Consider the following 57,671-nt stretch of genomic DNA (forward strand, 5'->3'; position numbering starts at 1 on the left):
TGCGGTTTCGGCGGCGGCCCCAGAGGCGCAGAAAACCGTCACCGTGCTGCTGCTTTTCAGAGCAAGTAGCTGAACTGAAATTTCATGTCTCAAACGTTGTTTCCTCTGGAATACGGCTGAGCGGATCGCTAAAACCGGCGATCGTGCGGCGCCAGACAACCAGATGATTCTGCGGCCTTCAGAGCAAAACCCTGCCCCGGAACGATACAAATTATGGGTGTTTTAAAGCCTCGTTCCGGGGCGAATTGTTTTGCGTGCCGCATAATCATTGCCGTTGGCTGGATGAAGCCGGACGCGCCGAAAAGAGAGGATCGTAAGGAGATACCTCTCCTTGCATTGGGCCAGGGGCTTGCCCCGGAAAGGCGTTTCAGATTGAAGAACAGTAGTCGATGAATGCTGCAGTTTGGAGTGACACAATGTCACTCCAAACTGTGGGACAGTAGTGGGCTTTAACACCCGTTTTTTTATGCTTCGCACTTACTTGTGTTATTCAAACACCTCATGCCCGGTCGGCTCAAAGCGTTCAACACCATTGGCCTGTAAACGGAAATCGGAAATATCTTTCATGACGACCTGACGGGCGCGGTTAATGCCGCCAATAGGGCGGTGTTCTTCCAGGCTGTGCCACGGGTTAAAGGAGATGTTTTCGCAGAATTGTTTTTGCGCTTCCGAAGTAAAGCTCTGTGGTGGAATATTAATCCGCGCCAGTGGAATAAACGCTGAGCTATCTTCGTCCCAGCTGATCAGGGCGTTTTCAGTCGGGTTATCTTTAGGGTCTTTTTGCAGCTGAATTAAAAAGTCGAGACAGGCGCTGCCTTTGCTCAGTTGTTCGGCGAGGTTTTCGGCCAGATAATCATCGGAGTCGGTCATCTGGCCCGGATTATCGGAGCAGGTACGCAGGCCATAGCGGACAACGGTTGAGTAGGTTTTTACGCCGTCACTGCCTTCCAATGGCAGGCCCAGCGCATAAGGTGTAACGCTGTTCCACTTAACGTTGAGCGGATTATTGTACACCTTGGCACCGCGCAGAATATTCCAGGCACCGCGTGGATGGGTGAGTAAAAAGCCCAGTCGCTTGCCGTTAAAGTTGGCATCAAAGAAATCGAAAAACTGCTGTGGGTTGGCGGCAAAAAAAGCATCGTGACCGAGGAATAAAAAATCCTGAGTGTGTTGCTCGTCGCCGGGTAACGGCAGGCGGTTGCCTTCAACCTGAGTCAGTTTTACTGCCAGGCCACGGAAGTCTTTTTCTTTATCGCTGGTTATTTCTTCGACCGAGTTGGAGAAGCGCATCCATAACGGGTAGCTGGCTGATGGCTGGAATATGCCATGACGGTAGCGTTCGTCGATCTGTTCATTCACCACAAAATTACCGCGGATGCAGCCGTTATCTTTCGGATGGGTGTCGCGCAGTATATTTTCGTCGGCGTATTGTTCTTTCAGGTGGTCAGTCAGCAGGGTGCTGATGTCTTTGAATAATACTTCTTCACCTTTAACCGGCAGTTCCTGGCCTAAAGGCAGATCCGGGGTTTTGGTGCAGGCGCTGAGGGTGAATAAAGCACAGCCCAGCAGCAGGGCAGAAGAGCGGCGTACGCCGGGTGCGATGGCTCGCATGATAAGTTCCTTTTATCGTCAGAATGGCAGACGCCAGTGTACCGGCTAACCCTGCGGCTGCCTATGCGTGATCATGGGGGCGGCCGCACTTTTTGCAGAGATTATTGCTGGTGCGCTTTACGCTGGCCGGCGGTGGCATGGGTCTGCATTTTTTGTCCGGCGCGGATAAATTCCAGATCGATACCATCACCGGGTCGCAGTGCGGCAATCTGGTTCATGGCACTGCGGGCATTGGCGGCATCCTGAGCATTAATTTTTACCAGAATATCGCCAACGGCAAGCTTGGCCTGATCGGCGGGGCCATCCGGATAAATCCCGGTGACGATCAGGCCGGTTAACGCCTGTGGCAGGCTGAGGGCGGTGAGTAGCTGCGGCGTGGATTCCTGCACTTCGATGCCCAGCCAGCCTCTTATGGTTGCGCCGTGGGTGGCTATATCGGTGAGGGTACGGCTGGCGACTTCGGCGGGAATGGCGAAGCCGATGCCCTGGCTACCGCCGGATTTGGAGAAGATGGCGGTATTTAAGCCGACCAGCTCACCGTAAGCATTGATTAAGGCACCACCGGAATTGCCGGGATTAATGGCTGCATCGGTCTGAATATAGTCTTCATAAGTATTAAGCCCCAGCTGGTTGCGGCCGGTGGCAGAGACAATGCCTAGGGTTACGGTCTGACCCACGCCAAAGGGGTTACCGATGGCCAATACCACATCACCGATGCGCAGTTGGCTATCGTGGGCGACCTGAATCTGTGGCAGGTTTTCCAACTCTATTTTCAGCACGGCGAGGTCCGCTTCCGGGTCGGTGCCGACCACGGTGGCATTAACTTCACGGCCATCGTGCAGGGCCACCACAATCTGGTCGGCACCGTGGATAACATGGTTGTTGGTCAGTACATAGCCGTCTGGCGACATAATCACGCCAGAACCGAGGCTGGATTGCATGCGCTCGCTGGGCTCTGGATTGGTGCGAAAAAAACGCTGAAAAAACGGATCATCAAACAGCGGATGGGTTTTGCGCCGTACCAGTTTGCGGGTAAAAATATTCACCACCGCTGGTGCCGCGCGGTCGACCGCATCGGCATAGCTGACCGGCCCGGCCTGACCGGCAGCATTGCTGCCGGGTTCGTTGCGCTGTTCGGGCATCGGCCCGATGCCGGCCAGTGGTGCGTAAGTGATGGCCGGTGCTTTAGGCGTCGCAGGCGTAACCAGCTCTGGTGCCCAAAGCAACACAGAAAACGCGACAACCAAACCTACCAGAATCGGTATGACCAATGTATTCACAATGAACTGAGCAGAACGCATTTGCTGTGAATCCCCCGTAACCCATAAACTGGGGGCACTTCTGAATTATTCAGAGGTGCCCCAAGCCATCAGAAAATATAATCCGGCATTTTATCAGAATATAAATGAGGCCCCTATCATGGTTGAGCGTCGTCAGTTACTGAAGCACCTTGACTCACTCTTACAAAGTGCCCGTTTCCGCGATTACTGCCCCAATGGCCTGCAGGTTTCCGGGCGTGAACAGATCAGCCATATCGTCACCGGCGTGACGGCCAGTCAGGCGCTTATCGACGCCGCCATTGAACGCGGTGCCGATACGATTCTGGTGCACCATGGATATTTCTGGAAAGGCGAAGACGAGCGCATCACCGGCATTAAGCGTGAGCGCCTGAAAGCGTTGCTGGTAAATGATATCAACCTGATTGCCTATCACCTGCCCCTCGACAGCCATCCGGTGTATGGCAATAACGTACAGCTGGCCGATGTTCTCGGCCTGCAGATTGATGGCCCGCTGAGCGAAGAAGATCCCAGTATCCCGGGTCATATCGGCCGTCTGCCGCGGCCGATGAGTGGTAAAGAATTCTGCGCCTGGCTGGGTGAATGTCTGCAGCGCGAAGCGCTGCATATTGGTGAAGAAACCGACACCATCGAAACCATTGGCTGGTGCACCGGCGGCGCGCAGGGGTATTTGCAGGTGGCGGTGAATGCCGGTGTCGATGCCTATTTAACCGGTGAAATCAATGAACCGGCGGTGCATCTGGCGCGTGAAACCGGAACCCATTTTTTCAGTGCTGGTCATCATGCGACCGAGCGTTACGGCGCAAAAGCACTGGGTGAATATCTGGCGGATGAGTTTGGATTGAATGTGGAGTTCGTCGATATCGACAACCCGGTGTGAGGCGTAAACGGTAAATAGCGGGTTATGTCTGTTCAGCTTCCAGTTGCCGCACCAACCCCATAATCATGCGCATACCGGTGCTGACCAGCGTCTGTTGCGAGGCGCGGCAGCCGCTCTGTAACCAATAAGTCGTGACCTGACGCATAGCGCCGATAAACCCCGTACCCAACAGAGCATATTCTTCATCACTGAGTTGCCAGTGGGGGTGAACGGTACGCGCCAGCGTCATCACCATGTTGGCAAAATCCTGCATATAACCGTGATAGAAGCGGTCGGTTTCCGGACTGACGCCTTCCAGTTCGAGTATGCAGACCCGGGCAACACGGGCATCCTGCATCGCAGCAAAAAACGCGGCCAGCCCCTGTTGCGCCAGCGTTTCAATCTGCCCGCCGGGCTGCGCCTGAGAGAAGGCGTTAAACAGCTGCTGCTTGATGCCATCCATGCACTGGCCATACACCGCCTGCAGCAGGCCTTCGAGATTACCGAATTCACTGTAAAAGTAGCGGTCGGTCAGTTGCGCTTGTCTGCACAGACCACGTACGGTGGCATTGCGGAAACCTTCGGTGCCGAACACCTCAAGCCCGGCCTGCAGAAACTGCTGACGCCGCTGGGCTTTGCGCTGCTGCTGGCTTTGGCCAGCATAAACCCGGCCTGCAGTTGTTGACGATGTTGCAGCCGTTTTTGTTGCTGTTGCCGCAGTCGGCGCGGCTGCCGCTTGGGGGCTGTTGGCAGTTGTGGCTTTTCCCATCGGAAAATTGTCCGGAAATAACTGGTTTCGCTATTTGACGACATGCGTCCTCAGAAGTAAAGTGAGGACAAATGTCGTCAGATGGCCGGGCGATCTTCATATAACAATAAAATTGCCGGCGCAGTCCGTGCAGAGAGGTTCTGTATGTCCAGTCATGGTGTGATCATTATTGGCAGTGGCTTTGGTGGTCAGTGCGCGGCAATCAATTTAAAAAAACGTGGCATCGACGATTTTATTATTCTTGAGCGGCGTGAGTTTATGGGGGGCACCTGGGCACAGAATACCTATCCCGGTGCGGCGGTGGATGTGCAGTCGCCGCTGTACTCCATTGAATCTGAGCCTTACGACTGGTCGCAGATGTTTGCCGAACAGCACGAACTGCAGCAGTACACGAATCATGTGATTGATAAACACAGCCTGCGGGAAAAGACCCTGACCCATGCCAATGTTGAAAAAATAGAATGGCACGAAGCTGATCAGCGCTGGCATGTGCATGTTGATGGCAAAGGCGTACTCAAAGGCCGCTTTGTTATTAACGCCTCCGGACCATTAAGTACGCCGGTGATTCCGCAGTTTAAAGGCCGCGACAGCTTTAAAGGGCAAGCTTTTCACACCAATAACTGGGACCACGATTACGACTACAAAGGTAAACGGGTCGCGATTATCGGCAGCGGTGCCAGTGCCGCACAGATTATCCCGGCGATTGCAGCGGATGTCGGCCAGCTGCATATTTTCCAGCGCACGCCGCACTGGGTGTTGCCACGTCCCGATTATGTGTTTAAAAACTGGCAGCGTAAGTTGCTGCGTAACCGTGGTATTTACCGGGCACTGCGTGAGGCGATTTACTGGGGACTGGAAAGCCGCGTAATCGGTTTTAAATATTCTTCCCTGATGCTGGATTTATTGGCTGGTCGTAAAGCCCGCGCGCATATTAAAAAGCAGATTAAAGATCCGGTTTTGCAGCAGAAGGTTACGCCGGATTTTACCATCGGCTGCAAACGCGTGATTTTATCCGACACACTGTATCCGGCTTATTGCCGTGACAACGTGACCCTGCACGATAAAACCGATGGCATTGCTGAAATCAACGAAAGCGGCATTAAAACCAGTCATGGCGATCAGGTCGATCTGGATCTGATTATTTATTCCACCGGTTATGACGCCACCGATGGTGTGATTTCCTATCCGGTGATTGGCCGCAATCAGCAAACGCTGGCGGATGTCTGGGCGGATTTTCCGCGCGCCTATCTGGGGACGTCTGCACCGGGCTTTCCTAATCTGTTTATTGTTACCGGCCCGAATACCGGTATTGGTCATACTTCGGCGATTTTTATTATCGAAGCGCAGATGAACTACATCATGAAAGCCATCGAAGAAGTCGGCCGCCGGCAGAAAAACCTGATTGAAGTAAAAGCCAGTGCCGAAGACAGCTATACCCGTCATATTCATGATGAAATGGCTAAAACCGTCTGGCAGCAGGGTGGCTGTAACAGTTGGTATAAGAGCAAAAGCGGTAAGGTGATTGCGATGTTCCCCGGCTTCAGCTTTACCTTCCGCCGCTGGACAAAAAATTTCCGCGCCAAAGATCACGACTTTGCCTGATCGAACCTGTTAAGCGCTCAGCGCAGCAGGTATAAAAACGCGATAACAATAAAATGAACAAGGTAAGGTTATGAAAAAAATCAGTCTGTTAATTCTGCCGTTGGTGCTGGCCCTGGTGGTGGGTATGGTTAACGGTGCTTATGGTCGTGTCGGACACTGGTTGTATGCCAATGTGACGGATCTTGAAGCCTCTGCTTATGGTTTTGAGCAAAGCGCGGTGGATATCGGCGATATGGAACTGGCGTTGTACAGCAATAATAATCCGGGCAAGCCCGCCATTGTCATGCTGCACGGTTACAGCGCCGATAAAGACGTATGGCCGCGTTTTGCCAAACACTTTGTTGATGATTATCAGGTAATTATTCCGGATATGGCCGGTCACGGTGATACCGGTTTTGATGCCAGCTGGGATTACAGCATGCCGGCTCAGGCTAAACGTCTGGCGGCGTTGCTGGATAAACTGGATATCGCTCAGGCACATGTTATCGGTAACTCGATGGGCGGTTTTTTAACCGCCACCTTCGCCATTGCTTACCCTGAGCGTACGTTGTCAGCCACCATGGTTGATCCGGCAGGCGTGATGTCGCCGCAGCCAAGCGATATGATGAAAATGCTGAGCGCTGGCCACAACCCGTTCCTGATTCATAACCGCGCTGAATTCGACAGCTTTTATGCCATGACCATGGCTCAGCCGCCGTTCCTGCCGGGCATGGTGCTGGAAGCGATGTCGGATAAATACATCGAGCGCCGCGCCGAACTGGAAAAAATCTTTACCGATTTTCATTCCAGCGATTATCTCGAAGAAAAACTGGCCGACCTGAAAGCACCCGCCATGCTCTGGTGGGGAGATAAAGACCGCCTGCTGCACGTCAGTTCGGTCTCCGTGTGGGAGGCTGGTGTTCCTCAGCTGAAGACCCATATCTTTAACGGTGTCGGTCATATGCCGATGGTAGAAGTGGCGTCCGAAGCGGCAGGTCTGTACCAGGATTTCCTGCAACAGCTTCCGGCTCAGGTGGCGGCGGAGTAAACCGCAGGCAGCGTTGGGCGGACACACAACGCAGGGTATAAACGCATGCGTTGCCGAATACAAAACGCCCCGCAGGGTTATCCTGCGGGGCGTTTTTTTTGCTTTGTGATTCTGCCCGAACAGAGGCACCGTTATTGTGCGTGGAGTAGCCCGTTAATGGACCGCTTTGCAGCAAATCGGTGCGCTCAGCATCGGCTGCGGTGTGCTGCCGGAGGGCCTGAATGCGCTTGATTGGTCTGACCGTCAGACAATATGCAAGCTCAATGAATTGGCGAACCTGCACCGCCTTTGTTGTTCGTTTTTGCACCAATTAATGACTCAAAGTGGACTTTCCGGTCAGAAATTGGCGCTAACCTTGCGTGACGGTTGTCATCATCCTGCCAATGTGTAATGTTCGCGCCCTTGTCCGTCTGTGCGCGCCAAGCCCTTTATATGAATAACTCTAACGCTGCTCTTGAGCTGATCAACATCCACAAATCTTACGGTAACCTTGAAGTACTGAAAGGCGTCAGCCTGACAGCGCAGAAGGGCGACGTGATCTCCATTCTCGGCTCCAGTGGATCCGGCAAAAGCACGCTGTTGCGTTGCATTAATCTGCTGGAACGTCCGAATCAGGGCGAAATCATTATCGGTGATGAACAGCTGGCTCTGATTCCGGATAAAAACGGCGAACTGAAAGCACAGAACAAACGCCAGCTGGAGCGTTTGCGTTCGCGCTTAGGGTTTGTGTTTCAGCAGTTTAATCTCTGGCCACACATGACCATTCTGCAGAACCTGATTGAAGCGCCGGTACACGTTTTGAAAATACCGCGCGATGTAGCCGTGGCACGGGCACAGGAATTGCTGCGCAAAGTCGGTCTGGCCGACAAACAGGACGCTTATCCGGGACATCTTTCCGGTGGGCAACAACAGCGCGTAGCGATTGCCCGCACGCTGGCGATGGATCCGCAGGTATTGCTGTTTGACGAGCCGACATCTGCTCTGGACCCTGAACTGGTGAATGAGGTGTTGGCGGTTATGCGGGAGCTGGCGGAAGAAGGCCGGACCATGCTGATCGTAACCCACGAAATGCGCTTTGCGCGTGAAGTGTCCAGCACCGTGGTCTTCCTGCATCAGGGACAGATTGAAGAAACAGGCTCGCCGGAAAAGGTATTCGACCATCCCGAATCCCAGCGCGTGCGCGATTTTATGGCGAGCCATCAGGCCTGATTCCGGTCTGCTTATTATCTATTGCTGAGGATTAATACCATGCAAAAATTCGTTGCCACCCTGTGTCTGGCTGCCAGTGTCTTGCTGTCGCCGTTCGCATCCGCTGAAAAAATCCGCATTGCCTCCGAAGGTGCTTATGCGCCTTTTAATATGATTGATGCCAGCGGTAATCTGGTCGGCTTTGATATTGATATCGCCAAAGCCCTGTGTGCAGAAATGAACGTGGAATGTGACATCGTGGCGCAGGATTGGGACGGTATTATTCCGGGTCTGATGGCACGTAAATACGATGCCATTATTGCCTCCATGTCGATCACCAAAGAACGTCTGCGTGTGGTGAATTTTACCAATAAATACTACACCAACAGCCTGGCCTTTGTGGCTGCCAAAGGTAAAACACTGGATACCAGCATGGCCGGTCTGAAAGGCCTGAGCGTTGGTGCTCAGCGCGCGACGATCTCCGGTCAGACACTGGAAGATAAATACAGCGACGTGGTCAGCGTGAAACTGTACGACACTCAGGATAACGCTTACCTCGATCTGGCCGCTGGTCGTATCGACGCCATCCTGTCGGATAAATTCCCGGCCTATGACTGGCTGCAAAGCAAAGACGGCGCGAACTTTGAATTCAAGGGCGCTGATCTGGATATCGACGATCAAATCGGTATCGCCGTGCGTAAGGGCGACAAATTGCAGGAGCGTCTGAATAAAGCGCTGGATGCCATCGTTGCCAACGGCACTTACAAAGAAATTAACGCTAAATATTTCCCGTTTGATATTTACTGAGCGGAAACGGCTCAGAGGTCAGTCGATGAACGATAACAAACACCAGGATAGCGCTGCATGCTGATGGATTTACAGGGCTTCGGCCATCTGTTACTCAGCGGAGCGCTGATGACCATTCAGCTGGCCCTTGCCAGCTTAGCCATCGGACTGGTTATCGGCCTGCTGGGGGCGGCGGCTAAATTGTCGCCTTCGCCGTTTTTGCGTATTCCGGCCACGCTGTACACCACACTGGTGCGTGGCGTACCGGAATTATTGCTGGTTTTAACCCTGTATTACGGCGGCGCTCAGCTGCTGATGTGGGCGGCCAGTTTTTTTGGTTATGACGAATACATCGAAGTAGGCGCTTTTGCCGCTGGTGTTGCGGCCTTAGCCATTGCCTTTGGTGCTTACGCCACGGAAGTATTCCGCATGGCGATGCTGGAAGTACCCAAGGGGCAGTGGGAGTCGGCACAGTCGATGGGGATGAGTCGCGGGCAGACCTTTTTCCGCATTATTTTTCCGCAGGTATGGCGTCTGGCGATTCCCGGACTGGGCAACTTATTTCAGGTGTTACTGAAAGATACCGCACTGGTCTCGGTGATTGGTTTGAATGAATTAATGCGCCAGGCCAGCGTGGGCTCGGCGGCCACCAAACATCCTTTTGATTTTTATCTGGCAGCCGCCATTCTGTATCTGGCGCTGACCCTGTTGGCGACGCTGGTGACCGAAATTCTTGAGCGTCTGAGTAAACCTGAACTGCGTGGGCGACGGGCATGAACTGGGATTGGTCTGTAATCTGGGATTATTCCCCGCGCCTGCTGGAAGGTGCCTGGCTGACATTAGAGCTGGTGGGTTTATCCGGTATTTTTGGCATATTAATGGCCGTGCCTCTGGCACTCATGCGTGCTTCAGCGCAGCCATTACTCAAAGGTCTGGCCTATGGCTATATCTTTTTCTTCCGTGGCACACCGCTGCTGGTACAGATATTCCTGATTTATTACGGCGCCTCACAGTTTGATGCGGTGAAAGACTCTTTCCTCTGGCCGATTCTGAAAGAGCCTTACTGGTGCGCCATTATCGCTTTCACCATGAATACTTCCGCTTACAGTGCTGAATTAATCCGTGGTGCAATTCAGGCGATTCCCCATGGCGAAATTGAAGTCGCCGATGCGCTGGGCATGAACCAGCTGACCAAAATCCGCCGTATTATTCTGCCAAGAGCACTGGGCATTGTGCTGCCAGCCTACAGCAACGAATTTTTATTAATGCTGAAAAGCAGCGCGCTGGCCTCGACCATTACTCTGCTGGATATTACCGGTATGGCGCGTACGATTATTGCCCGTACTTATACGCCGCTGGAAATTTTCTTCGCCGCCGGCATGATGTACCTGATTATGTCCGCTGTGTTGATCGGCTTATTCCGCTTGATGGAATTAAGGGTTAACCGGCATAAATACATCAGCCGGGAAGGCTGATAAATACCCATAAAAAAACCTGCTTTGGCACACTACTGTCCCGCAGTTTTTAATCAGCACCGCAGCTGACAAAAACAGCATTTTTTAATTTCAAGGCCTGCTGCCTCCCAGGGGAACTTATCCTCTTGCCGGCGGGCTTTATACCTGACCGCCATGGATGGCGGAAATGCATGTTTTGCAGGAGCAAAAACAGGCCCAGCTTCGCGCTTTCTGGGCCGTCACCCTTGAAACCTTGATATTTACTGGCCGCGTGCCTCATCGGCCATCCATGGCCGGAGCCACTTATCCGCATCCCTGCGGACAGACCAGGCATATCAGCAGTTTCTGCGGCGGCCCCAGAGGCGCAGAAAACTGTCACCGCAATGCCGTTTTTCAAATCAAACGCATTCTTTTAAATATCATGTCTCAAACACGGTTTCCTATGAAATACGGCTGAGCGGATTACTGTCACCGGCGATCGTGCGGCGCCAGTCAACCAGATGATTCTGTGGCCTTCAGAGCAAAACCCTGCCCCGGAACGATACAAATTTTTGCTGTTTTAAAGCGCCGTTCCGGGGCGAATTGTTTTGCGTGCCGCATAATCATTGCAGTTGGCTGGATGAAGCCGGACGCGCCAAAAAGAGAGGATCGTAAGGAGATACCTCTCCTTGCAGGGGGCCAGGGGCTTGCCCCGGAAAGGCGTTTCAGGTTGAAAAACAGTAGTCGATGAATGCTGCCGTTTGGAGTGACACAATGTCACTCCAAACTGTGGGACAGCAGTGGCTGTGGCAGGTTTTTTTATCTTCGCCATCCGGGAGCGATTAATTCTTAACTTCCATCATCGCGATTCTGATTCCGGTCGCAATCAGGGTTAAACCTGCGGTTTTATTAATCGCATTAACCACCCAGGCTTTGAGTTGCTTGCGCGCCAGATGATTGCCCATATAGCTGAATGCACTGTACACCAGCAGGTCGGCGAGCAGGCAGGAAGCCCCCATAATCAACAGCTGCAGCAGCACAGGTTCCGCCGGATCAATAAACTGCGGCAGCAGAGCAGAAAAATAGAGCAGTGCCTTGGGGTTGGCTAGCTGTACGATTAATCCCTGATAAAACAGCTTGCCGGGTCTGCTCGTCTTTTGCTCACGGCTGAGATTAATGGGCCCGGCGTTGCTGAATATGGCACTCAGCCCCAGGTACAGCAGGTAGGCTACACCAACCCATTTAATCAAAGCGAACAGTGTGGCCGAGGCAATAATTAACGAGGCGATACCGGTAGCGGACAGCGAAAAATACAACACATCAGCACAGGCGATACCCAGCACGCCAAAAAAGGCTTTGCCTTGCGGCTGGCTGGCACCCTGACTGGCTGCGGTGATGGCAGAAGGGCCGGGCACCATGATTAACATAACCGTGGTTGCCAGAAAAATCAGGTAGAGTCCGCTGTCCAAAATTGTATTCCTGCCGGTTATTGCATTGTCAGAGGTTTGTGGCGGTTGGCTGCAGGCTGCGGCAGTCGCGCCAGTTCAGTCCGGCTTGCTGTTGCAGGGTTTGCAGTGCCGCTAAGTTTGCCAGTGCCCGCGGGTGAATATCGTGGTACAGAATAATACCGCGACGCCACAATAGCATCAGGGTTATTACCCGGTCTTCGACGTCTTTATCTTTCAGCTTACGGTTCCAGTCCTGGCTGTCGATATTCCACAGCATGACACCTTCACCTGCCTGCTTTAGCGCAGCGGTCAGCACTTCGCTGCGCTGGCCGTAAGGCGGGCGGAACCAGTAAGGGCCCGGCTGATAGTCATTCAGACGCGTGCGTGTGGTGTTGATGGAGTCGGCCCAGCCATCCCATTTCTGGTGGCTTTTATGCACTTCGCCATGGGAGCCCAGACACTGGCTGGCGTAAAAATCCTGCGGCGCTTTCTGCTGTTTAATACGTTCGCCCAGTGCGAAAAACTGTGCATGCATGCCGGCACTTTCCAGTGCTTTAATCAGCTGCTCAGTGCCGTTTACTTTAACGCCATCCTTTAAGCGGTCGGGTGCCGGGCCGTCATCATAGCTCAGCAGAAACTGCCGGTCGGGCAATTCAAAACCATCCACCTCATGCTGATTGAATGTGTGAATTTCACTGGTAATACGCGGGAATAATGCCGCCAGACGTACCTGTTCATACAGGTAACGTAAGTGGAATGCTTCACTGGCTTTGGCCCAATCCTGATAACCGTCGGTAACGGGCCGTTGGCTGACGGCGGTTAATGCCGCCCAGCTGGCGGACGCGGCACACTGACCACAGGCCTGTGCATAGTTAGCCTGCAGCCGCTGCCGGGTTTTCCCCAGCCAGCGCTGCACGCTGGCAGTATCGGGCTTATCGACGGCGGTGAAGGCTTTGATCTCGGCTTCAGTGCTCAGTGCTGTGGCTTCCAGCAAGCGGGCGAAGGTCAGAATTTCGGCGGCGGAAGCGCGGTCAAAGGCTACAGCGCTGGTTAACGGTTGTGGCCACAGGCTGCGCTCCAGCGTGGCGACTTTAGCGGGACCTGCGGCCTGAGTGAGCGGGCTGATGATCAGGCCCAGTAACAGCGGGAATGTAAAACGCATGGGATGTCCTTTTGCGATGAATAACATTGGATCAGCGGAATAAAAAACCCCGCTGGCGCGGGGTTCGTCTTAACAGGTTTTAACTTACTGCTGGTTCAGTTTTTCCTGCATCCGGCTGATGCCGCTATCGTAAGCGCTGTGCTCGCGCAGCGACTTGGCTTTGCGGAAGTTATCCAGTGCATCCTGCCAGCGGCCACTGGCTTCATAAATACGGGCAATGTTGTAGTAGCTGCTGGCCTGTACCCGATCTTTATTTTTACCGGACGCCAGTTCAATCGCTTTGCGGTTAGCCCACAGTGCTTCGGCGGTACGGTTCAGTTTCTGGTAGGTCAGACCCAGGTTGCTGTAGGCCTGGCCAAAGCTTGGGTAGAGGTTAACAGCGTCCTGAAAAGCGTACATCGCGTCTTCCAGTTTCTTCTCGCCATAGAGTTTCTCGCCACGGGTGTTGATGCGCTTGGCTTCTTTTTTGATGGCGTCGGTGATCAGCGAGTGACTCTCGAAAGAATCGGCTTTGATCAGGCTGTACAGGTGAGCGGCCAGACCATCGCGGTTCAGGCTCAGGTATTGGTCAACGTCATGGAAGGCGCCGTTTTCGTCAATACCGAACACCACCCAGCTGGAAGCGGTCTGATCCGGTTTAACGTTGTAAGTACGGATCAGCGTCTGGCCAACATACACCTGAACGCGGGCGTTACTGTTGCCTAACGCTTTAGACGTTTTGCTGTCGCGGTTGCTGTAATCGTGTACGGCGTAAACGTAGCGCTCGCCGTCGTGCTTCTGCTCAATGGTGATGGTTTCCGGCCCGAAACTGTTGGTGTCATCGACATCCAGATTGGCATCACGGCCCTGTTTCTTCACGTAGTAAACGTGGTTGCCGAGGTAGGTCAGGTGAGAGTCCAGATCGAATGGCTTGCTGCCCCAGGTCAGTACCACGCGCAGACCATCGAGGTTCTGCATCACCGGTGACAGGGCGTAGGTAAAGCCATCACACGGGCACTTCACAACCAGTGTGGAGTAACCGGCCTTGTCGATGATCATGGTCGTGTCGGCATCGTCAGCCAAAGTGCTGGCTGCAGTGGCTACACCGGTGGCGGCAGAGCTGGCACGTACAGAGCTTTCACCGTTGCGCTGCCAGGTGATTTTGGCATCGGCAATGGTTTCATCTTTAACCACGGCGCTCAGCACTTTGACTTCCAGTGCGGCAGCAGGCAAAGCCAGTGAGGTTGCCAGCAGCAGGCTGCTGAGGCGTAAGCAGGATTTGAACATGGGATCTTCCTTTATTAACTGTCCTGAAATAGTCACTTCGGCTCGCTCCGGGTTGAGCCGAATGAAGACCGCAGATTCTAGCTGCAACCTCTATCAATAACTACCTCGACGATAAGGACCCGTTCACACTATCTGAATCCGGCTTGCTGAAAGTCAGTTTTTCTCAGAACAGAAGAGCGGGTGAGGTTGTCCGCTTCTGCTGCTGCCTTAGAGGACTTTAACCCATCGGCTCCCGGCGCTTGCAGGACTAGGGCAGGCGGGCGCTTGCTGCTATAATCGCCGGCCAATTTTTCATCGTCCCGGAGGCTGTGGGTTCACGGAGTGAGCCTGCCGTGCGGGGCTGCATTTTAATGGATATCGTGAGTGGAATTATCATGACTGTATTGAAAATGGCCGATCTTGATCTGAGTGGTAAGCGCGTTTTAATTCGTGAAGACCTGAACGTTCCGGTAAAGAACGGCAAGGTAACCTCCGATGCGCGTATCCGTGCGTCTCTGCCAACCATTCAACTGGCGCTGGCTGCCGGTGCAAAAGTGATTGTTATGTCGCATCTGGGCCGTCCTGAAGAAGGCGTCTACGACGAAGAGTCGTCCATCAAGCCGGTTGCGGCTCACCTGGCCGGTTTACTTGGCCGTGACGTTAACGTCATTAAAGATTTCCGCGAAGGCGTTGAAGTCGCCGCCGGCGAAGTGGTGCTGCTGGAAAACGTACGCTTTAACAAAGGCGAGAAAAAAGACGCCGACGAACTGGCCCAGGCGTATGCCGCGCTGTGCGACGTCTTCGTGATGGATGCTTTTGGTACCGCACACCGCGCTCAGGCGTCTACTCATGGTGTGGCTAAATTCGCTCCGGTTGCCTGTGCCGGCCCATTGCTGGCGGCTGAACTGGATGCACTGGGCAAAGCGCTGGCGACTCCGGCGCGTCCGCTGGTGGCGATTGTTGGTGGCTCAAAAGTCTCGACCAAGCTGGAAGTGCTGGAAAGTCTGTCCGATATCTGTGATCAGATCATCGTCGGTGGTGGTATTGCCAATACCTTCCTGGCAGCGTCCGGTAAGCCAGTGGGAAAATCCCTGTGTGAAGACGACCTGATTCCGGCAGCAAAAAAACTGATGGAAAAAGTCTCCATTCCTCTGCCGACCGATGTGGTATGCGGTAAAGAGTTTTCAGAAAGCGCCGTCGCTACTCTGAAGAGTGCCGACGCGGTCGAAGCCGACGATATGATCTTCGACATCGGCCCAGATTCCGCCAAAGCACTGGCCGAGCAGCTGAAAAGCGCCAAAACCATTATCTGGAACGGCCCGGTCGGCGTATTCGAATTCGACCAGTTTGGTGAAGGTACCAAAGCCCTGGCGCTGGCCATTGCCGAATCCGACGCATTCTCCATTGCCGGTGGTGGTGACACTCTGGCCGCGGTTGATAAGTATGAGATTGCCGACAAAGTGTCTTACATCTCCACCGGAGGCGGTGCCTTCCTGGAATTCGTCGAAGGCAAAGTACTGCCTGCCGTCGCGATTCTGGAAGAGCGTGCTAAGTAAGAGGGCAGAGGAATGACGATGCGTTATTTATCGATTCTGTTGATCGCCGGTCTGTCTGGCTGCAGTGCAACGCCACATAACGTGGATGACGACAGCGCCGCCAAACAATCGGCTGAGCGCCAGAATCGCGACTTTGAAGCCATCGGCGTTCCACAACAACTGCCGCGCGATACGTTGCGCGACTTCTGATGCAGAAAACCCGGCGTGCCCATGCCGGGTTTTCCTAGCAGGCTGTTGATTTTCTATCTGCGTTGCCACTGCAGTGTTAAAAACCGACTCAAAATGCTCATTTACGACCTGTAAACTGCGCTTTTTCGCCGGTTTTTGCCTTGCATTGACTGCCTCGAAGACGAAAATCAACGGCCTGCTAGCTATGTTTCGGAATATATATCCGCTCTAATAACGGCAACGCCTTCATTCAAGGAGTCCAGGGATGAATCCTCTCCAACAGATTGCTGAGTTATTCAGCACGATATTGTCGGCACAATTTGGCAGCCTGTCGCTGGATGAGCTGATGTCCGGTGAGTATCAGGTTGGCTTTGCCAGTCTGGACTTTTTCTCATTAGAGCCCTTCGCCCAATACCTTCATCATGTTCCACAGGAACGCTGCGCGATTTACCCGTCGGTCGATGAGATGGACACAACAGCGGATGGCATCATTGTGGTGGCGATGAAGGAAGGGCAGTTACGTGCCAGTAAGTGGCTGATGGGGGACGACGTCAGCTATGACACGGCGTTTTATCAGGTTGGCGACTGGGCCTGCCGTCAGCAGATTTATCGCAACGGAGATGACGTTAAACCCATTGTTATCGAGTTTCTGAAAAAAGATGCCGAGGGTTATCCGCTTACTTTTATCACTGCCCGTGAATACGGTGTAAAAGTCAGTGATTATGAGTGGAGTGCCGCAGGTGTGCGCATTATTGAGCGTTCCGCTCGCATGCCAGACGTCGGTGTTGCACCTGAGCTGACGCCGTATATGGAAAGTCTGGTTGAATTCAGTGTTGATGGTGAGGTTGAGGTTATCCGCAACCTGACGCAGAACAGCATTGTCTATGACCGCTCGTACGAAGCGCTGTCACTGCAGGAGATGCTGGAGCAGGCGCGCTCAGCCCTGCACGATAAGATTCTGGCGGATCTGCAGGCGGCACCGGTTGCCAATACCGTTGGCTGTTTCCTGTTCGAATACTCAGACCAGGGGCCTTTACCGCCGACCATCGCGCTGATTCAGCCGCATGAGATAACAGATAGCGGCGATGATTACCCACTGCTGTGGCTGAATGCGCCGGACTGTGAACTCTTTACCGAGGATGATTTCGACGGCATCCGCCTGCATGGTGAGCATGATGCGTTGTTTGACCGTATCAATGCTCAGATCGAGGAGCTGGATTACGAACAGGCCGAGCAGATCATGGTCGATTTTTATCTGACTCTGTGTCGCCAGCTTGAAACATCACTGCGTGCGTCCCGCCTGCTGACTGTTACGGCTGATTTTTTTGTCACCGCCCGCGAGTTTTCCGCCTGCAACGAAGCCACTTTTCTGCAGCAACTGTGGCCGCAGGAACGCTGGCAGCCACTGGCGGCGGCGCTTGAGCAATTTGAGGCGGCTCAGGCAAAGTGGCAGGAGGAGATGATCCGCAGCATCGGTCGGGAGAGTGGCCACGCCGGTATGGACAGTAGCCAATAGCCGTTTCTATCCACAACATAAGCCGTTAGAATAGCGGCCAGCCAATTTTCACAGTTAAGGTATTTTGACATGGCATTAATCAGCATGCGTCAGATGCTGGATCACGCCGCCGAATTCGGCTACGGCGTACCGGCATTTAATGTGAACAACCTGGAACAGATGCGCGCCATCATGGAAGCCGCCGACAAGACCGATTCTCCGGTGATTGTTCAGGCGTCTGCCGGTGCCCGCAAATACGCAGGTGCACCGTTCCTGCGTCACCTGATTCTGGCCGCGATTGAAGAGTTTCCGCATATTCCGGTGTGTATGCACCAGGATCACGGTACCTCTCCGGACGTCTGTCAGCGTTCTATCCAGCTGGGCTTCAGCTCAGTGATGATGGATGGCTCTCTGGGTGAAGACGGTAAAACCCCAACCAGCTATGACTACAACGTTGATGTGACCAAGCGCACCGTCGATATGGCGCACGCCTGTGGTGTATCAGTCGAAGGCGAACTGGGTTGTCTGGGTTCGCTGGAAACCGGTATGGCCGGTGAAGAAGATGGCATCGGCGCAGAAGGTGTACTGGATCACAGCCAGATGCTGACCGATCCGGAAGAAGCGGCTGACTTTGTTAAGCGTACTCAGGTCGATGCTCTGGCGATTGCCATCGGCACCAGCCACGGCGCGTACAAATTCACCAAACCACCAACAGGGGATATCCTGGCGATTGATCGCATCAAGGAAATCCACAAGCGTATTCCGAACACGCATCTGGTGATGCACGGTTCTTCTTCTGTACCGCAGGAATGGCTGGCGATTATTAACCAGTACGGCGGCGACATTAAAGAAACCTACGGTGTGCCGGTTGAAGAAATCGTGGAAGGCATTAAGCACGGCGTGCGTAAAGTGAACATCGATACCGACCTGCGTCTGGCCTCTACCGGTGCGATGCGTCGTATGATGGCTGAACACCCAAGCGAGTTCGATCCGCGTAAATTCTTCGCCCAGACCGTGACCGCAATGCGCGATATCTGTATCGCCCGTTACGAAGCCTTCGGTACTGCTGGTAACGCTTCTAAGATCAAACCGATCTCTCTGGACAATATGTTCCTGCGTTACGCGAGTGGCGAACTGAATGCCAAAGTAAACTGAGCGCCTGAGCGTTTATTTACCGGCTAAATAAAAACCCGCGCAAGCGGGTTTTTTTATTTCTTTAATGCTTACCGGGCTTTATTCCGATCAAAGCCATTGGTTTACGTCATTGCATTTGGCGGTATTTTTAAATTCTTCGCTCAGCGTTGTCTGATAGGCCTCGCCGGCACACTCACCAACTTTGGTTCCCCAGTACGAACCGTCGGTTGGTTGCTGGAATACCGGCGGAAATTGCGCTGAAAATTGTTGCAGGCAGTGCTTGGTCGTCTGGCTGGACGTCTGCAGGCACTGTGCTTCGCTGACATCAAAACATTGGCGGAAGAATTGTTGCGGCTGGCAAAACGCATTGGGCAGTGCGGTGGTCATGGCGTTCGTCCATGCATCGCGGCCCACTTCGAGTGCTTCACTGGCGGGAATCAGCGTCGCCAGCAGAATAAAGCCCAGCGGTCGTTTCATGGCGTGCATCCTGTGTAAAAAGTTCAGTGTGATCGTAGCAGCACAGATCCGTGCCGGCGCACAATATTCTTAGCCAATAAGAATATCAGTATCTTACCGCTACAGAATACATACTGAGCGCAAGAGTGAAAAATCGCCGTGGTTGCTGCTCGTTTATTATTTCCATAAATCGGTTAATTCCATGATTATCTGGCTTTTTTTGCTTTCAGGTATGGTCTGACCAATACGGAAAATCACGGCATAATTAATATCTGTGTTATTAAGTATGGTCCAAAAAAGTCGCCGTATTCACCGTTTGGGACAGTTTGAAATTAATCCGCCCCCATTCAGGCCAAGTGCCGGAGTACGTATTGTCGTAGACCATTCTCAGTTATTAGTCTTAGCGCATCACGGTCGTCGTGACGGTTTTAAAAAATAAAAAACACGCTCGTTATTCATTGTACAGACCCTGGTTTACGACTCAGGGCTACGGCTCAGAGTCGTAACCGCATTGCAATGCGGTATTCACAATGCTGTGCGAGTTTAGAGAGACCAAAAAACACACAGGCGAATCCACTATGAAACACACTCTGGCCCTTTCTGTCAGCGCAGCACTGACTCTCGGTGCAATGAATGCTGAAGCATTCACTCAGCCAACCCATAAGCGCATTGTAAAAGATGCCATCAGCTATATGGCGGCGCACCCGGATACCACCGAATACAACAAACTGGCTGCTGCAGCACAGGCCGCCGGTTACAGCATGGAGCAATTTGCTGAAGTTCTGGGGCAGGGTGCTTACGATGTGGATGACTTTGCCGATACGTTTATTTGTGGTGCGGTCACCGGTGACTGTGTTGAAGCGCCGGTATGGGGCGCGGGCGCGTCTATCGTTAAGTACACCTCTTACTGGCACTTCCAGAACCACACCCGCGGTGGTGATGCCCATGGTAATGATCTGGGCGGTTATAACTACGACCTGCTGACTGTCTGGGGTGCTGTGGATAATCTGGCCGCCACCTGGCTGGTGGGCGATCACCTGGATGATGGCAAAGGCGGTATGACCGGCTGGTGCTTCTTCTGGTCGTGTTCAGAAGACTCCGAATACAACAGCTACGGTATTACCGAAGCGAACTACCGTCAGGGCAGCAGCTCCAATAAAAATATGTATAAGGATTTCGAAAAAATCCCGTTCCAGCCAATCGATAACCTCGGTCAGCATTGGTACAACGAATTCTGGAAAAACCCGACCGCACAGATGCTGGGTTTCACTCTGCACACCACCGACCTGCTGCAACCGCATCACACCTGGACCACCTCTGACCTGAACCATTCCGGCTGGGAAGGTTGGGTAGAAGACAATTACACCGCGCTGGATCTGAATAACGATTCGCTGGTGACCAATGCGCTGAACAGCTTTACTCCGGTACCGGCTAATCAGAAAGACATTCGTCCGCTGCTGACCCAGGGCGGGGCGATCTCTTACAGCCAGGGCGGTATCGTGCTGAGCAGCACGTCAGCCAGTGACCGCACCCAGGTAGCACAAGTGGTTATTCCACACGCCATCGCTATGACGGTGCATGTGCTGAACCATGCTGCCAATCGTTTTTAAAGGATAGTGGCAATGGCATCTTAAAAAGGATGCCGCTGCCCACGATCACAAAGGTTGCCCCGCTATGGATTGTCAGGGCAGCCGTTGTGAAGGCCCCACTCTGAAATTTTTTTCAGGTGTTTGGCAGGATGATTTGCGTGAGGATCATCCTGCTTTTTTTTGCCCGGAAAAAGACTTTGTCATTCATACCGGTCATTATTCCAGTTAACACCGCCACCGGATCTGTAACGAAGCCATGAAAAAATACGCCGTATTCTTTGCCGTTATGCTGTCTTTTCTGTTGCCTGCTCAGGCCTCGGCAGGCATTCAGTACAGTCTTGAACATGAAGAGCAGATTGCCCGTGTCGGCGATCTTCCCCTGAGTCGTACCCTGCTGGATATTTTTCTGCACAAGCAACAAAAAGCGGCACAGGCCAGTGGCCGGACTCTGACCCTGCAAACCATTCTGCAACAATTACTCGATGATGCCTTAATGGCGGATTACGCCCGTACCCATCTCAGTGCAGAGCAGCTGAATCCGGAAAACCGCGTGGCATTTGCCGCCAGTGTTGAACGCCATAACCGGCTGGTATCGTTGCTGCGTGATTATTTTAACGATCAGATTGTCGCCAGCGTCAATGCGTTGCCGGGCAATAATTTCTCCAGTCTGGTGCAGTGGAATCCTGAACTGAATGTGGAGCGTCTGAATGCGCTGATTAAACTGCAGCCAGGGCTGACCATTGATCTGACAGCGGAACAGAAAACCGCGGCGGCCGGTTTTGCCGTGCTGAACACGGAACTGGCAGAAGGCGGCAACGTCAGTCTGCTGGATATTTATCAGCGTCAGAATGTGCAGGGCCGTCTGGCGCTGCAAAGCGGTAACCTCGATTATTTACAACAGCAGACAAGGTTATACGTCGGTGGTCTGTACGTACTGAACTGGAGTAAAAAACAGCTCTCTGCTGAAGACTGGCAGGCGCTGCAGCAGGTGATTCTGAATCAGGAACATCGTCTGCGCTTAATGGAAAGTATGGGTATTAATATGGATATCCATGATGATAATTCGGCCCTGCGCGCACGTGCAGCCACCATTACCGACGCCGAATTGCGTGCCGGCTACGACGAACATAAAGACGATTTCCGCGTGGTCGAGCGCGCTAAAGTGCGCCATATTCGCCTGGCTGATCAGGCTCAGGCCGATGCTGTTGTGGCCGAAATTCGCGGCGGCTTATCCTTTGCCGATGCCGTTAAGCGCTATTCGATTGCCGCCGATAAAGACAACGGCGGCGAACTGGGCTGGCTTAAGCGCGGCGAAAAAGACCGCACCTGGTTGCACTCGGTGGCCTTTGTACAACCTGAAGGGCAGGTGTCACCGGCATTTCGCAGTCCACAGAATGAAGGCGATGTGGTGTACGAAATTCTCTGGGTGGATGAGCGGGTGGATGGTTATTTACCGCTGAGCGACGAAGGCGTGCGTTATGAACTCTCACACGAACTGGCGCGGGCAGCACTGCAGCAGGATTTACAGACGCTGCAGAAAAAACTGCGTAACGAAGCCAATATCCAGCTTAACCGTCGCCTGAAGCCACAGAGCTGAGGGGCATTATGAAGGCAACATGGATAAACGTTCTGCTGCTGAGTGGCGGTGCGGGTCTGATTGCGGCTTTGTTATGGCTGCGTCAGGTGGATGTGCTGGTGGGGGAGAATCATGCTCTGCCGCAGACAGAGGAGCCGGTTTACACACCAACGGTTGTGCCGCCATTGCAGGCACCGGCTGCGCCGGATTCTGCGAAGGGAAAAACCGCAGACAGCGCCATCCATGATCTGGATAACAGCGAACTGGACGCCTGGTTGCCACGGCTGAACCGCGATGCCATTGCCAGTATGCAGGCGGCGCGGATTAACGGCGACCCGCGTGCGCCCAAACTCTCTCCCTCGCGTCCGCGGGAAATGCCGACGGCTGAAGAGCTGGCCGATGAAGAGCAATACCTCGCCTATGAACAGCGTCAGGAAAAACGTATGTTCCGCGCCTTTGTTGAAGCCAGTAAACAGAAAACGGCATTGATTCAGCAATACATTGATCAGGCAGAGGCGGGCGGTATCAGCGAAGAAGAGGTCGCCTTTGCGCGGGAAAAAATCCGCAAAATTGAAGCAATGGCCCTCAAGCTGCAGCAGGAAAACCCGGATATTATGCAGGAGTCCTTTAAACCGGAAGATAACTGGTTACCGGCTGTTAATTAGCCATTCATTCATCGCAGAACAGAAGAAAAAACGAAACAAGAAAACGGAACAAAGGGCTGTCAGCCGGGCTGAGCAGCACCTTTGCCAAAGAGTGGATTACTGAGACTATCGAACTCGTTAAAGCCGGACAATACGAATTTAAGCTTAGGAATGCCTTCGCTCTCAGTTCACATTAAATACCAGCAGTGCCTGTCGCTGCTGTTCCGCCAGACCAGCCAGTTCATGGCTGAGTTGTTTGGTGTCGTTGGCCTTTTCTTCGGTGCGGCGTGATTGCTGCGTCACTTCTGCGCTGCGGCTCTGGATGCTCTGGCTTAACTGCAATTGTTCACCGCTCAGGCGCGACACACTCTCGCTGGTCTGACGCATAGCCTCCACGGATTGCTGGATGGCATGCAGCGCATCACCGGCCTGTTGCGCATGGCTCACCATCTGCTCACTCAATTGATTCACTCCGGCCAGATCGCTGGCGGTGTGATTGGCTCCCTGCTGCAGATCGTCCACCAGTTGCTGAATCTCGCGGGTAGAGGCCGAGGTACGGCTGGCCAGCGTGCGCACTTCGTCGGCGACCACGGCAAAACCGCGCCCCTGCTCACCGGCCCGGGCGGCTTCAATCGCGGCATTCAGTGCCAGCAGATTAGTTTGTTCGGCAATGCTGTTGATGACATCCAGCACTTTGCCGATATTTTCCGAATGGCGCCGTAACGACTCGGCTTCAGCGGCGGCTTGTTGTACCTGCACCCCTGAACGACCGATCGCGCCGACCAGCTGTTGCACGGTGGCACTACCTTCGTTTACCCGCGAGGCGGCTTCTAGCGTTGCTGCTTCTGCACTCTGAGCCACATCGCGAACTTCCTCTGCTGCGGCGGCCACGCGCTCCATCTGCTGACCATTGGTAGCCGCTTCCTGCACCTGCTGCTGTGCCACCTGGCCGGTTTCCTGCGCCAGTTGCAGCAGCGTTCCGGCGGCGCGGCTGAGATGCTGGCCATTGCTGTGCATACCGCCCAGCGTCGCAGCCATCGTGCCCAGCATGCTATCGAAGGCTGCAGCCAGTTCACCCAGCTCATCCTCACTGTTGATGCCGGTACGGCGACTCAGATCTTTACTCCGTTCAATATCAATCACATGGTTACGGATGGCCCGCAGCGGGTTGAGTATGCGGTGGTAACCGAGCCAGCCCAGCGCCAGCATCGCGGCGATGGTGATTGCGGCAATAACGGCAATGGTGCGGATGGTGGCGCGGGTATCGCTCAGCGCCTGCTGCTGGCCTTCTGCAGCGAGCCCGGTTTGCAGGTTGATCAGCTGGTCGGTTAATTGCAGCATCGGCGCCAGTTGCGGATACATATCCATGTCGATATAGCTGCCCATGCTGTACGACTCATGCTCGGCAACAAACTGCTGTAAACGGGTAATGACGGCCAGTGCTTTGTCATAAGCACCGGCCTGCTGACGGATGGCTTCCTGCTCGGTACCGGTCAGGCCGCTGCTCAGATATAGCTGCCAGTTGTTTTCAATCTGCTCTCGCGCCTGTTGCAGACGTTGGCCAGCGTCATCCCAGAGCAGCATTTGTGCCCGGCTCTGATGAGCAACATCCACCACACCAGTGGCATAAGCCCGGCTTATGCCACTTAACAGCCATACCGGCTGCATGCGTTGCTCAAATAAGCGCGTGGCGTTATTCACCACCTGGGGCATTTGTTGCCAGACATAAAAGAACATGATGCTGGCCAGTAAGGCCGGTAAAGCCGCCATTAAAATTAATCGGTGTCGGATACGCATAAGTGCTGCACTCGTTATTAAGCAAACGTTGTGAAAAGAATAGAAGTTATGGCTGCAGCTTTTAGGCGGGGAATATGAAGGTTTTATGACAAAAAGCGGTCGCGCTACAAAGGCGCAACAAGTTTCCTGCGTTTTTATCGCAGCCGTTACCGGAGGTTACCGGGCACAACCTGTGGTTACGTAAAGTTGTTGATAAAGGCCGGCGGAAATAAGTGCAAATTAAAGCGGGATATCTGGTGTTTTTTGCAGATTGTTTCCAGAAAAACCGTAGGTAATTAATGGAAAAATAAAAGGAGGCAAAGCCTCCTTTTATTGTGGTTACTACTCTCAGTAAGCAACACCCATCCGCTGTTTTGGATGAGCATTATTTTCGGCTTCATCAATCATTGCCACGGCATAGTCCTGTACTGAAATACGGCTCTTGCCTTCGCTGTCGCTGACCAGGCTATCGCCGCCAGTGCGGTAGTGGCCGCTACGCTCACCGGGGAAGATTTCTGCCGCCGGGCTGATAAAGGTCCAGTTAACGGCGCTGTCGCTGTTGCGGAATACCGCCAGTGCTTCGCCCTGAGCGGTGGCTTCGCCTTTATACGCCTCCGGAAATTCCGGCAGCGATAACAGGGTGACGCCGGGCGCAACTTCCAGACTGCCGGCACCACCCACCCACAGCAGACGATTAACTCCGGCTGCCGGTAATTCATTAAGCAGACGCTGAGCAGACGCGGCAACAATCTCATGGTTACCAGCCGCACGGCCACCGATACTGGCTATCACCAGATCGGCACCGGCAACTGCGGCAGCGATGCTGGCGCTGTCGCCGGTTGTCAGGTCGAGGCTGCGTTTATCGACACCCGTGGCCGCGATTTTGCTGCTGTTGCGGGCAATGGCGATGACATCGTGGCCGCGGCTTTGTGCTTCCGCTACCAGGGTTGAGCCAATCCAGCCGGTCGCACCAATAATTGCAATTTTCATAATCTGTCCTCTTGTGTTTGAAAGCGGTTGTTTGTGTTTGAATGCGACCAGTCTATTGGTTCGGTGTGTCGCGATAAATATTCATATATGATCGAGTTTGTATCTGATTCTGATCAAATAAGAGGCGACTGTGGATAAACTCAATGCCATGCGCAGTTTTGTTGAAGTCGCCGCCTGCGGCAGTTTTACCGCAGCGGCTGAGCAGCTCGGCCAGAGCCGCCTGCGCATCAGCCGCGATGTACAGGAGCTGGAAGACTGGCTGCAGCTGCGCCTGTTACACCGCACCACGCGCCGGGTCAGCCTGACCACCGCCGGAGAAGAAGCGCTGCGTTACTGTGAGCGCATTCTCAGCGAAGCGGCTGAGCTGGAGAGCCGCGCGCGGCTGCACACCGCTGAGCTGGTCGGCGATATCCGTATTGCCAGCCCGATTGGCCTTGGACAAAACCTGCTGCTGGATCTGATCGACAGCTTCAGTGCTCAGCATCCGCAGGTGCGGTTTTACATGCTGTTGTCGGATAAAAACGCCCAACTGGTGGATGAGCGGGTGGATATCGCTCTGCGTTATACCGTGCAGCCCGATGACAGTCTGATAGCCCGGCGGCTGATGGCGGTCGATTCCATGCTCTGTGCCAGCCCGGACTACCTGGCCCGTTATGGCAAGCCGGCAACACCGGCGGAGCTGGCCACGCATAATTGTCTGATTCATCTGATGCAGCAGCGCTGGCAGTTTTTACATGACGGGCAGCTGCTGGAGCAGGAGGTGAATGGCACGTTGTTTGCGAATGACATGGGCGTGCTGGTGCGTGCCGCCTGCAAGGGCATGGGCATTGCCCGGCTGCCCTGCGACCTCGGCAATCCGCTGCTGGCCAGTGGTGCGTTACAGCCGCTGCTGGAAGCGTATCCGCTGCCGCAGCATGCGCTGTGGGCGGTATACCTGTCGCGCAGTTATCAACAACCGGTTATCCGCGCCTTTATTGATTTTGCGGCGCAGTATTGGCAGCAGGATGTGTTGCGGCCCTGAGTCTCCGCCTGATAAACCGATATATGCATGCTTATCGTTATTCTTATCAGCCTGATAACGAATGAGTATTGGCCGAACCGCGTCCGCTTCTTTATCGTCGAAGGAAATCAGCCGGTTAACGCACAGAGGAACACAGCATGAGCGACTTGCGCAGCGAACGTGACAGCATGGGCGAGCTACAGGTACCGGCTGATGCCCTGTACGGTGCCCAGACTCAGCGCGCGATTAATAATTTTCCGGTCAGTGGTCAGACTCTGCCTGAGCCGTTTATCCGTGCATTGTTGCTGGTAAAAGCCGCAGCTGCCCGCGCCAACGGCAAGTTGGGTGAACTGGATAAAGACATCGCTGCCGCCATTGAACAGGCCGCACAGTCGTTGCTGCAGAGCCCGGACATGATGCAGCATTTTCCGCTGGACGTATTTCAGACCGGTTCCGGCACCAGCTCCAATATGAATGCCAACGAAGTGCTGGCCACGCTGGCCGCCCGCGCATTGCAAAAAACGGTCAGTCCGAATGATCACGTTAACGCTGGTCAGAGCAGTAACGACAGCATTCCCTCGGCGATTCATATCAGCGCCGCTTTATTATTACAGCAACAATTATTACCGGCGCTGGAGCATCTGCAAAAAATCATCGAACGCAAAGCCGCGAGCCTTGCGCATATTGTCAAAACCGGCCGCACCCATTTAATGGATGCCATGCCGTTGCGTATGGATCAGAGCCTGAACAGCTGGGCTACGCAGATTACGCAGAATATCCACACATTAAAAATGCAGCAGCCGGCGATTCAGTCATTGGCACAGGGCGGTACCGCCATCGGTACCGGGGTAAATGCTCATGCGCAGTTTGCCGGTGCATTCTGTGCCGAATTGTCGGTATTAACCGGCATGATTTTTACCCCGGCAGAGAATCCGTTCACCCATATAGCTACCCAGGATATTGCCGTGGCCTTGTCGGGCCAGTTAAAAACCTGTGCAGTTTCATTAATGAAAATCGCCAATGATTTACGCTGGATGAATTCCGGGCCATTGGCCGGATTGGGCGAAATTGAATTACCGGCACTGCAACCCGGCTCGTCTATTATGCCGGGCAAAGTAAACCCGGTAATTCCTGAGGCGGTGGCGATGGTCTGTGCGCAGGTAATTGGTAACGACAGCGCGATTACCATCGCCGGTCAGTCTGGTAATTTCGAGTTAAATGTCATGCTGCCGCTGGTGGCGCGTAATCTGTGTGAAAGTCTGAGTCTGCTGGCCAATGTCAGCCGTTTACTGGCTGATAACGCCATCAGTGGTTTTAAGGTAAACGAAGATAATCTGAATAAAGCGCTGGCACGTAACCCGATTCTGGTAACCGCATTAAATCCGGTGATTGGTTATTTAAAAGCCGCCGACATCGCCAAACAGGCGTATAAAGAAAACCGCCCGGTGATTGATGTGGCACTGGAATATACCGATTTAAGCCGGGAAGAGCTGGAGCGTCTGCTTGATCCTAAACTGTTAACAGGTAAATGAGCGTTTAAATCTGCGCGGTATATTCATAGCCGCGCCAGTTATTTTTCAGCGTTTTTTATGCTTGCTGAAAACTATAAAAACTTCCCAGTCCGAGCATTTGGGTCAGCTCATCCAGAGCATTCTGTGATTCATCAAACAGGGCAGGGTCGGCCAGATCGGCGGGAATTAATTCGTCGCGGTAATGACGTTTTACCCAATCCTGTAAGCTATTGATTTTTTCGTCGCTGAGCATAAAGGCCGGATTTACCGCCGCCCGTTCGTGGGCCGTTAATATCACCCGCAGACGTAAGCAGGCCGGGCCGCCGCCGTTACTCATACTCTGGCGCACATCGACAAACTGCACCTGACGGATAGGCTGGCTGTGATCGGTCCGTAGTTCATTCAGATAGGTTTTTACGGCCTGATTATCGGCGCATTCTGAAGGGGCAATTAAACACATGTTGTTCATATCGGCGCTGCCGTCAGCGTTCATGGTGGCCAGCAACTGGCTGTTGAATAAATAACTGCTGATGGCGTCACTGAGGCTGACTTTGCTGGCCGGTACGCACAGGCTTTGCAGTGGCAGCCACTGATTTAATTCACTGAAGGCACGGTCGCGCGCTTTGTCTTCGTAAGCCTGCTCATGAAAAAACAGCACAGGCCCGTTACCGACCGCGACCACATCGTTATGAAACGCACCGGCATTAATCGCATGGCGGCTCTGCTGTAAAAAAACGGCATGGCGCAGACCGTGCTGGCGGGCGATGGCTTCGCAGGCTTCACGGCTCTGGCGTGCCGGAAAGGTCAGCGCGGCGAGGTCGGTATTGGTGTCGCGGCCATACACAAATAAGCCTACGCCGGGGCTCTGATAATCGGCACTCAGGCGGGTGTGATTGGCCGCACCTTCGTCGGCAAAGCGGTGAATCGCCGGTAACGCCGGATGCACAGCAAAGCGTTCTTTATCAGGGAACATGGCATTTAAGGTGGCGAAGGTTTGTTCATGTTCGATGGCGCGGTGGGCGGTGGTGATCAGGTTGGCCGGGGTAAAGTGCACCCGGCCGTCGTTGCTGTCGGCGGACGGTGTGACGGTAGCGGCATTGGCAGCCCACATCGATGAAGCGGAATACACCATCGACAGCAGCGCCGGAGATTCTTTCGCAGTGCGGTTCAGCAGCTGGTGATCGCTGCCGCTGAAGCCAAGGCGGCGCAGCACGCTCAGGTCGGGGCGCATCTGCGGTGGCATAAAGCCCTGTGGATAACCCATGTTCAGCAGCGTGCGCATTTTCTCCAGCCCCTGCAATGCCGCCTGTTTCGGACTGGAGCGGCTCAGGGCATTGCGGCTGGAGGCCAGGTTACCACTGGCCAGACCGCCGTAATGGTGAGTCGGGCCGATCAGCCCGTCAAAGTTAACTTCCTTTACGCTCTGTTGAGCCTGTTGTTCCTGTTGCGGATGGGCAGTCTGGGTGTTCATGGACGGAAACCTGTACCTGAAGGGGAAACGTAATCGTGGGTTAACGGGCCAGTGCTGATGGCCTGTGGCCAGGCGCAGTAATCGGCGGCATAGAAGGCGCTGGGGCGGTGGTTGCCACTGGCACCGATACCGCCGAACGGCAGTGCGCTGGAGGCTCCGGCGGTCGGTGCGTTGATGCTGATCACCCCGGCACGGATCTGCGCGCGGAACTGTTGTTGCTGTTGTGGATCATCGCTGATTAAACCAGCGGCCAGACCAAAGCGGCTGTTATTGGCCAGCTGGATGGCGTCGTCAAAGCGGGGTGTGCGGTACAGCTGTAGCAGCGGGCCGAACCATTCTTCATCCGGCGCGGGCTGCGCGCCGGTCATATCGATCAGCCCTGGCGACAGTAAAAAACCGGCGCTGCCAATGGCGCTCATACTCAGTAATGCTTTACCGCCGAGGCTGATTAACTGTTGTTGCGCGGCCAGCAATTGCTGCTGCGCACGGGCGCTGATTACCGGCCCGTAAAACGCCTGCTCATCGCCCTTTGGTTGCAGAATCAGCCGTGCGCAGAGCGCCAGCAGTGCCTGAACTATGGCGTCAGTTTGTGCTTCTGTCCCCGTCAGAATCAGGCGTCGGGCACAGGTGCAGCGTTGTCCGGCGCTGATAAAGGCGCTGCGTACAATCAGCTCGGCGGCGTGTTGCGCATGCACATTGCCATCGACAATTAACGGATTGTTGCCACCCATCTCCAGCGCCAGCAAAACTTCCGGACGGCCGCCAAACTGCCTGTGCAGCAGGCGCCCGGTATTGGAGGAACCGGTAAACAGCAGGCCATCAATCGGCTGCTGCGCCAGAGCTTCGCCAACCGCACGCCCGCCCTGCAGCAGATTCAGTACGCCCGCGGGCAGACCGGCGGCCTGCCACAGTTCTGCGGTTTTTTCGGCGCATAATGGCGTCTCTTCACTGGGTTTAAAGACCAGGGAATTGCCCGCCAGCAGCGCCGGAACAATATGGCCATTGGGCAGGTGGCCGGGAAAATTATAAGGGCCGAATACGGCCATCACGCCGTGGGCATGATGCTGCAGACCGGGCTGGTCGTTGCCGGTGCGCTGCTGACAGGCGCGGATGCTGATATCAACCTTGTTGATCATGGCGCTGACTTCGGTCAGGGCTTCCCAGTGTGGCTTGCCGGTTTCCAGGCTGATGGTGCCGGCCAAAGCGTCTTGTTGCTGCTGTAGCTGTGCGGCAAAGGCCTGCAGTATCTGCAGGCGCGGCTCAAAACCCAGAGCGGCCCAGGCCGGTTGGGCGGTGCGGGCGGCGGCAACGGCAGCAACAACCTGAGCGGCGCTGGCGCTGGCTTTACGCCAGACCGGTGTGGCGTCGGCCGGGTTTAAGGATTCAAACTCCGGGCCTTCGCCCGCAAGCCACTGACCATTGATTAACAGGCTCATCATGCCCCCAGTTGTTCCGGGATAAAGGCCAGTGGCTGGCCGGGTTGTACGCCGAGATGGCCCAGAGCGCTGGCGCTCAGCGCCAGTCGCTGCTGGCCGTTTTGCGCTATCAGCTGTCCATGTTGGGAAATCAGCTGTGCTTCGGTACAGATCACGCGGAACTGCTGCCAGCTGGGGTTGGCGATGATCAGTGACTGACTGTCATCGGCGTCTTCATCGTCGCTGGTGTCGGCGCAGAGTGCGCTGCTCAGCTGGCGGATAGCGCGTACGCTGCGGATATTACTCAGCTCGGCGCGCATCAATGGCCCGGCGTCGAAGATATCCACCACCCGGTCGTAGCTGAAACCTTCCAGCTCCAGCAGTTGTTTGGCGCGCCGGCCGGCGTCGGCGGGTTTGCCGATAACGGCTTGGGCCGCTTCCGGCAGCAGGCTGGTATAGATCGGGTATTTGGGCATCAGCTCGGTAATAAACTGATTAGAGCCGATGCCGCACAGGGTGTCGGCCTCATCGAATTCCATCTGAAAAAAGTGGCGGCCAATGGCATCCCAGAACGGGCTGTTGCCCTGTTCGTCGGTCCAGCCGCGCAGCTCGGCGATAACCGACTCGGCAAAGCGTCCGGCAAACAGCCCCATCAGCAGGTAGCGCGAACGCGCCAGCCAGTGGCCGTTGCCGCGGTAAGCCGGATCAAGAAACAAGGTGCCGACTTCGGAGCAGTCGGTGTAGTCGTTGGTCAGGTGCAGCAGCTGGCTGCGGACCTGTTTGTTCAGCGAGTGGGAATGGTGGGTCAGGCTCATCAGCCGGTAGGCATAGAATGCCTGACGCGCACCGGTCATGGCGTGTACGCCGGCGGTGCCGACCACCTTGTTGTGGCGGCTGTCTTCCATTACCAGAAAAAAGAAGTCGTCGCGGTGTTTGTCCTGGCGGTCGAAGCTGTCACAGGACAGCCGAATCCGGTCGAGCAGGGCGCCTTCGTCCTGTGGCAGAGAGGTCATACCTTCACCGGCTTTTTCTGCCAGCTCCAGCAGGTCGTGTACATCAGCGGCGATGGCCGGCCGGACAATCAGCATAAGGCAGGGTTCTCCTTGTTAGGGCCTGTTAACACTAATTAAACAGGCCTGTTATTAGCTAAAAATTCCTCAGGCAAGGCGCTGAGAGTGTGGCCTAACGGGTTAAGCGAACGAACAGCAACGCTGGATGAGGAATTTTTAGCCATAACCCTTCGGACTGAGGCCAGTTTTCCCCATTAACGCCGTCATTCGTCATTCATTTAGCCCGCTAATATCACTCCTCTTTCCTTGTTCTGAGAAAAACTGGCTCTCAGCAGGCCGGATTCACTTAGTGTTAACATGCCCTAGGTTGAGACAGCTTCTGTTGAATCAGCTTTTCGATAAAGACCACCGTCAGCGCCGCGCGTTCGGCAAAACTGTCGGTGCAGGCGTATTCCTGTTCGGTATGAATATTGGCACCGCGCACTCCGAGGGTATCGATATTGGCAAGCCCGGCGGCGGCCAGATTATTGCCCTCGCAGCAGCCGCCGGTGGCAACCCAGCGGATATCCAGACCCAGCTCAGCACCGCATTCATGCAGCAGGCTGAACAGCGCCTGCTGGCGCTCGTTCATCGGCTTGGGCGGGCGGTTAAAGTGGCCGTGCAGGGTCAGCTCACAGCCACTGCTGGCCTGCACTTTTTGCACGATCTGCTGCATCTGTTGTTCAAGTACGGCCATCTGTGAGGCTTCATCCATGCGGACATTAAAACGGCAGATGCATTGATCCGGTACCACATTTACCGCACCGCCACCGCTGATCTGGCCAATGTTGACGGTGATGCCCTGCTGCTGATCGCTGAGCTGTGCCAGCAGCCGTGCGGCATCGGCAATGGCCAGTACGGCATTGCGGCCGGAAAAGAAATCGCGTCCGGCATGGGTGCTCTGGCCACGGGCGCTGAGGGTAAAATTGCCGCTGCCTTTGCGCGCTCCGGCCAGCGTGCCGTCTTCCAGCGCCGGTTCGTAGGTCATGCCGACATGGGCCTGAGTTGCCAGTTCGGCCAATACTGGTGCAGACGATGGTGAGCCGATTTCTTCGTCGGGGGAGATGGCGAGGGTAAAACCAAAGTGATCTTTTAATGGCGACTGCTGCAGCCAGTGCAGGGCTTCGGCCAGCATCACCAGTCCGCCTTTCATATCGGCGGTGCCGGGGCCGTGCAGGCGGTTAGCGCGGATTTCGCATTGGTTAAACGCGCTGTTGGCCGGAAAGACGGTGTCGCTGTGGCCGGTAAACAGAATCTGCAATGGGGCGTTGGGGCGGGCGCGGAAGATCTGCATTGGTGCACAGGGGGATTCGAGCAGGCTGCCGTTGCCGGCAATCTGGCTGAGGGGCGTCAGTTCACGGTATTCCACCGTATCGGATAGCGGCGCAAACAGCTGATGCAGGCCAGCCTGAACCTGGCGGATGCCGCTCAGATGGCGGCTGCCGGAGTTGATTTCACATAACGCCCGCAGAGTATCGATCATACTGCCGGTGCGGGCTTCCAGTGCGGCCAGCAGCGCCTGCCGCTCAGCATTGCCTGTGAGGGGCATATACGCCTCCTTCATTCGTTCTGTGACAGGTATAGCATTAACGCATCGGCAATGACCATTACCGCAATCCGTTTACTTTCTCAGAAGCGGATTACACTGAAAATACAGCCTGACCGGTTTGTCTGTTTTTATGCGCTTTAAAAATTAAAGGAGTGCCTTATGGACGATTCTGACCTGAAAAAGCTGATCGCTGAGGATGCGGACGTGATATTGCATCCGGCATCATCCATCAGCGCATTGCTCAGCAATGGCCCGCAGATGATCTGCGCCGCCGATGGCTGCATGATCGAAGACGCGCAGGGGCGGCGTTATCTGGATGCGGTGGGCGGACTCTGGTGTGTGAATGCCGGTTATGGCCGTGCCGAGCTGGCGCAGGCGATGAAAGAGGCCGCAGAAAAACTCAGCTATTACCACACCTTCAGCAATGCCTCGAACCCCTGGCAGGTGCAACTGGCGGAAAAGCTGCTGAGTATTGCGCCGGCCGGATTGGGTAAAGTCTTTTTTGGCAGTGGCGGCAGCGATGCCAACGACACGCTGATTAAAATCGCCTGGCATTATCATGCGCTGCGCGGCCAGCATAAAAAAATTAAAGTCATCGCCCGTCAGCAGGCGTATCACGGTACGTCGGTCAGTACCGCCAGCCTGACCGGGCTGGGTGGATTTCATAAAGAATTTCCGCTGCCGCTGGATTTTGTGCTGCGGGTGGAGTGTCCGCATTTTTACACCCGCGCTTTGCCCGGTGAAGACGAAGCGCAATTCTGTGAGCGTTTAATTGACGAAATACGGCAGTTAATTAACACCACCGGGGCCGAGAATATTGCCGCTTTTTTTGCCGAACCGATTCACGCCGCCGGTGGCATTATCGAGCCGCCTGCCGGTTATTATCAAAAGCTTAAAGCGCTGCTGGCTGAGCACGATATTTTACTGGTCGCCGACGAAGTTGTGTGCGGTTATGGCCGGCTGGGCAGCTGGTTTGGTTCACCCCTGCTGGGCCTTGAGCCGGATATGATGGCCACGGCCAAAGGTCTGACCAGTGGCTATTTTCCGATGTCGGCGGCCTTTATTACCAATGAGGTCTGGCAGGTTCTGAAACAGGGTTCCGATAAACTCGGCGCCTTTTCCCACGGCTATACCTATTCCGGCCATCCGGTCGGTGCGGCGGTGGCACTGGCGAATATTGAGTTGCTGGAGCGCGAAGGGCTGGTGGATAAAGCGCGGGAAAACGGTGCTTATCTGCATCAGCGTCTGCACGATGTTTTAGACAGCAACCCTTATGTCGGTGAAATCCGCGGTCGCGGTTTACTCGCCGGGGTGCAGCTGGTGGCTGATAAAGCGCAGAGGAGGTTACCGGATGCCGGTGATAAATGGCCACTTAAAGTCAGTAATGCGGTACGCGAACTGGGCGTTATTGTACGGCCACTACCCAGTGTGGCAACGCTGGCTATTTCGCCGCCGTTAACCATCTCGTGCGAACAGATTGATACCCTGGTGATGGCATTACAGACGGCGATTAACCAACAGTTGGCGCCGCTGTCTGAGGTTCCTTAATAAGATTATTAGTTTTACCTATAACAATCATCATTAATACTTATTGGTGTTGTCTGTGGCGGCCCCAGACAATATCGGAACTTTTATTATCTGGATATTCCCATGCTAATCCGCCTTGTGTACGCCAGCCATGCGTCGTTTTCTGTCGGTAACGACCGGATTGATCCGCGCTTAGGCCGGATTCTGACTCAGTCACGTAACAATAACAGCCGGCGTGAAATTGGTGGTGTACTGTATCTGGGCGATGGTTTTTTTCTGCAATGCCTGGAAGGCGAAGCCGCTGCTGTTGATGGCTTGTATCAGCGCATCTGTGAAGACAGTCGCCATCATAATCAGGTTATTCTCAGCCGCATCGCCATTGAAAAGCGCTTATTCAGTAACTGGTCGATGAAATATATTCCGGCAGAAAAAAGTGTACGGTCATTTCTTCAGGCCCGTGGCTATCAGGCCTTTAATCCGTTCGAATTAAAGGCCACAGATATTGAGCAACTGGTGCAGTTTTTTCATGAATTGCAGGTAAGCGGTAATGATGCCGGTGCTGACGATGAAAAAGAAACAGCGGTAAAACAACCAGCGGTACAGCAACCATTTTGGCGTCGTTGGTTAGCACGGTTGACCGGCTGATTTTTTACCGTGCGTGCAGCCGCTGACCGTCGGGCACATAGTGGCTCAGATCAGAGGCTGTAACGCTGATGGCAATAGGCGATGCCGGAGACGATGGGGTAGTCCTGGCAGTAACGCAGATTGCAGTGAAACTCTTCCAGGCGGGCTTCTGCAGGCAGCAGAACTTCCGGCTCGCCGACATAGCCCGCCCTGCACAGTTCAGTGGCGCGGCGATGCCAGTGCTGCTTAAAGGTGGTGATGGTGTCATCGTAATTCAGAATAAACTGATAGCCACCAATCTGACGCACTTCGATCACATAAACACCGGGTGCAATTTCTTTATCCAGATAGCCATTCTGCTGTTCCACACCTTCGTTCAGAACCGGCTTGTAAGCGACAGGGCTACAGGCGGCTGACAGTCCGATCAGGCTCAACACAACGGCTGAGCGCAGTGTTTTTAGTGGCGATAATATGGCGTGGAAAGCATCGTTCATGCTGGCTGGTCTGCGCTTGGCTGAAGGGTTGGCTTGTTGGTATTTACAGAAGGGGGGATTCTGCACAGCCTTGCCGCTTACGTCCAGCCGCCGGGGACAAAAGTTCCGGCATTAATATGCAAAGCTGTGTTGCAGTCGACAGAATAACAGCAGTGATGCTTTGCTGGCCGCGGGGGATCACCGCCAGCGTCATGCTGAGCGCCTTACTGGAGGCGGGTGTGTGGTGCGATCAGAAGGTTATTTTTGGTACTGGTTCTTCACGGGTTCAGGTCAGTCGCTGATGATAGGCGCGAACGTTGCGCGGGTCAGTTTCGCCAGATCCGCCGGAGCCAGTTCAATTTCCAGGCCGCGTCGACCGGCACTGACATTGAGCGAAAGCAGGGCTTCTGCGCTGCTGTCGATGACCGTTGGCAAGGCTTTCTTTTGGCCAATCGGACTGATGCCGCCAACAATATAACCGGTGCTGCGCTCGGCTACTTTCGGGTCGGCCATTTCGGCTTTTTTCGCACCCAGTGCCTTGGCAATATTTTTCAGGCTGAGCATGTGGGTGACCGGCAGTACCGCGACGGCCAGTGGGCTTTTATGGCCGGTTAAACTCACCAGTAGCGTTTTAAATACCAGTGCCGGATCGAGTCCGAGGGCTTCGGCTGCTTCTTCGCCGAAGGATTCTGCCGCCGGGTCGTGATGATATTCGTGCACATTAAACGTTACTCCCGCTTTTTTGGCGCAGTTAATGGCCGGTGTCATCAGCAGGCCTCCGGGCTGATTAACTGAAAACGTGGCTGGCGAATGCCGTTGTGCTCAATGTCTTCGACAAACATCGCGTATGGGCGCACCCAGCTGGATAAATCGCCATACAGCGTTTTATACAACACCAGCCATTCTTCGTTTTCGCTGTGGCGCACCAGCCCCAACACCTGGTAGTCGTTACCTTTGTAATGACGGTAAATGCCGGGAGTAATCTGCGGGGCTGCTGTTTGTGCGCTCATTGGTTTTCCTTTTAAAACGTATTACTTCAATTCAAAGCGCACGCCGGCACTGGCGTTGATGCTTTGTTTCTGGATCAGCATTGGTGCGGGTTCAGAATCCGCTTTAGCCATGCTCATGGCGCGCATTTCATACATCGGCTGGCCACCACCATTACCCTGTTCTTCGATATGCAGCACTTTGCCGAGTTTATTATCCAGCGCGTTGGCCATGTTTTTGGCTTTGTTGCGGGCATTGGTCAGGGCCAGTGTCATGGCTTGCTGTTCCAGTGCCGCGCGGTCATTAAAACGCAGCTGAGTATTATGGATTTTCACCAGTGAATTTTGCAGCAGTTCATGGACCAGTACGCCATATTGTTCCATATCACGCAGTGTCAGGGTAACGCTGCGGCTGACCTGCTCGCCTTTGTATTCGCGCTTATTACGTTTGGAGCTGTAATCGTATTCGAAAATAGCCTGATTGCTGATCTGTGCGGCGTCGATATCGTCTTGTTTAATGCCCAGTTTTTTGCTGATAGCGAGGACATTGTTCATGGCGGTATCGACTTTTGCTTTTGCCGCTTTTGACGTTGGCTGAGTATCACTGACCGTCAGATTTAATTGCAGATAATCCGGGTAGGCTTCTACTTCTCCCTGGCCGGTAACGGCAATGTAGCGGTCCTCAGCGGCAATCGCGGACTGGGCGCTAAACAACGCGCAGACAGAAAACAGCAGGGCTGCGGAAGCGGTATTCAGTTTCATGGTTATTCCTTATCAGTGTCAGCATGAGCCATTCAGTAAGCGTATTCGATGCAGCATATGCTCTGTCGTTCGGTTCGCGGCGGGTCTTTGCCTGATCTTTACGCCATCAGTTTTTCTGGCTGGCATTAAAGGCTGCCAATTGTTCTGCCGTGGCTTCCTGTTGGTATTTTTCTTTCCACTCGCTGTAGGGAATGCCGTAAATCTGTTCTCGGGCGGCATCGTAATCCATAGATACGCCTTGTTCCTGTGCTGCGCTGACGGTCCATTTGGCCAGACAGTTACGGCAGAAACCGGCGAGATTCATCAGCTCGATGTTCTGCACATCGTTGCGCTCATCCAGATGCTTAAGCAGGCGGCGCAGTACAGCGGCTTCAATGGCGGTTTGCTGATCGGGGGTCATAGCGTCTCCGTAACGGTTGCAAAGCGTTCAGTGTAAACGATGTGGCTTGTGTCAGCAGCAGGCTTGTTGTGCCGTCGGCAACGTAATATAGTGCAGGCTCTTTTTAACGGTCAGGAGAACATTTGATGATTGTCGTAACCTCTGACCGGGCTTGTATTACAGCTTAAACGGTATCCCGACCTGTACATTGCGTTCGTCGATCGGATGCGTACATCGAGTAAGCACATCAAGCGAATGCTTTGTGCATCGCTGCCGTTTTTCTGCCTTCCCCGCCCGGTTTATCTGTTTTTTTAAACCGGGGCAAAAATGCCCCCGATATTGTTTGCATGATTGTGTACGGCCTTTTGCTGCCTTTTATTTGCAGTGTGCCTGTACGCGATGATGCTTTGCGTCAGGGCTTTATCATGACCACACAAACCTCTCTTACCAGTCTTGGCTGGCAGGCATTTTTTCAACAACAACTCAGTCTCGACGAATGGCAGCAGTGTTATCCGGTACGGGTACTGGAGCAACATAAAACGCTTCTGGATGTGAGCGGTGAACAGGGAGCAATGCGCTTACCTTATACGCCCGCAGTGCTCAGTCAGCTGGGCGCCATTTGTGTCGGCGATTGGCTGCTGCTGAACCGTAGTGATGTCAGTATGCAGCAACCGACCATTATCCGCCGGCTTGAACGTCTCAGTTGTTTTCAGCGGCGGGCAGCGGGCAGTAAGGTCGGCATGCAACTCATTGCCGCTAATGTGGATACGGCTTTTATTGTCTGCTCATTAAATGATGATTTTAATCTGAACCGTATTGAACGTTACCTCAGCATTGTGCACGAAAGCGGCGCAGAGGCGGTGGTGGTGCTCAGTAAGGCGGACCTGTGTGAACAGGCCGATGAGCGCCAACAGCAGGTACAGCGGCTTGATCCCATGCTGGCGGTGGTGACGGTCAGCGGGCTTAATTCTGACAGCGTACAGCAATTAACGCCCTGGTGCCGGAGCGGTAAAACCGTTGCCTTGCTGGGCTCGTCGGGTGCCGGTAAATCGACCCTCAGTAATCAGTTATTAGGGCAAGAGGTACAGGCGACAGGAACCATCCGTGAGGATGACAGTAAAGGCCGCCATACCACCACCAAACGCTCACTGCTGGCGATGCCGGGCGGTGCGATGATTCTGGATACCCCGGGTATGCGCGAGCTGCAATTAGCAGATTGTGCCGACGGCCTGGCGCAGACGTTTGCCGATATTGAGCAGTTAGCGCAACAGTGTCGTTTTATCGATTGTGGTCACACGAATGAACCCGGTTGTGCCATTCAGATGGCGCTGAAAAACGGAACGCTGGAGGAAAGGCGCTTGCACCATTACGCTAAATTGCAGCGTGAGCAGCAGTTCAACAGCGCGACGATTGCCCAGCGCCGTGCCGGTGAGCGTGAAATCGGCAAGCTGCATAAACGTATTCAGGGAGAGCGAAAACGGCAGAAAAAACTGAGCTGATACTCATGTAATCTGCATAAAAAACCCGGATCATTCCGGGTTTTTTTATGCTTTAAAGAAGCGGCTGGTGGAGGGCATCGCCAGATGCTCAGAAATGCTGAAAACCGCTTTGTTGCGGTAAGTGAATCGTCTGGCCATTTTCCTGCAACACAACCGCAGCATCACCAGCGCTAACGACCTGGCCAATACACTGTATGCCGGAAAATTGTGGACGTAATTCTTCGATTTGCTGGCGTTTGGCGGCGGCGGCGGTAAACAATAACTGATAGTCATCACCACCGGTTAAGCACTGTGACCAGCGCGGGTCGGCGCGTTCAACAATGGTGGGGATCGCATCAGCATCCAGCATCAGTGTTACGTTCGCCGCACGGCTGATATGACTGGCGTCCTGCAATAAACCATCCGAAATATCCATGCAGCTGCTGGCCAGATTACGCAGTGCTATTCCCAGCGGTGTCTGTACCTGCGGGAAGTAGTAATGCAGTGCCAGGCCGCTGAAATCAGCCGGATTTTCCAGCACCCGTGGCAGTGCCAGTGCGGCACGGCCAATGGTATCGGATACCCAGATATCATCGCCCACCTGCGCCCCGCGGCGTGTCAGTGCCTGACCTGCGCCGACCCAACCCTGCACATGAATGCTGATGACCAGACACGGACCCGAGGTGGTATCGCCACCGAGTAAGGCCAGATCGAGTTCATGGGCCGCATCGCGTAAGCCCTGACTGAAACCGGTCAGCCAGTCGTGCTCTGCATTGGGCATGGTGAGAGCCAGGTGAAACCCCTGGGGTTCAGCGCCCATCGCCGCCAGATCAGAAGCGGCACAGCGCAAGGCACGTTGGGCAATTAAATGGGCGGGAGCGCTGGCCGGAAAATGCACATCGGCCACCTGGGTGTCGATGCTTTGTACCAGATCGCAACCGGCTGGGGGGATGATGATGGAAGCATCATCGCCCACGCCCAGACGGGTGTATGGATTGTGCGGAAAACCGGAGGCAAAAAATTCGCGAATGAGGGCGAATTCACCTGAGCCTGTTGCTTTGCTCATCGTACTGCCTCCGTTTAACGATCAGTCGCGCGCGGCGCGCGGACCACGGACTTCGACCGCGCGTTCACGCTGGGCCAGTTTATCCAGAACACCGTTAATAAACTTATGGCCGTCGGTAGCACCGAAGGTTTTGGCCAGTTCGATGGCTTCGTTGATGACGACTTTGTAGGGTACGTCGATACGATGCATCATCTCAAAGGCACCTAAGCGCACAATGGCCAGTTCAACCGGTGTCATCTCATCAACACGACGGTCGAGCAGCGGTGCCACTTTGGCGTCGAGCTGGGTTTTCTCGCGGGGCACTCCGTGCAGAATGTCGTGGAAATATTCCAGATCCACCTTGCTCATATCGTTATCGGTGCGGAATTCGGCCTCAATCTGAGACAAATCCGCGCCCGCCAGTTGCCACTGGTACAGAGCCTGAACAGCATAATGACGTGCCTTGCGACGGGCCGCCGGGCTGGCTTTCTGATTGCCGGAAGTGCGGGACATGAAAATCAGGCCTCCATGGCTTTCAGCAGGGCAACCATTTCGAAGGCAGACATGGCTGCTTCTTCGCCCTTGTTACCGGCTTTGGTGCCAGCACGTTCGATCGCCTGTTCGATGGTATCGACGGTCAGCACACCGAAGGAAACCGGAATACCGAATTCCAGCGATACCGAGGTCAGGCCTTTCACACATTCGCCGGCCACGTATTCGAAATGCGGCGTACCGCCACGGATAACCGCACCCAGTGCGATGATGGCGTCAAATTTATCGGTCGCTGCGGCTTTCTGCACAACCAGTGGAATCTCGAAAGCACCCGGCGCACGGATGATGGTGATGTTTTCTTCGTCGACGCCGTGACGCAGCAGCGAATCAACCGCACCTTCCAGCAGGCTCTCAACAACAAACGCATTCCAGCGGCCAACTACGATGGCGTATTTTCCGTCGTTCGGGGTCAGGTTCCCCTCAATGGTATTAATGTGTTTCATGGTCTTTATCCATTCATTCGTTAAAAGGGATGTACTCGACAATTTCCAGATCGAAGCCGGAAATGCCGCTGTATTTCATTTCGGAGCTGAGCAGGCGCATTTTCTGCACGCCCAGTTCACGCAGAATCTGCGAGCCGGTACCAATGGTTAAAAAGGCGCCGGAACTGTCTTTGTTCGGGCTGCGCAGCGGACGCGCACGGCCGAAGAAATCATCCAGACTGTCGTTCACGCATTCGCTCTGACCGGCGGACAGCAACACCAGCGCACCTTTGCCTTCAGCGGCAATTCGGCTCAGCGCCTGAGTCGATGACCAGCTGTCGGATTCCGGCTTACGCAGGCCCAGCACATCACGCAGCAGGTTGTTGGTCTGCACGCGGATCAGGGTTGGGTCGTCAGCGCTAATCTCGCCCATGGTCAGCGCCAGATGGGTTTCATTCTGGATGGTGTCGCGGAAGGTGTGCAGGGTGAATTCACCGAATTCGGTGTGCACGCTATCGCGGCTGATCACTTCCACGGTTTTTTCGTTGGCGATGCGGTAGTGGATCAGATCGGCGATGGTGCCGATTTTCAGGTTGTGTTTGGCAGCAAACACTTCCAGATCCGGACGACGCGCCATGGTGCCGTCGGCGTTCATCACTTCAACGATGGCTGCCGCCGGAATCAGGCCCGCCAGGCGCGCCAGATCGCAACCGGCTTCGGTATGACCGGCACGGCTTAATACACCGCCGGGACGGGCGCGCAGCGGGAAAATATGGCCAGGCTGCACGATATCTTCCGGTTTGGTGTAGGAGTCGACGGCGACACGGATAGTGTGCGCACGGTCGGCCGCAGAAATACCGGTGGTCACACCTTCTGCCGCTTCAATAGAGACGGTAAAAGGCGTGGAAAATTTTGCACCGTTACCAGCGACCATGGCCGGCAGGCCGAGGTAATCACAACGCTCGCCGGTTAAGGTCAGGCAGATTAAGCCGCGTGCTTCGCTGGCCATAAAGTTGATGATTTCCGGCGTTACTTTTTCGGCGGCAACAATGATGTCGCCTTCGTTTTCGCGGTCTTCATCATCCATCAGGATGACCATTTTGCCCTGGCGGATATCGGCGATAATGTCTTCGATTTTATTCAGTGCCATGTGTTCAGCCTGTTATTTCCAGAATCCGTTTTGCGCCAGAAACGTCTGGCTGATGCCAGTGTCCGGTGCCTGTTCGGCGCTGTTGTCCGGGCGCAGTAACTGCTCCAGATAACGCGCAATAATATCTACTTCCAGATGCACCTCACTGCCGGGTTGCAGACCGATTAACGTGGTCTGTTGGGCGGTGTGCGGCACAATATTCAATTCAAAGCCGTCGGCGCTTAACGCATTGGCGGTGAGGCTGACGCCATCAACCGTGACCGAGCCTTTGGCAGCGATGTATTTACGCAATGCGGCTGGCGCTTCGATGGTAAAGCGGATCGAGCGCGCATCGGCGCTGCGTTTTTTCACGATGCCCACACCGTCAACGTGGCCGGTAACCAGGTGACCGCCCATGCGCGTGGTCGGCAGCATGGCTTTTTCCAGATTCACTTTGGTGCCCGCGCTCCAGCGCCCGATGTGGGTGTGCGCCAGTGATTCGCGTGACACATCGGCGATAAAGCCATGACCGGACAGGCCAACCACGGTCAGACACACGCCGTTGGTGGCGATGCTGTCACCGAGCTTTACGTCCGACAGGTCGAGTGCGCCGCTGTTAATCTGCAGCGTCAGGTCGCCCTGTTGGTTTTTAACCGCGGCTACGCTGCCGATGGCTTCAATAATTCCGGTAAACATGAACCTTCCGTTCTCTTTAATGCATCTGCTGTTGGCAGCGTGCGCTCTGTTATGCGTCTGGCGTCAGCACCAGTTTTAAGTCGCCGCCGACCATGCGTACATCCTGCCATTGCCAGCGCAACTGTTGCTGCATGCGCTCAAGCCCTAAGGATAGCAGCGGTCGCGCCTCACTCCCGAGGATCGTCGGTGCGCAGTAGAGCACCAGCTCGTTGATCAGTCCGGCGGCGGCAAAGGCCCCGGCCAGCTGGGCGCCGCTTTCCAGCAATACTTCGTTGCAGCCACGCTCGCCCAGTTCCGCCAGCAGTGCAGACAGATCGACTTTATTCGCCATGGTCAGCGGTGCCTGCCAGATACTGAGCGTGCCCAGCGACTCTGCGCGGCGCACCTTACAGCGCGCAGCATCGCTGACCGCCAGCAGGATATCGCCGGGCAGGGAGAATATCTGTTCGTTGCCGCTCAGCCGTTGCTGTCCGTCAATGATCACCCGTAATGGCTGGCGCCACAGGCGTTGTTCCTGTTCGATGCCGGTCTCAGCCGGGCGTACGGTCATCGATGGGTTATCGGTTAATACGGAACCGGCGCCGGTAATCACCGCGCAGCTTTGCGCGCGCAGGCGCTGGACATCGGCACGCGCTGCAGCGCCTGTGATCCACTGGCTTTCGCCACTGGCCATGGCGGTGCGGCCATCCAGGCTTTGCGCTAACTTGGCGCGAACCCAGGGCATGCCGCTGCGCATACGCTGCATAAAGCCTTTGTTCAGGTCGATGGCCTGAGTTTCAAGGCAGGGCGTAATCACCTCGATACCGGAATCGCGCAGCAGGTTGTAGCCACGTCCGGCAACCAGCGGATTTGGGTCGGAACAGGCGCCGACCACCCGTGCCACGCCGGCCTTGATCAGGCCTTCGGCACAGGGCGGGGTGCGGCCATGGTGGCTGCAGGGTTCGAGGGTAACGTAAGCAGTAGCGCCACGGGCGTTATCGCCAGCCATGCGCAGGGCATGCACTTCGGCATGGGGCTCGCCGGCCTTCTGATGCCAGCCTTCACCGACAATCTCGCCGTTATTCACAATCACACAGCCAACGCGCGGATTCGGGCTGGTGGAGTAACGCCCGAGTTCGGCCAGCTGCAGAGCACGGGCCATATAGAATTCGTGGTTCATGCTTCTTCTTCCTTACTGTCAGCGAGGGGGCTTAACGGTGAGGAAATGCGCTCGATTTCGGCGCGGAATTCATCCAGATCCTGGAAGCTGCGATAGACCGAGGCAAAGCGCACATAGGCTACCTGATCAAGCTGACGCAGTTCGGCCATGACGCATTCACCCAGAATACGGCTGGGGACTTCACGTTCGCCGGTGGCGCGCAGTTTTTGTTTGATACGGACGATGGCGGCCTCAACGTCTTCGACACTGACCGGGCGCTTTTCCAGCGCGCGGTGAATACCGGAACGGAGTTTGTCTTCGTTGAAGGGTTCGCGGGTGCCGTCTTGTTTGATGATGCGTGGCATCACCAGTTCGGCACTTTCGAAGGTGGTAAAGCGTTCACCACAGCTGATGCATTCCCGTCGGCGTCGGATTTGCTCACCATCGGCAACCAGGCGTGAATCAATAACTTTGGTTTCCGGGTGAGTACAGAACGGGCAATACATAACTGGTAAAGAGCGACTCAGGTGAGCTTAAAGAGGGCGGATTCTAAAGGATTTGCGCGGGCTATACCAGAGGCTGGCATGTCAGCAGGATGTACAGCCAGCCGCCGGGTTAACGGCGGCTGTCTGTGGTGCGGCAAAGTGGTACTTAAGCGCGCTGCGGGTTTTTGATCTGATCGGCGAGCATGCCGTCTTTACCCAGCAGTTTTTCACGCCAGTCGTCCAGCAGTTGCACGGTGTCGTGGTCGTTCGGGTGAAAACCGGGCTTAAAGAAGTCCAGATACTGCGGCAGCAGTTTCGGGAACAGGCCTTTCGGGCTCCACAGATACCAGAAACCTTTCAGGTTGCCCCAGACATCAAACAGTTTGCGGTCGGCCCAGAGCATACGGATATGGCCGATGCCGACCACCGTAAAGAAGAAGAAAGTCACTATCAGCATGGTCAGTACGCGGGTGAAGTAGCCGCCACCGACCAGGTTGTACACATCGTAGGCCACGATTTTGTGCTCGTTTTCTTCCAGTGCGTGCCACATCCACAGCTTCAGAGCTTCGGGGTCTTCAATGTTGGACTGATGGCTGGGATCACGCAGCAGCTGTTCAGCCAGAATGGCGGTGTAATGCTCCAGCGCCACGGTAATGGCCAGCTGGATTTTTTTCGGCAGTGCTTTGCGCGCAAAACGCAGCAGGATGCCCAGGTCGCGATCGAGGTTGTTGGCCGGGAAGCCATGTTTTTCGGCCAGATCGTTAAAGGCTTTGTGTTCTTTGCTGTGCATCGCTTCCTGACCGATAAAGCCGGATACCTGGGCTTTCAGCAGCGGGTCGGTGATGTCTTTGCGATAGTTACGCACGGAGTCGACAAAGAAGGTTTCACCTTCCGGGAACAGGGTCGACAGGGTTGACCAGAACGTGGTCAGAAACGGGCTGTTCTTGTACCAGTAGCGCTTGGTGTCATCTGCAAATTCGAAGTCCATACGACGTGGCGGGATGTTAGCCTTGGCTCCGGCAGTCTGACGGACAGTGCCAGCATCGGCAGTGCTTGCATGAGTCATAACTGATTCCTTTGATACTTTTGTTGTTGTTCGGATGTTAATCAATGTCAGCGTATTAAACGCCTGCAGGAGGGAGGGGTGAAGGTAGCAATCGGTCAATATTCAGCGGGGTGGGCTGGTGCAGGTCAGACAGGATCATGGCGTCCTTTGGCCGGAGTTAACCCTTCTCTGCTTGGCCATGGCTGCAAAGGCGTTATATCACGGGTTTTTATCTGATTTACGTCCGATTCAGCGGCTCAGCTTGATTACTTGAGGGGGTTTGAATCAGCCATTGGCTGTTTTTGCCAGTAATGCGGCACAAATGACTCCCTTTGCGCCGCATGTTGTTACACCTTTGCTCAATCGATGTCGGAGGTGACGCTGGGCTGGCTGTGAAACAGGCCGGCCAGATGGCTGCCCAAAGTATCGGTGCGGGTCTGGTAGTCCTCGATATGTCCCCAGCTCATAAAAATACTGGAGTTAAACCCCTGGCTGATGTCATTCAGGTACACGCAGGTTTTACCGAACACGGCGACCACCCAGAAGCCACAGCCTTCATCGCCCCAGGGGTGTTGCTGCCAGAGTTCCGGTGTGGGCAGGCGGATCAGCTGCCAGGTTTGACGCAGAGAGGGGGCCATTTGCTGTTCGGCGGTGCGCAGCATGTCGGCCAGATGTCGCTCGGTAACGGGAGTCCAGTACTTGGTCATGGTATGGCATCTCTCTGTTAATCAGTGAATGTCAGGCGGGGCGCAGAGGCGGTGCTGACTCCTGTAAACAGCCTATGACAATGCTGTGACCATTGTGTGACAGAAACCGCGCAGCAACGGGCATAAAAAAACCGCCTGGTGCAGGCACCGGGCGGTTTTTAATGGCGCTAAGTCCGGCTTATTTGTAAACCGGGAACTGATCGCACAGGGCAACAACTTTAGCTTTTACTTCGGCTTCAACGGCGTCGGAGTTGCCGTTTTCCAGACCGTTCAGTACGTCACAGATCCAGCCAGCCAGTTCGGTTGCCTGAGCTTCTTTGAAGCCGCGGCTGGTGATGGCCGGAGAACCGATACGCAGACCAGAGGTGACGAACGGAGAACGTGGGTCGTTTGGTACCGAGTTTTTGTTCACTGTGATGTTGGCGCGGCCCAGAGCGGCGTCAGCGTCTTTACCTGTGTACTCTTTGCCGATCAGGTCCACCAGGAACAGGTGGTCATCGGTGCCACCGGATACCACGTTGATACCGCGTTCGATAAAGGTTTTGGCCATGGCCTGAGCGTTTTTCACCACCTGCGCCTGATACTCTTTGTATTCAGGGCTCATGGCTTCTTTGAAGCATACGGCTTTGGCCGCGATGACGTGCATCAGCGGGCCGCCCTGGGATTCAGGGAATACCGCGAAGTTCAGCTTCTTGTTCAGCTCTTCGTCTTCGTTGGCCAGAATCAGACCACCACGCGGACCGCGCAGGGTTTTGTGAGTCGTGGTGGTGACCACGTCAGCGATACCCACCGGAGACGGGTAAACGCCAGCAGCGATCAGACCGGCAACGTGGGCCATATCAACGAACAGGTAAGCGCCCACTTCGTCGGCGATGGTGCGGAAACGCTGCCAATCCACCACGCGTGAGTATGCAGAGAAACCAGCGACGATCATTTTTGGCTTGTGTTCACGCGCCAGACGCTCAACTTCGGCGTAATCGATTTCGCCGGTTTCCGGGTTCAGACCGTACTGAACAGCGTTATAAACGCGACCCGAGAAAGAAACAGATGCACCGTGAGTCAGGTGACCACCGTGTGCCAGGCTCATACCCAGAATGGTATCGCCAGGCTGACACAGGGCGAAGTAAACCGCCGCGTTGGCCTGAGAACCTGAGTGAGGCTGCACGTTGGCGTAGCCTGCACCGAACAGTTCTTTGGCGCGGTCGATGGCCAGTTGCTCGATCACGTCAACGTGCTCACAACCACCGTAGTAACGCTTGCCCGGATAACCTTCGGCGTACTTGTTGGTCAGCTGGGAGCCCTGAGCTTCCATTACCCGTGGGCTGGTGTAGTTTTCGGAGGCGATCAGCTCAATATGATGCTCCTGACGGGCATCTTCGGCTTTCATGGCTGACCATATTTCCGGGTCAAAATCCGCTATGTTCATATCACGGCTAAACATCAGGGCTTCCTCACGCAAGGTGGTAGAAAAGGGGTTGGAATAAGAAAGGTGCGCATTCTAGCGCAAACTGCGCCGTCTGGCACTTGAGAAGGTGTCATTATCGGCGTGAACTGCGCTCATCTGCAGACACTAAAAACGTGACCAAATGGTCAGAAAAACGCCTGCACAACAACTCATTACATCGCTTAACGGAAAAGCGTCGCGATTGTTCCATACTCAATTCTCTAATGATCAGGGTACGTGTCTGATGCGCGCTGGGTGTTCTCTTATTTTGCTGTGTTTGGTGCTGGCTGGCTGTTCCGGCGGCGGTAATGAATATGCCGGCGAACTGATCAGCGACAGCAACCCTCAACAGCCTGGCACGACGCTGCCGGGAGGCAATGGTGCTTCCGCCTGCAGCGCAGAGCTGGAACGGTTTAATGCTGAATTATGGGCACCGGTGCTGGCGCCATCCTGTATGCAGTGCCACCAGACGGGCGGCATTGCGGCGGAGTCCGGACTGGTGCTGAAGCCTGCCTCCGCGAGTTCTTATCTGGCTGATAATCTCAGCGCAGTGAATACTTACATCGCGTCGGCCTCTGGCCTGGCGAATATCGAAGCCAAGCCGCTGGCGCAGGTCGTGCACGGAGGCGGGCGGGTGTTTGCTGCGGGTTCTGCAGCTCATCAGGTGTTGCAGGGCTGGCTTGCCGGCCCGGTTGCCAGCTGCAGTGACGGTGATGGCAGCGACGGCAGCGTCAGTCTGTCGGCGTTCTGGGACGAAGCGGTATTACTGGATAACAATGCCACGCTGCGTAAGTCGGCGCTGCTGTTTGCCGGGCGTTTGCCAACAACCGCAGAGCAGGTGTCAATTGCCGATGGCACAGAGATCAGCCTGCGCAATGCGATCCGCCACTTAATGAGCGGTGAGCATTTCAGTGATTTCCTGATGGAAAGCGCGAATGACCGCTTACTCACCAATAAATTCGCCAACAGTCGCACGCCAGGGCTTGAGCTGTTGTATGAAGGAGGGCGTTTCACCTTCATCGAATCCCGTCTGGCACCGTTACAGCAGGCAGTAAACAGTGCCGCCACCGATGAACAGCGCCAGGCCGCCAATGAAGCTTTTGGTTTTGCCTGGGAAAACACCAACAAGGCGGTGGCAACGGCACCACTGCAGCTGATTAACTATGTGGTTACCCACGACCGGCCCTACAGTGAAGTTCTGACTGCCACCTATATGATGGTGAACCCGTTTTCCAACGACGTGTATCACACCGGCATCCGCTTTGCGGATAACAATAATCCGGACGATTGGCGTCCGGCACAGATTATCGACGGCTATGCCGGTGGGCCGCTGCCCCAGGCTGGTCTGCTCAGCTCACAGATGTTTCTGGCGCGTTATCCCTCTACCGATACTAACCGCAATCGTGCGCGGGCCCGTTGGGCGTATTACTTTTTCCTGAATGTGGATATCGAAGGGCTGGCGCTGCGCTCTATGGACCCGGCTGATCTGGCCGATACCAACAACCCGACGCTGAATAATCCGGCCTGCGCGGTGTGTCATGAAATCATGGACCCGGTGGCCGGTGCCTTTCAGAACTATGGCGACAACGGCCATTATCGCGATGCCTGGGATGGTGATGACTCACTGCCGGACACCTACAAAGCCGGCAGTCTTTATCAGCAGGGCGATCTCTGGTACCGCGATATGCGCGCTCCCGGTTTTGCCGGCACCGCGTTGCCCGCCACTTCCCGTGACAACAGCCTGCAGTGGCTGGCGCAGCAGATGGTGGCCGATGAGCGTTTTGCCAGTGGCATCGTCGCCTTCTGGTGGCCGGCGGTGTTTGGCAGTGAGTTGTTGCCGCAACCGACTGAACCCAGCGATGTTGATTATGCCGACAAGCTGGCCCGTTACAGCGAACAGCAGCGTATGGTCGGTGAGCTGGCGACTGCCTTCCGCAGCGGTGGTTATCAGCTGAAAGATCTGCTGGCCGATATGGCGATGAGCCCGGTCTTCCGTGCGCTGCAAGCCCCGGCCAGCACGAATTATGGCGATATGGGGGCAGGCCAGTTACTCACGGCAGAGCAGTTGAGCCGCAAGATTCAGGCGTTAAGCGGCGGCCTCTGGCACCACACCTGGGATGAAAATTACGATCTGCTGGCGCGCGACTATTACGGTCTGTATGGCGGTATCGACAGCGATACCGTGGTACAGCGGGCACAAAGCCTGAATACGTTAATGTATGCGGTGACGGGGCGTATGTCGCAGGAAATGGTGTGTCAGCGGGTCGTGGCCGAGTTTGAACTGCCCAAGGCGCAGCGCACGCTGTTTACGCTGGTGGAAATGACCGATACCCCGGCTAATGCATCCGCTCAGGTGCAGGCGCAGGTTAATCGTTTGATTGAAGTTATCTGGGGTGATCCGTTGACGGATCTGGCGCTGGAACAGAACAGCGCCTACACCCTGTTTAACGAAGTCTGGAGTGAGCGCATGGCCAATGCGCCCAGCGACTGGCTTTATCATAACGACACCAGCGATGATCAGCAGGATGAGTTTTGCCTGCTCGACTGGGATAACGACGCCGCTCTGAAACAAGACCCGAACCATACCCTGCGCAGTTGGATGGCTTTGCTGACCTACCTGTTCAGTGACTTCACGGTGCCCTATGAATAACGCGATGAACCGCCGTCATTTTTTGCAGCTGCTGGTGGCCTCCGGTTTGGCCGCAGGCCTTCCTCTGCCATTACGTGCGCAGGCGGCGGACAGTAATTTTACGCCTTACAACGGCCCGTTTTTTGTCAGTATTGAGGCCGGTGGCGGCTGGGATGTCACCAGTTTCTGCGATCCGAAAGCCAACCCGGCGATCAATCACTGGGCCAGCACGCAGGGCGTGCAAACCATCAGCGGCAGCTCAGTTGCCTACGCGCCCTTTGCTCATAATCAACGCTTCTTTTCTAACCTGCATCCCCACATGCTGGTGGTGAACGGCATTGATGCCCAGACCAACGCGCATCAGGCCGGGCAGCGTTACAGCTGGAGTGGCCGGTTGGCGGAGGGATATCCTTCGTTTGCCGCATTAGCGGCGGCGGTGTACGGCAGCGGGCTACCGTTGGCGTATCTCAGCAACGGCGGTTACAACCAGACGGCGGGAGTCATTAATTACACCCTGATGCAGGACCCCAGTGCGCTGAATAAGCTGGTGTATCAGGATCAGTTTCTCGATGGCGGCAATGGCTGGGATGCGGCGAAGTATTTTCATCGTCAGAGTACGCGCGACATCATCAACCGCCACCGCGCGGAACGTCTGGCGCGGTTACAGGCCGCACAGCCGCATATGGCGTCGCGAATGCAGGCAGCGCTGAATCAGTTTGCCGCGGCCAAAGATGGCCAGCAATTGCTGGAATTGTTGGCGCAGTATGTACCGCAGACGCTGGTCGATTACACCGATGCCGATGGTTACTGGAACCCCTTGTTACGTCAGGCGCAGATTGCGCTGGCAGCGTATCAGTCCGGGCTGTGCGTGAGCACGGATCTGGTGGCCTGGGGCTTTGATACCCACGCTAATCACGATGCTGATCATGCGGCGGCCTTAATGCGCCTGCAGAACGGTGTGGAATATCTTTGGGCTGAGGCTGAGCGGCTGGGCATCGACGATAAGCTGGTGGTGATGATCAGCTCTGACTTTGCCCGTACACCGGGCTATAACGACGGCAATGGTAAAGATCACTGGCCAATCAGCAGCACCATTTTTATGAGTAAGAATGCCAGCTGGGCAAACCGTAGTGTGGGGCTGACCACCGCCGCTCACGAAGCGCAGGCGATTAATCCCCAGACGCTGGCCGCCGACAGCAACGGTATTCTGTTGCAGCCCAAACATATCCAGCAGGCGATGCGGCAATTAGCCGGAATCGCCGATCATGAGCTGAGTGCCCGCTTCCCGTTAAACGCTGAAACCATAAGCTTATTTGGCTGAACCGGCGCTCAGTAGCGGTAAAGAACTCCGGCACTGACAAGCTGATAATTCACCAATGCCGGGGCTTCCGCAGCCTTGCTGCCTTGTGCTCCCCAGGATTCTCGGCTGCGATAGCTTTGCCCGCTGAGGCTGAATTCCAGTGCATGGGACCAAAGCAGATCGATACCCAGCTCCAGCGTGATAGCGCCGTAAGCGGACAGCCGGGCGTCACTGCTTTGAGCATTACCGCTGGCGCTGCTGGCCAGAGAATAAAAATCGGCGGCCTGCTGGCGGTAAAAGCGACTGCCAATATTGGCGCGCCAATTACGCCCGATAAAGCGCCCCAGATTCTGATACCAGCGCAGCTCAAGCGTATGGGAATCCACACCCCAGCTGTCGTGGTAAAGACGATAATTCCAGTGCGCAGCACCATTCCAGGGTTTCATAAAAAAACGGTACATCAGCGTCAGCGTCTGACTGTCCCGGTTGTCCGGGCGCAGATCAATATTGCGGTACGGGTCCGATAAGTAACCACTGCTTTGGCTGTAACCCAGCGTCAGCTGCAGCACTTCGTACTTATTCAGAATCTGACTGATGCCAAGATAAGCCTCCTGGCGGCTGCGGGTCTGATCATCGGCCAGCTGACGGTTGACCGACAGGCGGGTATCGCTGGGATTGAGACGATCATCGGACTGACTGAGTCCGGCATTAAGGGTGGTCATGCCCGACCAGAGCTCAAGGCTGCCGGCCAGATTCCAGGCCTGTGCCTGATAGTCGTTTTCAGTGGAATAATACAGACCGCCACCCAGCGTGCCGTGAGAAAAATAGCGGCTGAGCTGCAGCTGGGCATCGCTGCGCTGCTCGTTAATGGAGGCACCGCTCATAATCACTTCGCTCTGACCGCTGCTGTTTTCGAAGGTCTGCTGTGGTGAGGCACCACTCAGACTTTCATAGCTGCCCTGCATATTCAGCAGCCATTGTCCGGCGATGGGAGTTTGCCACTGCAGTTGCTGTACAGAAATCTGATAGCGCTGTGTGGAGCCACTGGCGACGCGGTTCGCCGGCATATCGTTTTCCTGATACTGGCTCACGCGGTATTGTAATTGTGCTTCCTGTGGTGGCGCCAGCCCATACGACGGCGCCGCTGCTGCCAGTGCCAGCAGGGCACTTTTAGCACTGGATTTCATGACGTTGCAGCAACTGAATAAATTGTTTCTGTGGCAGCGGTTTGCTGAACAGGAAGCCCTGGACTTCTTCACAGCGTGCGGATATTAAAAATTGCAGCTGTTCACGCGTTTCCACCCCTTCGGCAATAATGCCCATGCCCAGGTTGTGTGCCATGGCAATAATGGTTCGCGTGATCTGTGCATCATCAGAGTTGTCCGGCAAATTCTGAATAAAACTGCGGTCGATTTTTAAGGTATCTACCGGGAATTGTTTCAGATAATTCAGGGAAGAATAGCCGGTACCAAAATCGTCGATTGCGGTACGTACACCCAGCTTGCGCAAGCCATTAAGAGCTTCAAGGGTGTGTTCGATGTCGTCGATCAGAATACTTTCAGTCAGTTCCAGCTCCAGCTGATCGGGACGTATACCGGCTTTGAAAATGGCATCTTTTACAATCTGCAGGAAATCGTCCTGTTTAAACTGGCGTGCGGATACGTTAACGGCAATACGTTGCAGATCCAGTGCTTTATTTTTCCAGTCGGCGAAATGCTGGCAGGCCTGCTCCAGCACCCATTGGCCGATCGGCACAATCAGCCCGGTGTCTTCAATAATCGGAATAAATAATCCGGGGGAAATGAGTCCTTTGGTCGGATGGTTCCAGCGCAATAAGGCTTCTGCTGCTACGGCTTTACCATTGCTGGACTGATACTGTGGCTGGTAATAGAGTTCCAGCTCGTTACGGCCCAGCGCGTGGCGCAGATCGTTTTCCAGCTCCAGTAATTCAACCGCCTTTTGGTTCATTTTTTCGTTAAAGAACTGTACGTTGTCGCGCCCCAGATCTTTGGCGTGATACATCGCCATATCGGAATTTTTCAGCAATTCAATCACGCTGCCACCATCGTGCGGATAGATGGATATGCCGATACTGGCACTGATAAACACTTCACGCTGGCCAAGAATATAAGGCCGGTTTAAAGCATGCAGAATACGTTCAGCCACTTTGACGGCGGTATCGGCCGCTTTTTCGTTATCGGTCTGTTCGCCAATCGCAACGGTAAATTCATCACCGCCGATACGGCAGACCAGGTCGTGTTTTTTGGTACAGTTACGCAGTCGCTGAGCCACCTGTTTTAATACCTGATCGCCGGCCGGGTGTCCCATCGAATCGTTAATCGGTTTAAAGCGGTCAAGGTCGATAAATAACAGGGCAACGCAATGGTTGTTGCGCTGCGCTGTTTTCAGTAAAACGTCCAGCCGTTCATGCATCTGGCTGCGGTTGGGCAGGCCGGTGAGCGGATCAAAATACGCCAGTTTATGAATACGCTCTTCAATCACCTTACGTTCGGTGATGTCGGACATAATAATAATCAGACTCTGAACTTCGTGATCCTGATCGCGGATAGCACTGACACCCGCCCAGCCGGTGCGGATCTCGCCACTGGCCCGCTGGTAGAAAATTTCACCCTGCCAGTAGCCGGCAGACACCAGAGCTTCGCCGATTTCTTCAAAAAAAGTGATGCCGTGACGCTCTGACGAAATAAGGAAGTCCGGCGTCCGGCCAATAACTTCTTCATTTTTATAGCCGGTAATGGCACCGAAGGCGCGGTTAATATTGGCAATATTCAACGTACGGTCGGTGATTAAAATCGCTTCGTTACTGTTGTCGAAAACTTCCCCGGCCAGTTGCAGTTCACGCTCGATTGTGCGGGCTTCGCCAACATCGCGTGAGATGCCGAGCATACCCTGCAGCTCACCTTTGTCATTCCATAACGGACTGGCCTGTAATTCCAGCAAAACTTCTTTACCGTTTTTACTGGTGGCGATGGCGTCTTTGCGGATCATCACATTGCGTGATTGGGCGTTATCAGGATCGCGCAGCGCTTGCCGTATTTCATGATGCATCGCGTGGAACAGTGTGCGGATGTCGCGGCGCTTAAAGATGGCGCCGATACCTTCACGCAGTAATTCGTCCGGTTTATAACCGAGGAGGCGCTCAACCGAGGAGCTGACGAAATTAAAATTCAGGTTGATGTCAGTGGCCCAGATAACGTCGCTCATGTTTTCTGCCAGTAAACGGTAGCGCCGTTCGGATTCGACAATACGTTCCTGTTTTTCGATATCACCGGTCACGTCGCGGGCGGTGCCGATATAGCGCACAACGTTGCCGTCTTTATCCAGTGCAAAGGGGGTGTCGCGGAACTTCAGTACCCGCAGGCTGCCATCGGCATGACGGAAGCGGGCCGTCGCCTCGCGAGTGGTCCCCATTGCCAGCGAGCGGTTTTTATTCAGGGCGATGGCCAGATGCCTTTCTTCTTCCGGCTCGGCATAACGCAGCCAGTCATTGGCATCGAGTTGAAGGTCGGCAGGGTAGCCGAGTACTTCACCCATGGTGCGGTTGTGGTAAATCACTTTGTGGTTCAGCTCGGACGTCAGCTCGACGACGTACACCAGGTCTGGCATTGCTGCCATAACCTTGGACCAGAAAGCCTCGCGTTCGCGGGTCTTTTCGGTGGCTTTTTTTCGTTCAGTCACATCCAGAACGGTCATCAGCGCCTGGCCGACGGTGCCCGAGCGCAGACTGAGGTTAACCCAGAAATCACGCGGCTCGCCGCTGAATATGCGCAGCGGTAATTCAAACTCGGTGGTGCTCAGTTTCAGGTCGACCGCACGTTGCAGCGCAGAGCGTAACTCACGGCTGCCCTGCACCAGTAATTGACTGTAGTCCTGCAATAATTGTTGCCGACTGCAGGCTTTGGTCATGCGCACGGCGGCATCGTTAATATTGACCAGCCGTACACTTTCCAGCTGGCCATCGAAGTGCGAGATATCCAGCAGGCAATGTGCGACACCGGCCTCTTCAAACAGGGCTTTATAGCGGCTGCGGCTTTCTTCAAGAGCGTTGGTGGCGTGTACCGCATCAGTAATATCGCGCAGCAACCAGACTATGCCGGATATGCGCCGGCCCTCGTACAGCGGATTGTATCCCTGCTCCAGTATGCGTTGTTCTTCGCCAATGCGAACGGTCAGCTGGCGGCCGTTATCCTGCAGCAGTTCCAGCTCGTCGGCATTCAGGCCACGGTTCCAGAGTGCCTGTTTGTCAGGCCAGACATCGGCCAGGCTCTCACCGAGAAAATCACGCTGGCCGTTCTCAATCAGCAGCGCGGCCCCTTTCGGGTTGACGTAATTGATCAGACCGAAGGCATCGGTGGAGATCAGGGCGTCGTCAATCGACATCAGCACCCGGTCGGCACGTTGCTCGGTCTGACGGCGGATGATTTCCAGTTCGGCCGCGCGGCGTTCCTGGCGGCGCAGGAAGACCCACAGAATGCCAGCCAAAATGGAGAAGGTGGCCAGTACCACCAATGGCGGATGAATGCGGCTCCAGAGCTGGGCCTGAACGTCTTTTTCCACCGGCAGGGCAATCACATCCCAGTGGGTAAAGGGAATGTTGGTGCGGTACAGAATCTGTTGTTCTTCGGTTTTACTCAGCTTGGGCTGGTGGGATGAATCGGCGTAGTAATGCTCACGGATACCGATGGAGTTATCGCGGGTGTCGAGCAACAGCATCTCGAAGCCGGGAAAGTTGCCGTTGTAGATAATGCTCGACAGCTTGCTGTAGGAACGGCGGCTGACAAAGAGGTAAGTTTCACCTCCCGGTCCCTGAAAACGCGTGAAAAAGTAGTACCCGCCTTTGCTGCCATAACGCAGCGAGAACATGCCCTGGTTGCCACCAATGCTGAGGCTGTTGGCATAGATATCGCGGGTTTCATCGGCATGCAGCGCAGTTCCGCGATGAGTCAGATAGCGGCCATTGGCATCGAACAACACAAACCCGGTGAGGTTAAAGAAGGATTTCTGCATTTCAGCCCAGAGCTG

General features: G+C 54.8%; 52 protein-coding genes (1 of these 52 cut by a window edge). 22 read left to right on the forward strand and 30 right to left on the reverse strand.

Going from position 1 to position 57,671, the window contains the following annotated elements; translation table 11 throughout:
• Positions 1-486: 486 nt before the first annotated feature.
• Complete coding sequence (locus NYR02_RS14925) at positions 487-1,611, reverse strand: catalase family protein (protein WP_260977150.1); 1,125 nt, start codon at positions 1,609-1,611, stop codon at positions 487-489.
• A gap of 101 nt (positions 1,612-1,712) precedes the next feature.
• On the reverse strand, positions 1,713-2,891 hold the full coding sequence (locus NYR02_RS14930) for a trypsin-like peptidase domain-containing protein (protein ID WP_260977151.1): 1,179 nt from the start codon (positions 2,889-2,891) through the stop codon (positions 1,713-1,715).
• Between the two features lie 139 nt (positions 2,892-3,030).
• Between NYR02_RS14930 and NYR02_RS14935 the strand changes: the two genes are divergently transcribed.
• The gene (locus NYR02_RS14935; RefSeq protein WP_260977152.1) at positions 3,031-3,789 is read left to right on the forward strand and encodes a Nif3-like dinuclear metal center hexameric protein; all 759 of its coding nucleotides are present in this window, start codon (positions 3,031-3,033) and stop codon (positions 3,787-3,789) included.
• A 22-nt stretch (positions 3,790-3,811) separates the two neighbouring features.
• On the opposite strand, the gene NYR02_RS14940 is transcribed toward NYR02_RS14935, so the two are convergent.
• Positions 3,812-4,537 (reverse strand): TetR/AcrR family transcriptional regulator, encoded by a 726-nt coding sequence (locus tag NYR02_RS14940; RefSeq protein ID WP_260977153.1) that lies wholly within the window; start codon positions 4,535-4,537, stop codon positions 3,812-3,814.
• Positions 4,538-4,681: 144 nt separating this feature from the next.
• Here NYR02_RS14940 and NYR02_RS14945 point away from each other — a divergent pair, with 144 nt between their 5' ends.
• The 7 genes from NYR02_RS14945 to NYR02_RS14975 all read left to right on the forward strand — a co-directional run bounded on the left by NYR02_RS14945 (position 4,682) and on the right by NYR02_RS14975 (position 11,051).
• Positions 4,682-6,139 carry a flavin-containing monooxygenase gene (locus NYR02_RS14945; RefSeq protein WP_260977154.1) on the forward strand — a complete coding sequence of 486 codons (1,458 nt, stop codon included), beginning with the start codon at positions 4,682-4,684 and terminating at the stop codon, positions 6,137-6,139.
• A 70-nt stretch (positions 6,140-6,209) separates the two neighbouring features.
• Complete coding sequence (locus tag NYR02_RS14950; RefSeq protein WP_260977155.1) at positions 6,210-7,166, forward strand: alpha/beta fold hydrolase; 957 nt, start codon at positions 6,210-6,212, stop codon at positions 7,164-7,166.
• Positions 7,167-7,598: 432 nt separating this feature from the next.
• Positions 7,599-8,375 (forward strand): ABC transporter ATP-binding protein, encoded by a 777-nt coding sequence (locus tag NYR02_RS14955; protein ID WP_260977156.1) that lies wholly within the window; start codon positions 7,599-7,601, stop codon positions 8,373-8,375.
• A 39-nt stretch (positions 8,376-8,414) separates the two neighbouring features.
• Complete coding sequence (locus NYR02_RS14960) at positions 8,415-9,161, forward strand: ABC transporter substrate-binding protein (RefSeq protein WP_260977157.1); 747 nt, start codon at positions 8,415-8,417, stop codon at positions 9,159-9,161.
• A gap of 57 nt (positions 9,162-9,218) precedes the next feature.
• The gene (locus NYR02_RS14965) at positions 9,219-9,917 is read left to right on the forward strand and encodes an ABC transporter permease (protein ID WP_260977158.1); all 699 of its coding nucleotides are present in this window, start codon (positions 9,219-9,221) and stop codon (positions 9,915-9,917) included.
• The gene (locus NYR02_RS14970) at positions 9,914-10,615 is read left to right on the forward strand and encodes an ABC transporter permease (protein WP_260977159.1); all 702 of its coding nucleotides are present in this window, start codon (positions 9,914-9,916) and stop codon (positions 10,613-10,615) included. Before NYR02_RS14965 ends, NYR02_RS14970 begins: the two co-directional genes overlap by 4 nt.
• Positions 10,616-10,781: 166 nt before the next feature.
• The gene (locus NYR02_RS14975; protein WP_260977160.1) at positions 10,782-11,051 is read left to right on the forward strand and encodes a hypothetical protein; all 270 of its coding nucleotides are present in this window, start codon (positions 10,782-10,784) and stop codon (positions 11,049-11,051) included.
• Between the two features lie 364 nt (positions 11,052-11,415).
• On the opposite strand, the gene NYR02_RS14980 is transcribed toward NYR02_RS14975, so the two are convergent.
• The 3 genes from NYR02_RS14980 to NYR02_RS14990 all read right to left on the reverse strand — a co-directional run bounded on the left by NYR02_RS14980 (position 11,416) and on the right by NYR02_RS14990 (position 14,449).
• Positions 11,416-12,042, reverse strand: coding sequence for a LysE family translocator (locus tag NYR02_RS14980; protein WP_260977161.1), 627 nt, complete (start codon positions 12,040-12,042; stop codon positions 11,416-11,418).
• A 28-nt stretch (positions 12,043-12,070) separates the two neighbouring features.
• Positions 12,071-13,183: a polysaccharide deacetylase family protein gene (locus NYR02_RS14985; RefSeq protein WP_260977162.1), complete on the reverse strand. Its 1,113-nt coding sequence runs from the start codon at positions 13,181-13,183 to the stop codon at positions 12,071-12,073.
• 84 nt (positions 13,184-13,267) lie between these two features.
• Positions 13,268-14,449, reverse strand: coding sequence for a YfaP family protein (locus NYR02_RS14990; RefSeq protein ID WP_260977163.1), 1,182 nt, complete (start codon positions 14,447-14,449; stop codon positions 13,268-13,270).
• A gap of 374 nt (positions 14,450-14,823) precedes the next feature.
• Here NYR02_RS14990 and NYR02_RS14995 point away from each other — a divergent pair, with 374 nt between their 5' ends.
• The 4 genes from NYR02_RS14995 to fba all read left to right on the forward strand — a co-directional run bounded on the left by NYR02_RS14995 (position 14,824) and on the right by fba (position 18,802).
• A complete protein-coding gene (locus NYR02_RS14995; RefSeq protein WP_260977164.1) occupies positions 14,824-15,984 on the forward strand; it encodes a phosphoglycerate kinase in 1,161 nt (386 codons plus the stop codon).
• 18 nt (positions 15,985-16,002) lie between these two features.
• Positions 16,003-16,173 carry a hypothetical protein gene (locus NYR02_RS15000; protein WP_260977165.1) on the forward strand — a complete coding sequence of 57 codons (171 nt, stop codon included), beginning with the start codon at positions 16,003-16,005 and terminating at the stop codon, positions 16,171-16,173.
• A gap of 244 nt (positions 16,174-16,417) precedes the next feature.
• Positions 16,418-17,668 carry a hypothetical protein gene (locus NYR02_RS15005; RefSeq protein ID WP_260977166.1) on the forward strand — a complete coding sequence of 417 codons (1,251 nt, stop codon included), beginning with the start codon at positions 16,418-16,420 and terminating at the stop codon, positions 17,666-17,668.
• 69 nt (positions 17,669-17,737) lie between these two features.
• Positions 17,738-18,802 (forward strand): class II fructose-bisphosphate aldolase, encoded by a 1,065-nt coding sequence (gene fba / locus NYR02_RS15010; protein ID WP_260977167.1) that lies wholly within the window; start codon positions 17,738-17,740, stop codon positions 18,800-18,802.
• A gap of 87 nt (positions 18,803-18,889) precedes the next feature.
• Here fba and NYR02_RS15015 read toward each other — a convergent pair whose 3' ends face one another.
• Positions 18,890-19,258 (reverse strand): hypothetical protein, encoded by a 369-nt coding sequence (locus tag NYR02_RS15015; RefSeq protein WP_260977168.1) that lies wholly within the window; start codon positions 19,256-19,258, stop codon positions 18,890-18,892.
• Between the two features lie 557 nt (positions 19,259-19,815).
• On the opposite strand from NYR02_RS15015, the gene NYR02_RS15020 reads away from it, so the two are divergent.
• The 3 genes from NYR02_RS15020 to NYR02_RS15030 all read left to right on the forward strand — a co-directional run bounded on the left by NYR02_RS15020 (position 19,816) and on the right by NYR02_RS15030 (position 23,067).
• On the forward strand, positions 19,816-20,847 hold the full coding sequence (locus tag NYR02_RS15020; protein WP_260977169.1) for a phospholipase C/P1 nuclease family protein: 1,032 nt from the start codon (positions 19,816-19,818) through the stop codon (positions 20,845-20,847).
• A gap of 235 nt (positions 20,848-21,082) precedes the next feature.
• The gene (locus tag NYR02_RS15025) at positions 21,083-22,423 is read left to right on the forward strand and encodes a peptidylprolyl isomerase (protein WP_260977170.1); all 1,341 of its coding nucleotides are present in this window, start codon (positions 21,083-21,085) and stop codon (positions 22,421-22,423) included.
• Positions 22,424-22,431: 8 nt separating this feature from the next.
• Positions 22,432-23,067: a hypothetical protein gene (locus tag NYR02_RS15030; RefSeq protein ID WP_260977171.1), complete on the forward strand. Its 636-nt coding sequence runs from the start codon at positions 22,432-22,434 to the stop codon at positions 23,065-23,067.
• 162 nt (positions 23,068-23,229) lie between these two features.
• Here the strand turns inward: NYR02_RS15030 and NYR02_RS15035 are convergent, their stop codons facing one another.
• Both NYR02_RS15035 and NYR02_RS15040 read right to left on the reverse strand, forming a co-directional pair.
• Positions 23,230-24,843, reverse strand: coding sequence for a methyl-accepting chemotaxis protein (locus NYR02_RS15035; RefSeq protein WP_260977172.1), 1,614 nt, complete (start codon positions 24,841-24,843; stop codon positions 23,230-23,232).
• 327 nt (positions 24,844-25,170) lie between these two features.
• Positions 25,171-25,812 carry an NAD(P)-dependent oxidoreductase gene (locus tag NYR02_RS15040; RefSeq protein WP_260977173.1) on the reverse strand — a complete coding sequence of 214 codons (642 nt, stop codon included), beginning with the start codon at positions 25,810-25,812 and terminating at the stop codon, positions 25,171-25,173.
• Positions 25,813-25,942: 130 nt separating this feature from the next.
• Between NYR02_RS15040 and NYR02_RS15045 the strand changes: the two genes are divergently transcribed.
• Both NYR02_RS15045 and NYR02_RS15050 read left to right on the forward strand, forming a co-directional pair.
• A complete protein-coding gene (locus NYR02_RS15045) occupies positions 25,943-26,833 on the forward strand; it encodes a LysR family transcriptional regulator (RefSeq protein ID WP_260977174.1) in 891 nt (296 codons plus the stop codon).
• Between the two features lie 137 nt (positions 26,834-26,970).
• Positions 26,971-28,344 (forward strand): class II fumarate hydratase, encoded by a 1,374-nt coding sequence (locus NYR02_RS15050; protein WP_260977175.1) that lies wholly within the window; start codon positions 26,971-26,973, stop codon positions 28,342-28,344.
• A 55-nt stretch (positions 28,345-28,399) separates the two neighbouring features.
• On the opposite strand, the gene astB is transcribed toward NYR02_RS15050, so the two are convergent.
• The 4 genes from astB to NYR02_RS15070 form a co-directional block, all read right to left on the reverse strand.
• On the reverse strand, positions 28,400-29,794 hold the full coding sequence (gene astB / locus NYR02_RS15055; protein ID WP_260977176.1) for an N-succinylarginine dihydrolase: 1,395 nt from the start codon (positions 29,792-29,794) through the stop codon (positions 28,400-28,402).
• Positions 29,791-31,233: a succinylglutamate-semialdehyde dehydrogenase gene (gene astD, locus NYR02_RS15060; protein WP_260977177.1), complete on the reverse strand. Its 1,443-nt coding sequence runs from the start codon at positions 31,231-31,233 to the stop codon at positions 29,791-29,793. The genes astB and astD overlap by 4 nt, the downstream gene beginning before the upstream one ends.
• Positions 31,230-32,297 carry an arginine N-succinyltransferase gene (locus tag NYR02_RS15065; RefSeq protein WP_260977178.1) on the reverse strand — a complete coding sequence of 356 codons (1,068 nt, stop codon included), beginning with the start codon at positions 32,295-32,297 and terminating at the stop codon, positions 31,230-31,232. Before NYR02_RS15065 ends, astD begins: the two co-directional genes overlap by 4 nt.
• A gap of 274 nt (positions 32,298-32,571) precedes the next feature.
• Positions 32,572-33,807 (reverse strand): hydrolase, encoded by a 1,236-nt coding sequence (locus NYR02_RS15070; RefSeq protein WP_260977179.1) that lies wholly within the window; start codon positions 33,805-33,807, stop codon positions 32,572-32,574.
• A gap of 159 nt (positions 33,808-33,966) precedes the next feature.
• Between NYR02_RS15070 and NYR02_RS15075 the strand changes: the two genes are divergently transcribed.
• A complete protein-coding gene (locus NYR02_RS15075) occupies positions 33,967-35,355 on the forward strand; it encodes an aminotransferase family protein (protein ID WP_260977180.1) in 1,389 nt (462 codons plus the stop codon).
• A 102-nt stretch (positions 35,356-35,457) separates the two neighbouring features.
• A complete protein-coding gene (locus NYR02_RS15080) occupies positions 35,458-35,979 on the forward strand; it encodes a BLUF domain-containing protein (protein ID WP_260977181.1) in 522 nt (173 codons plus the stop codon).
• 50 nt (positions 35,980-36,029) lie between these two features.
• On the opposite strand, the gene NYR02_RS15085 is transcribed toward NYR02_RS15080, so the two are convergent.
• The 5 genes from NYR02_RS15085 to NYR02_RS15105 all read right to left on the reverse strand — a co-directional run bounded on the left by NYR02_RS15085 (position 36,030) and on the right by NYR02_RS15105 (position 38,579).
• Complete coding sequence (locus NYR02_RS15085; protein WP_260977182.1) at positions 36,030-36,518, reverse strand: hypothetical protein; 489 nt, start codon at positions 36,516-36,518, stop codon at positions 36,030-36,032.
• A 204-nt stretch (positions 36,519-36,722) separates the two neighbouring features.
• Positions 36,723-37,199, reverse strand: a complete 477-nt coding sequence (gene ybaK / locus NYR02_RS15090) for a Cys-tRNA(Pro) deacylase (RefSeq protein WP_260977183.1) — start codon at positions 37,197-37,199, stop codon at positions 36,723-36,725.
• Positions 37,199-37,441, reverse strand: coding sequence for a DUF1653 domain-containing protein (locus tag NYR02_RS15095; protein ID WP_260977184.1), 243 nt, complete (start codon positions 37,439-37,441; stop codon positions 37,199-37,201). Before NYR02_RS15095 ends, ybaK begins: the two co-directional genes overlap by 1 nt.
• Before the next feature lie 21 nt (positions 37,442-37,462).
• The gene (locus NYR02_RS15100; protein ID WP_260977185.1) at positions 37,463-38,179 is read right to left on the reverse strand and encodes an SIMPL domain-containing protein; all 717 of its coding nucleotides are present in this window, start codon (positions 38,177-38,179) and stop codon (positions 37,463-37,465) included.
• Positions 38,180-38,285: 106 nt separating this feature from the next.
• The gene (locus tag NYR02_RS15105; protein WP_260977186.1) at positions 38,286-38,579 is read right to left on the reverse strand and encodes a DUF1244 domain-containing protein; all 294 of its coding nucleotides are present in this window, start codon (positions 38,577-38,579) and stop codon (positions 38,286-38,288) included.
• A 404-nt stretch (positions 38,580-38,983) separates the two neighbouring features.
• On the opposite strand from NYR02_RS15105, the gene rsgA reads away from it, so the two are divergent.
• Complete coding sequence (gene rsgA / locus NYR02_RS15110; protein WP_260977187.1) at positions 38,984-40,057, forward strand: ribosome small subunit-dependent GTPase A; 1,074 nt, start codon at positions 38,984-38,986, stop codon at positions 40,055-40,057.
• Between the two features lie 88 nt (positions 40,058-40,145).
• Here the strand turns inward: rsgA and thiL are convergent, their stop codons facing one another.
• From thiL to glyA, 10 genes are all read right to left on the reverse strand, one after another.
• Positions 40,146-41,102 (reverse strand): thiamine-phosphate kinase, encoded by a 957-nt coding sequence (gene thiL / locus NYR02_RS15115; RefSeq protein WP_260977188.1) that lies wholly within the window; start codon positions 41,100-41,102, stop codon positions 40,146-40,148.
• A gap of 21 nt (positions 41,103-41,123) precedes the next feature.
• On the reverse strand, positions 41,124-41,594 hold the full coding sequence (nusB, locus tag NYR02_RS15120) for a transcription antitermination factor NusB (RefSeq protein WP_260977189.1): 471 nt from the start codon (positions 41,592-41,594) through the stop codon (positions 41,124-41,126).
• Between the two features lie 5 nt (positions 41,595-41,599).
• Complete coding sequence (gene ribH, locus NYR02_RS15125; RefSeq protein WP_260977190.1) at positions 41,600-42,076, reverse strand: 6,7-dimethyl-8-ribityllumazine synthase; 477 nt, start codon at positions 42,074-42,076, stop codon at positions 41,600-41,602.
• Between the two features lie 13 nt (positions 42,077-42,089).
• On the reverse strand, positions 42,090-43,205 hold the full coding sequence (gene ribBA / locus NYR02_RS15130) for a bifunctional 3,4-dihydroxy-2-butanone-4-phosphate synthase/GTP cyclohydrolase II (protein WP_260977191.1): 1,116 nt from the start codon (positions 43,203-43,205) through the stop codon (positions 42,090-42,092).
• 12 nt (positions 43,206-43,217) lie between these two features.
• Entirely contained in the window at positions 43,218-43,880 is a 663-nt protein-coding gene (locus NYR02_RS15135; RefSeq protein ID WP_260977192.1) for a riboflavin synthase, read from the reverse strand.
• Positions 43,881-43,929: 49 nt separating this feature from the next.
• Positions 43,930-45,039: a bifunctional diaminohydroxyphosphoribosylaminopyrimidine deaminase/5-amino-6-(5-phosphoribosylamino)uracil reductase RibD gene (ribD, locus tag NYR02_RS15140; RefSeq protein ID WP_260977193.1), complete on the reverse strand. Its 1,110-nt coding sequence runs from the start codon at positions 45,037-45,039 to the stop codon at positions 43,930-43,932.
• Positions 45,036-45,524, reverse strand: a complete 489-nt coding sequence (gene nrdR, locus NYR02_RS15145; protein WP_145469908.1) for a transcriptional regulator NrdR — start codon at positions 45,522-45,524, stop codon at positions 45,036-45,038. Before nrdR ends, ribD begins: the two co-directional genes overlap by 4 nt.
• 145 nt (positions 45,525-45,669) lie before the next feature.
• Positions 45,670-46,569: a metal-dependent hydrolase gene (locus NYR02_RS15150; RefSeq protein WP_260977194.1), complete on the reverse strand. Its 900-nt coding sequence runs from the start codon at positions 46,567-46,569 to the stop codon at positions 45,670-45,672.
• Positions 46,570-46,907: 338 nt separating this feature from the next.
• Entirely contained in the window at positions 46,908-47,255 is a 348-nt protein-coding gene (locus NYR02_RS15155) for a hypothetical protein (protein ID WP_260977195.1), read from the reverse strand.
• A gap of 178 nt (positions 47,256-47,433) precedes the next feature.
• A complete protein-coding gene (glyA, locus tag NYR02_RS15160; protein ID WP_260977196.1) occupies positions 47,434-48,696 on the reverse strand; it encodes a serine hydroxymethyltransferase in 1,263 nt (420 codons plus the stop codon).
• A 247-nt stretch (positions 48,697-48,943) separates the two neighbouring features.
• On the opposite strand from glyA, the gene NYR02_RS15165 reads away from it, so the two are divergent.
• Positions 48,944-51,349, forward strand: coding sequence for a DUF1588 domain-containing protein (locus tag NYR02_RS15165; RefSeq protein ID WP_260977197.1), 2,406 nt, complete (start codon positions 48,944-48,946; stop codon positions 51,347-51,349).
• Positions 51,342-52,649, forward strand: coding sequence for a DUF1501 domain-containing protein (locus NYR02_RS15170; protein ID WP_260977198.1), 1,308 nt, complete (start codon positions 51,342-51,344; stop codon positions 52,647-52,649). The genes NYR02_RS15165 and NYR02_RS15170 overlap by 8 nt, the downstream gene beginning before the upstream one ends.
• Positions 52,650-52,657: 8 nt before the next feature.
• Here the strand turns inward: NYR02_RS15170 and NYR02_RS15175 are convergent, their stop codons facing one another.
• Positions 52,658-53,815 carry a DUF3570 domain-containing protein gene (locus tag NYR02_RS15175; RefSeq protein WP_260977199.1) on the reverse strand — a complete coding sequence of 386 codons (1,158 nt, stop codon included), beginning with the start codon at positions 53,813-53,815 and terminating at the stop codon, positions 52,658-52,660.
• On the reverse strand, positions 53,799-57,671 hold the 3' portion of the coding sequence (locus tag NYR02_RS15180; RefSeq protein WP_260977200.1) for a sensor domain-containing protein. Its footprint extends 300 nt past the window's final position; 3,873 of the gene's 4,173 nt are visible here — the last part of the coding sequence; the start codon falls outside the window, past its right edge; the stop codon is at positions 53,799-53,801. The genes NYR02_RS15175 and NYR02_RS15180 overlap by 17 nt, the downstream gene beginning before the upstream one ends.

This window comes from Thalassolituus pacificus, from assembly GCF_025318105.1.
Lineage (GTDB): Bacteria > Pseudomonadota > Gammaproteobacteria > Pseudomonadales > Oceanobacteraceae > Venatoribacter > Venatoribacter pacificus.

Coding starts and splice junctions, on each gene's coding strand:
- NYR02_RS14975 (WP_260977160.1), top strand. CDS start 10,782: ATGCATGTTTTGCAGGAGCAAAAACAGGCCCAGCTTCGCGCTTTCTGG.
- NYR02_RS15065 (WP_260977178.1), bottom strand. CDS start 32,297: ATGCTGATTGTCCGGCCGGCCATCGCCGCTGATGTACACGACCTGCTG.
- NYR02_RS15135 (WP_260977192.1), bottom strand. CDS start 43,880: ATGTTTACCGGAATTATTGAAGCCATCGGCAGCGTAGCCGCGGTTAAA.
- NYR02_RS15050 (WP_260977175.1), top strand. CDS start 26,971: ATGAGCGACTTGCGCAGCGAACGTGACAGCATGGGCGAGCTACAGGTA.
- ribH (WP_260977190.1), bottom strand. CDS start 42,076: ATGAAACACATTAATACCATTGAGGGGAACCTGACCCCGAACGACGGA.
- NYR02_RS15035 (WP_260977172.1), bottom strand. CDS start 24,843: ATGCGTATCCGACACCGATTAATTTTAATGGCGGCTTTACCGGCCTTA.
- nusB (WP_260977189.1), bottom strand. CDS start 41,594: ATGTCCCGCACTTCCGGCAATCAGAAAGCCAGCCCGGCGGCCCGTCGC.
- NYR02_RS15175 (WP_260977199.1), bottom strand. CDS start 53,815: ATGAAATCCAGTGCTAAAAGTGCCCTGCTGGCACTGGCAGCAGCGGCG.
- astD (WP_260977177.1), bottom strand. CDS start 31,233: ATGATGAGCCTGTTAATCAATGGTCAGTGGCTTGCGGGCGAAGGCCCG.
- NYR02_RS14950 (WP_260977155.1), top strand. CDS start 6,210: ATGAAAAAAATCAGTCTGTTAATTCTGCCGTTGGTGCTGGCCCTGGTG.
- NYR02_RS14970 (WP_260977159.1), top strand. CDS start 9,914: ATGAACTGGGATTGGTCTGTAATCTGGGATTATTCCCCGCGCCTGCTG.
- NYR02_RS15070 (WP_260977179.1), bottom strand. CDS start 33,807: ATGCCCCTCACAGGCAATGCTGAGCGGCAGGCGCTGCTGGCCGCACTG.
- NYR02_RS15005 (WP_260977166.1), top strand. CDS start 16,418: ATGAATCCTCTCCAACAGATTGCTGAGTTATTCAGCACGATATTGTCG.
- NYR02_RS14965 (WP_260977158.1), top strand. CDS start 9,219: ATGCTGATGGATTTACAGGGCTTCGGCCATCTGTTACTCAGCGGAGCG.
- NYR02_RS14955 (WP_260977156.1), top strand. CDS start 7,599: ATGAATAACTCTAACGCTGCTCTTGAGCTGATCAACATCCACAAATCT.
- NYR02_RS15165 (WP_260977197.1), top strand. CDS start 48,944: ATGCGCGCTGGGTGTTCTCTTATTTTGCTGTGTTTGGTGCTGGCTGGC.
- NYR02_RS15025 (WP_260977170.1), top strand. CDS start 21,083: ATGAAAAAATACGCCGTATTCTTTGCCGTTATGCTGTCTTTTCTGTTG.
- NYR02_RS15030 (WP_260977171.1), top strand. CDS start 22,432: ATGAAGGCAACATGGATAAACGTTCTGCTGCTGAGTGGCGGTGCGGGT.
- ribBA (WP_260977191.1), bottom strand. CDS start 43,205: ATGGCACTGAATAAAATCGAAGACATTATCGCCGATATCCGCCAGGGC.
- NYR02_RS15040 (WP_260977173.1), bottom strand. CDS start 25,812: ATGAAAATTGCAATTATTGGTGCGACCGGCTGGATTGGCTCAACCCTG.
- thiL (WP_260977188.1), bottom strand. CDS start 41,102: ATGAGCAAAGCAACAGGCTCAGGTGAATTCGCCCTCATTCGCGAATTT.
- NYR02_RS14925 (WP_260977150.1), bottom strand. CDS start 1,611: ATGCGAGCCATCGCACCCGGCGTACGCCGCTCTTCTGCCCTGCTGCTG.
- NYR02_RS15095 (WP_260977184.1), bottom strand. CDS start 37,441: ATGAGCGCACAAACAGCAGCCCCGCAGATTACTCCCGGCATTTACCGT.
- ribD (WP_260977193.1), bottom strand. CDS start 45,039: ATGAACCACGAATTCTATATGGCCCGTGCTCTGCAGCTGGCCGAACTC.
- fba (WP_260977167.1), top strand. CDS start 17,738: ATGGCATTAATCAGCATGCGTCAGATGCTGGATCACGCCGCCGAATTC.
- NYR02_RS14960 (WP_260977157.1), top strand. CDS start 8,415: ATGCAAAAATTCGTTGCCACCCTGTGTCTGGCTGCCAGTGTCTTGCTG.
- NYR02_RS15000 (WP_260977165.1), top strand. CDS start 16,003: ATGCGTTATTTATCGATTCTGTTGATCGCCGGTCTGTCTGGCTGCAGT.
- NYR02_RS14940 (WP_260977153.1), bottom strand. CDS start 4,537: ATGGGAAAAGCCACAACTGCCAACAGCCCCCAAGCGGCAGCCGCGCCG.
- NYR02_RS14935 (WP_260977152.1), top strand. CDS start 3,031: ATGGTTGAGCGTCGTCAGTTACTGAAGCACCTTGACTCACTCTTACAA.
- NYR02_RS15020 (WP_260977169.1), top strand. CDS start 19,816: ATGAAACACACTCTGGCCCTTTCTGTCAGCGCAGCACTGACTCTCGGT.
- NYR02_RS15155 (WP_260977195.1), bottom strand. CDS start 47,255: ATGACCAAGTACTGGACTCCCGTTACCGAGCGACATCTGGCCGACATG.
- NYR02_RS15075 (WP_260977180.1), top strand. CDS start 33,967: ATGGACGATTCTGACCTGAAAAAGCTGATCGCTGAGGATGCGGACGTG.
- NYR02_RS15170 (WP_260977198.1), top strand. CDS start 51,342: ATGAATAACGCGATGAACCGCCGTCATTTTTTGCAGCTGCTGGTGGCC.
- NYR02_RS15105 (WP_260977186.1), bottom strand. CDS start 38,579: ATGACCCCCGATCAGCAAACCGCCATTGAAGCCGCTGTACTGCGCCGC.
- nrdR (WP_145469908.1), bottom strand. CDS start 45,524: ATGTATTGCCCGTTCTGTACTCACCCGGAAACCAAAGTTATTGATTCA.
- NYR02_RS15150 (WP_260977194.1), bottom strand. CDS start 46,569: ATGACTCATGCAAGCACTGCCGATGCTGGCACTGTCCGTCAGACTGCC.
- astB (WP_260977176.1), bottom strand. CDS start 29,794: ATGAACACCCAGACTGCCCATCCGCAACAGGAACAACAGGCTCAACAG.
- NYR02_RS14945 (WP_260977154.1), top strand. CDS start 4,682: ATGTCCAGTCATGGTGTGATCATTATTGGCAGTGGCTTTGGTGGTCAG.
- ybaK (WP_260977183.1), bottom strand. CDS start 37,199: ATGACACCGGCCATTAACTGCGCCAAAAAAGCGGGAGTAACGTTTAAT.
- NYR02_RS15015 (WP_260977168.1), bottom strand. CDS start 19,258: ATGAAACGACCGCTGGGCTTTATTCTGCTGGCGACGCTGATTCCCGCC.
- NYR02_RS14985 (WP_260977162.1), bottom strand. CDS start 13,183: ATGCGTTTTACATTCCCGCTGTTACTGGGCCTGATCATCAGCCCGCTC.
- NYR02_RS14990 (WP_260977163.1), bottom strand. CDS start 14,449: ATGTTCAAATCCTGCTTACGCCTCAGCAGCCTGCTGCTGGCAACCTCA.
- glyA (WP_260977196.1), bottom strand. CDS start 48,696: ATGTTTAGCCGTGATATGAACATAGCGGATTTTGACCCGGAAATATGG.
- NYR02_RS15080 (WP_260977181.1), top strand. CDS start 35,458: ATGCTAATCCGCCTTGTGTACGCCAGCCATGCGTCGTTTTCTGTCGGT.
- rsgA (WP_260977187.1), top strand. CDS start 38,984: ATGACCACACAAACCTCTCTTACCAGTCTTGGCTGGCAGGCATTTTTT.
- NYR02_RS15100 (WP_260977185.1), bottom strand. CDS start 38,179: ATGAAACTGAATACCGCTTCCGCAGCCCTGCTGTTTTCTGTCTGCGCG.
- NYR02_RS14995 (WP_260977164.1), top strand. CDS start 14,824: ATGACTGTATTGAAAATGGCCGATCTTGATCTGAGTGGTAAGCGCGTT.